The organism is Streptomyces sp. PSU-S4-23 (assembly GCF_055632315.1).
On record NZ_JBVMUU010000002.1, the window covers coordinates 8,094,677 to 8,151,495 of the forward strand.

The window sequence follows — 56,819 nt, forward strand, 5'->3', positions numbered from 1 at the left end:
TGCGGTACGTGCTCTGCACCTTCGTGGTGATGCCCAAGCGGTGGATCGACGCCTATGGATGGCGCAGGCTGTCCCGGCACGAGACGATCGCTTCCGCGGTGCACTACCGCACCCTGGGGCGGCACATGGGCATCCGGGACGTCCCGGGGACGTACGAGGAGTTCGAGGCGTGCCTCGACGCCTACGAGGGGGCCCACTTCGCCTGGGACCCGGCAGCCCGCCGCGTGTCCGACGCGACCCTCGCCCTGATGGCCTCCTGGTATCCGCGCCCGCTCGCACCCCTCCTGCGCCGAACGACGCTCTCCCTTCTCGACGACTCGCTCCTGAAGGCGTTCCGGTACGAGCCGCCGAGCGCCACCACACGCGCGCTGGTGCGCCGCGCGGTCCGCGCCCGTGGCCGTCTCGTCCGCCTCATGCCCCCGCGCCGAGCTCCGCACCACGCCCGGCAGAACTGGGAGATCAAGGGATATCCGAACGGCTACCGCATCGCCGACCTGGGTACCCGTCCGGTCCCCGGCGTCAGGGGCTGCCCCGTCCGTCCGGAGCGGAGTTCAGCGACCCGTCCCGGCGAGTGAGCCGAGCGTCGTCCGCAGCCACTCCAGCTCAGCCCGGCTCGTCGCACGCGCGATGGTGAGGATGCCACGCCGGAAGGGATCGTCGAGTTCCTCGGCGCGCAGTGGCCGGTCGCCTTCGTAGAAGAAGCTCGCGGGCTCCTCCAGGAAGGCGAGCCGACGGCGCAGGACGGTCGCCTGTGCCGCCGGGTCCTCCAGGTGCCTGAGGAAGGCGAGCACCGTGAACCAGCGGTTCTCGTCGGTGATGTCGCGCTGCGCCGGTTCCGCCAGCCGGCGGCGCAGCTGCCGCCTGCCTTCCTCCGTGAGTGTCAGAACGTGCCGTGGTGCCGCGACCGAACCCGGCTGCGTGGCCCGTGCCAGCAGTCCGGCCTTCTCCAGTCGCTTGATCGCGGGGTACAGGGTGCTCTCCGCGACGGGGCGTACGTGCCCCGTCAAGGCCGTGATGCGTTTGCGCAGCTCATAGCCGTGCAGCGGGGAGTCGTACAGGAAACCGAGGATGGCGAGCTCCAGCATGCCCGCATTCTGCCAATTCTGCCGCACCGTCGTTGTACATCGAGTTCGTAATACATCGGGTCCGATGTATTCTCCTCGATGGGCCATGAGCGCCGGCGCCACACGGGACAACGCGAAGGAGAAGCCGATGAGACAGGCCGAGTTCGACGGCAACGGAAGTCTGATCCGGTGGACCGAAACCGCCGGCGCGGAACCCGCGCGCGTGTACGTGCACGGACTGGGCGCGGCGTCCACGGTCTACACCGCACACATCGCGGCGCGGCCCGAACTGGCGGGCCGGCGCACCCTGTTCGTCGATCTCCCGGGACACGGGATCAGCGACCGCCCCGCAGGGTTCGCCTACACCCTGGAGGACCACGCCGACGCGCTGGCCGCCGCACTGGACGAGGCGCAGGTCGCCGGCGCCGAACTCGTCGCGCACAGCATGGGCGGGGCAGTGGCCGTCGTGCTCGCCCATCGGCGACCCGGCCTCGTGTCGCGACTGGTGCTCATCGAGGCCAACCTCGATCCGCATCCGCCGCCCGGCGCCGGCAGCAGCGGCATCGCCGCGTACACGGAAGACGAGTACGTGGGAAACGGGGGCCACGCGCGCGTGCTCGAGAAGACCGGTCCCACCTGGGCGGCGACCATGCGGCTGGCCGACCCGCTCGCCCTCCATCGCACGGCCGTGCACCTGGTGCGCGGTACGCGCCCCACGATGCGCCGCATGCTTGAGGCCCTGACGGTGGATCGCGTCTACCTTCAGGGCGAGTTGAGCGGTGAACTCGAGGACAGGGAGGGCCTGGAGGCCACCGGCGTCCGCGTGGTGACCGTGCCGGGCGCGGGACACAATGTGATGTTCGACAACCCCGATGCCCTGGTGGCCGAGGTGGCGGGACGCCGCTGAGGCTCAGCCCTCGCGGACGGACAGGGCGAGGAAACGGGAGTCCTCGTCGACGTACGACGTCATGCGCCAGCCGGAACCTGCCAGCAGCGGGCGGAGGTTGGACTCGGCACGCAGGTCGCCCGGGGTGATCTGCCGGCCCTGGCGGGCCGCGAGGGCGGCCCGGCCGATCGGATGGAACAGCGCGAGCAGGCCGCCGGGCCGCACGACACGCGCCAACTCGCGCAGATTCTCCTCCGGGTGAGGCAGGTGGGAGATCAGACCAGCCCCGAACACCGCATCGAGGGACTCCGAACGCAGCGGAAGCGCGGTCACGTCGGCGAGCAGCAGTCGCCCGTCGCGGTTCCGTCCGGCCCGCACGGCCGCCTCCAGCATCGCAGGGGTCAGGTCGGCTCCCAGGACCACCCCCGAAGGGCCCACGGCCGCACGCAGGGGTGCGAGGGCCCGGCCCGTGCCGCAGCCCGCGTCGAGCACGCGATCACCCTCGCGCAGGCCGAGTGCGGCGACCGCTGCGGCGTACGCCGGGCCGTCGTCGGGGAACCGCGTGTCCCAGTGGGCTGCGCGCGGGGTGAAGAATTCCTGGACGTGTGTGTGGTCGTTGCTCATGCTCTGCATGATCCCTCACCTTCGCGGCGGCCGCCGCTGCGCACGTGTTCGTGTGTGACGCGCACCACGGGCGCGGACCCGAGCCGGGTCGTGTGCCCCTTCGTACATCCGACGGACGAGAGCCGGTCACATCGCCCTCATGGGGGTCAGGGCCGCCGGATGCAACAGGACGTCGCCATGATGCCGACCTGCGGGGATGTACGTGCGCCGACCTGCCGCCGGCACCACCCCCCCCGTGGTGCTGTGTGCGACGCCAGGGACCGCGGCTTTGGGACGGAGGTGCCGGCCCGCCTCGTCGAGTACACCGTGCGGACGCCACCGCCCGGCGCTCCACTCGGCGGGATGACGCCGCTAGTCGGCGACGGCCGTGTACGCGAGGACCTTCTCGACCCGCACCCGGACGAGGAGCTCCCCCGGGACGCCGTTGCGGCGGCCGAACTCCTCGGCCCGCTCCGCGCCCATGTACCGGGCGCCGAGCCGGGTCGCCCAGTACCGGACCTCGTCGAGATCCTCCGACAGCCCGGCCCGGCCCTGCAGCACGACGAAGCCGTATGGGGGGCGGTCGTCGTCCACACACAGGGCGACCCGGCCGTCCCTGGCCAGATTCCGCCCCTTCACGCTCTGTCTGCCGGTGGTGAAGAGCACGTCGTCGCCCTCCAGCAGAAACCAGATCGGCGTCACATGCGGGCTGCCGTCGGCACGCACGGTGGAGAGTTTCCCGGTGCGGGTGCCGTGGGAGACGAAGGCCCGCCATTCCTCGTCGGTCATCTTCTGAGCCATGTACCCATCCTGCTTGCCGGGACGGCGGCTGTGGTGAAGGCTGGCTGATCGGAACCTCCGGCCAGGGGGGAGCGACATCACGGGGAGTACGGACCATGGCGCAGAACACGGAACTCGGCTGGCTGCTGGACGATCTGACCGAGCGTGTGGAGGACATACGCCACGCGCTGGTGCTGTCCAACGACGGACTGGTGACCGGCACGAGCACCGGCCTGCGGCGCGAGGACGCCGAGCATCTCGCCGCGGTCTCGTCCGGGCTGTACAGCCTGGCCAAGGGGTCGGGCCGTCACTTCGGCGCAGGACAGGTGCGTCAGACGATGATCGAGTTCGATGACGCGATCCTGTTCGTCACCGCGGCCGGTCCCGGCAGCTGTCTGTGTGTGCTCAGCGCCGCCGAGGCGGACATCGGCCAGATCGCGTACGAGATGACGCTGCTGGTGAACCGGGTCGGGGAGCACCTCGCCGTGGACGCGCGGCAGCGGGAGCACACCGCGAACGGGGACCTCTGACCCGCTCGGGCCCAGGCCGGCCGTGCGGCTCCGGCCGCGGGGGCACTCGCCGACCGCGATCCCGGACTTCCCCATCACATGCTCGGACCAACTGTCTGACCTGCTGGAACGGTGCGGGAGCGGAGTTATCCACAGGCTCGCTCCAGGATCGGGCGATCCGGCTACGGTTTTTTCCGAGACGGGCGCATACGGCGCTCGCACACACTCCACGGGGGAGAACCGCCATGCCCGGACAGACGATCACGTCCACCACCGCTGAAGTCGCCGGCACCGGCGCGGGTTCCGCGTCGCGGCGGCCGTCGCTCGCGCTGAGCGGCGCCGCACGGGAACTGGACCTCAAACGGGGCGAGCTCGATCTCGCGGTCCAGCTCGGATATGTGCGCACCGTGCCCGACGAAGGCGGAGGAGGCCGTCGCGTCACCCGCACGGAGATCGAGCGGGTGCGCTCCGGCGACGGGGGGCCGGGGGCGCTGCGCGAGCGGGTCACGACGGTGGGCACGAGGGACGGCGCGGCCCTGATGGGGGTGACGCCCTCCAGGTTCACGAGGTTCGCCCGACTCGGGCTGCTGGTGCCGGTGACGTTCTACGTGAACCGCTACAGGGCCGCGGTGTGGCTGTACCTGGCCCAGGACGTGCAGCAGTTCGCCGACGGCGAGGAGAACGCCGCACTGCTCACGGGCCGCATGCCGGAGGGACTGCTGGACCAACTGGACGCGGGGCTGGACCTGCGGCCCCGCAACTGGCGCGGGCGCCATCTCGGATTCCAGTTGCGGCAGACGGAGGATCCGTGGGCGAAGGCCGCCGTGGTGGCGTCCCTGCTGGACCCGATGCAGGTGGCGGAGATCGTCCGGGATCCCTATGAGCGCGCCCAGCTGAACCGTCTGCGACCCGCGCTGGCTCGGCCCGGAGCGACGGACTCGCCCTCTGCCCTGACCGCCGCGCGGATCATGACAGCGGAGGACCCCGACGAAATCGGCTGGCTCCGGGCCGATTTGACACAGGCCCTCATCGAGGCGCGCCGGCACCGGCCCGCCTCCCGCCCGTCACCGGGGGTACCCGAGGAACGGCCGCCCGAGACCGCGCATGTCCGCGGGAACACGGCGCTCCCCGGCGGCACCGCTGTTCACGGGACCACGGCCGTCCGCCGGAGCACCGCGCCGCACGGAGCCACGGCCGGCCGCCAGGCCGTGAGGGGTGCCGGCTCCACGCCCGCCCGTGAGGAGGCGCGTGCCCCCGGACCGCTGCTCGCCCGTCATGCCCCGGCCGTCCGGCACCAGCCGATCCGTCCGCGAGGCATGCTCGGGTGGCTGCGCCGCAGAAACCCCTGACCGGCGCGGCCGCGGCCGGCAGGGCCCGTACCGACACCCAGGTGTCGTCACCGGGCGAGCCTGCGGAACAGGCCCTCCTGGACGACCGAGACGAGCAGGCGTCCCTCGAGGTCGTAGATGCGGCCCCGGGCCAGACCGCGGCCGCCCACCGCGATCGGGGACTCCTGGTCGTACAGGAACCACTCGTCCGCGCGGAACGGCCGGTGGAACCACATGGCATGGTCCAGCGACGCCATGTCGAAGCCGCGCGGCCCCCACAGCGGTTCGACGGGGATGCGGACCGCGTCCAGGAGCGTCATGTCGCTCGCGTACGTCAGCGCGCAGGTGTGCACGAGCGGGTCGTCCCCCAGCGGACCGACGGCCCGCATCCACACAGCGCTGCGTGGCTCCGCGTCCTTGACCTCCTCGGCGCTCCAGCGCAGCCGGTCCACGTAGCGGATGTCGAAGGGCTGACGCCGGGCCATCCGCTCCAGCGTCTCCGGCAGCGCGCCGAGATGCTCCTGGACCTCCTGCGCCACCGTCGGCAGCGACTCCGGGCCGGGCACGTCACGGGCCGGCGGCAACTGGTGCTCGAAGCTCCCCTCTTCAGGCTTGTGGAAGGAGGCGGTCAGATTGAAGATCGTGCGGCCCTGTTGCACGGCGGTGACCCGGCGGGTCGTGAAGGACCTCCCGTCACGGATCCGTTCGACCTGGTACACGATGGGCAGGCCCGGGACGCCCGGGCGCAGGAAGTACGCGTGCAGGGAGTGCACGGGGCGTTCACCGTCCGTGGTGCGGCCGGCGGCGACCAGTGCCTGGCCGGCCACCTGGCCGCCGAAGACGCGTTGCAGTGACTCCTGCGGACTGCGGCCACGGAAGATGTTGACCTCGACCTGTTCCAGGTCGAGCAGGTCGACGAGCCTGTCGGCCGGGTTCGTCATGGGCGGGCCCCTCCTGTGTTCACAGCTGGCCGACGTCGGTGACCCGGACCACGGCGCGGCCCTCCGCGTCGGAGGCCACGAGGTCGACCTCGGCGCTGATGCCCCAGTCGTGATCCCCGTTCGGGTCGGCGAAGGCCTGCCGGACACGCCACAGTCCGTTCTCCGGCTCCTGCTCGATCATCAACAGCTTCGGGCCCCGGGCATCGGGTCCGGTGCCCAGCTCGTCGTACTCGTCCCAGTACTTGTCCATGGCCGCGCCCCATGCCTCGGCGTCCCAGCCGGATTCGGCGTCCATGTCGCCGAGTTCCTCGATCTGGTCGAGGGCGGCCAGCTCCACGCGACGGAACATGGCGTTGCGGACCAGGACGCGGAACGCCCTCGCGTTCGCGGTGACGGGCTTGACCTCGTCGGCCTTCTCCTGCGCCTCCTCGGCCGTCACCTCCTCCGGGTTGGCCAGTTGCTCCCACTCGTCCAGCAGGCTGGAGTCGACCTGGCGCACCATCTCGCCGAGCCAGGCGATCAGGTCCTCCAGGTCGTCCGACTTCAGGTCGTCCGGGACGGTGTGGTCGAGGGCCTTGTAGGCGCCGGCAAGGTAGCGCAGCACGATGCCCTCGGTGCGGGCCAGCTCGTAGAAGGACACGAACTCCGTGAAGGTCAGGGCCCGTTCGTACATGTCGCGGATCACCGACTTCGGCGACAGCGGGTGGTCACCGACCCACGGGTGGCTCTTGCGGTAGGTGTTGTACGCCTGGAAGAGCAGCTCCTCCAGCGGCTTGGGGTACGTCACGTCCTGCAGCCGCTCCATGCGCTCCTCGTAGTCGACACCGTCCGCCTTCATCGCGGCCACGGCCTCGCCGCGCGCCTTGTTCTGCTGGGCGGCGAGGATCTGCCGTGGGTCGTCCAGCGTGGACTCGATGACGGAGACCATGTCGAGGGCGTAGGAAGGGGACTCGGGGTCGAGGAGCTCGAACGCGGCCAGCGCGAAGGTCGACAGCGGCTGGTTCAGCGCGAAGTCCTGCTGGAGATCGACCGTGAGGCGCACGATGCGGCCGGTGGGGTCCGGCGCGTCGAGCTTCTCGACGATGCCGCCGTCCAGCAGCGAGCGGTAGATCGCGATGGCGCGCCGGATGTGCCGCAGCTGCTGCTTGCGCGGCTCGTGGTTGTCCTCCAGCAGATGGCGCATCGCCTCGAAGGCGTTGCCCGGCCGGGCGATCACCGACAGCAGCATCGTGTGGGTGACCCGGAAGCGGGAGGTGAGCGGCTCCGGCTCGGAGGCGATCAGCTTCTCGAAGGTGTTCTCCGTCCAGCCGACGAAGCCCTCCGGCGCCTTCTTGCGCACCACCTTGCGGCGCTTCTTCGGGTCGTCCCCGGCCTTGGCGAGCGCCTTCTCGTTCTCGATGACGTGCTCGGGCGCCTGAGCCACGACGAGGCCCGCCGTGTCGAACCCGGCGCGGCCCGCGCGACCCGCGATCTGGTGGAACTCGCGGGCGCGCAGGGTGCGCACCCGGCTGCCGTCGTACTTGGTCAGCGCCGTGAACAGCACCGTGCGAATGGGGACGTTGACGCCGACACCCAGGGTGTCCGTGCCGCAGATGACCTTCAGGAGACCGGCCTGGGCCAGCTTCTCCACGAGTCGCCGGTACTTGGGCAGCATGCCGGCGTGATGGACCCCGATGCCGTGACGCACATAGCGGGAGAGATTGCGGCCGAACTTGGTGGTGAAGCGGAAGTTGCCGATCAGCTGCGCGATCTCGTCCTTCTCCTCGCGCGAGCACATGTTGATGCTCATCAGCGCCTGTGCCCGCTCCACGGCCTGCGCCTGGGTGAAGTGGACGATGTAGACGGGGGCCTGCCGGGACTCCAGGAGCTCGGTGAGGGTCTCGGTGAGCGGAGTGAGCCGGTACTCGTACGAGAGCGGCACCGGACGCGTCGCCGAGCGCACCACCGTCGTCGGACGGCCGGTGCGGCGCGTCAGGTCCTTCTCGAACATCGAGACGTCACCGAGGGTCGCCGACATCAGGATGAACTGCGCCTGCGGCAGCTCCAGGATCGGGATCTGCCACGCCCAGCCGCGGTCCCCCTCGGCGTAGAAGTGGAACTCGTCCATCACGACCTGGCCCACATCGGCCTGCCTGCCGTCACGCAGCGCGATCGAGGCGAGGACCTCGGCCGTACAGCAGATCACAGGGGCGTCGGCGTTGACGGACGCGTCGCCGGTGAGCATGCCGACGTTCTCCGTGCCGAAGATCTTGCACAGCTCGAAGAACTTCTCCGAGACGAGAGCCTTGATCGGCGCGGTGTAGAAGGTGACCTCGTCCCGGGCGAGCGCAGCGAAGTGCGCACCCGCGGCGATCATGCTCTTTCCGGATCCGGTGGGAGTCGACACGATCACGTTCGCTCCCGAGACCACCTCGATCAGCGCCTCCTCCTGGTGCGGATAGAGGGTGAGACCGCGCTCCTGGGCCCACGACTCGAAGGCTTCGTAGAGGGCGTCGGGGTCTGCGGTCGGCGGGAGCTGATCGATGAGGGTCACGTCCCCATCTTGCCTGCCCTGGCACCCGATGGGGGAATCCGCTGCCGATCCGAAGATCACGAGGGCTACGCTGTGGCGCCGACGAAGCGTCAGTGCGCCCGCAACGGGCCGGCGCTGCACAAGAAATGGGGCGGGAAGCGGGATGATGGGACCAGCACACTCACTGTCGGGGGCCGCGGCCTGGCTCGGGGTAGGCGCGGCCGCCGCGGCGGCGGGGCACCCGATGCCCTGGCCGGTCCTCCTCGTCGGCGCTCTCATCTGCGCGGGTGCCGCGCTGGCCCCGGACCTGGACCACAAGGCGGCCACCATCTCGCGAGCCTTCGGCCCTCTCTCCCGCTGGCTGTGCGAGATCGTCGACAAGCTGTCCTACGCCGTCTACAAGGCGTCCCGGAAGCCCGGCGACCCGCGCCGGTCCGGAGGCCACCGCACGCTGACGCACACATGGCTGTGGGCGGTGCTGATCGGTGCGGGCACGTCCGCGGCCGCCATCGCGGGCGGCCGGTGGGCGGTGCTGGCCATTCTCTTCGTGCACATGGTGCTGGCCATCGAAGGGCTGCTGTGGCGGGCGGCGCGTGGTTCGAGCAGCGATGTGCTGGTGTGGCTGCTGGCCGCGACGAGCGCGTGGATCCTCGCGGGCATCCTCGACAAACCGGGCAACGGGTCGGACTGGCTGTTCACCGCTCCGGGGCAGGAGTACCTGTGGCTCGGCCTTCCGATCGTCCTCGGCGCCCTGGTGCACGACATCGGGGACGCGCTGACGGTGTCCGGCTGCCCGATCCTGTGGCCGATACCGGTGGGCCGCAAGCGCTGGTACCCGGTGGGACCGCCGAAGGCGATGCGGTTCCGGGCGGGCAGCTGGGTCGAGCTGAAGGTGCTGATGCCGGTGTTCATGCTGCTCGGAGGGGTGGGCGGCGCGGCGGCGCTCAACGTCATCTGAGGACGCCGGCCGGCGCGGGCGGGGGTGCCGGGCGGCGTCCTCAGCCCGACAGGGTGTCCTCGTCGACGATGTGCACGGCAGCCTCCTCGGCAGAGGCCGCCGCACCGTCGATGCCCACGTCGGTGGCGATCAAGCCGCTTTCCTCGTCCTCGTGCGCTCCCTCGTCGGGGGCGACGAGCCGGCCGGAGCGGGCGTCGCCCACCTCGTTGTCGAGAGGTTCGCCGTCGCTGTCCGCGCTGTCGCCTATGCCGTCGCCGTCCGGGACCGTGATGTCAGGGACCTCCTCGGCGAGCCGCTCGTCCAGGGTCTCGCCGCGCTGCCTCTCGGCCGCGGTCACGCCCGTGTGCTCCACCGCCCACGGCCGCTCCGGGGGCGACCATCCGCGGTCGAGCGGGTTGCTGACTCCGTCGGCGTCCAGGGTGTCCTCGGCGTCGAGCAGCCCCGCGTCGTCCTGCACCCCGGATCCGTCGGGCTGGTAGACGTCGTCTCCCCATCCCTCGGTGCTGTCCACGGGTACCTCCAGGTGGTGCGGCGGAACCGGAAGCCGCCGTGCCCGACGGCGGACGTGGGGGCGCCGCCCGGCGCGGACCGCGCCCTCCCGGACCGGATGGTTCCGGCACTCCCCCCGCGCCGGTTCCACATCCAGCCTTCCACCCCCCTTCGTCCCCGCGCAACGGCAGCGGCGACACGGGCGCCGGGCAGCGGAAGCGGGCAGTAACCGGCGGCGGAACCCCGCGGGTCCGCCCCCCGCCCCCGGCGCGAGGCCGACGTCAGCCGTGCCAGGACCGCCACAGCGCGGCGTACGCCCCGTCCGCAGCGACCAGCTCGTCATGGCTGCCCAGCTCGCTGATCCGCCCGCTCTCGACGACGGCGATGACGTCGGCGTCATGGGCGGTGTGCAGCCGGTGGGCGATCGCGACGACGGTGCGGCCGTCCAGGACACGGGCCAGGGAGCGTTCCAGATGGCGGGCCGCGCGCGGGTCGAGGAGCGAGGTGGCCTCGTCGAGGACCAGCGTGTGCGGATCGGCGAGCACCAGCCGGGCCAGCGCGATCTGCTGCGCCTGCGCCGGGGTGAGCGCCAGACCGCCGGAGCCGACCTCGGTGTCCAGACCGTCGTCCAGCGCCCGCGCCCAGCCGCCCGCGTCGACCGCGTCCAGCGCCGCCCACAGCTCGGCGTCGACGGCCTCCACGGAGGTTCCCATCGCCCCGCTCGTGCGAAGACGCGAGTGGGGGAGGGCCAGCAGCAGGTTGTCGCGCAGGGAGCCGACGAACACATGGTGCTCCTGGTTGACCAGGGCCACGTGTGCGCGCACCCGCTCGGCGGGCATCCGGGAAAGCTCCGCGCCACCGAGGGTGATCCGGCCGGCCCGCGGCGCGTAGATCCCGGCGAGCAGCCGGCCCAGCGTGGACTTGCCCGCGCCGGAGGGTCCGACCAGGGCGAGCCGGGTCCCGGGCGCCACCTCCAGGGAGACCTTGCGCAGCACGTCGACGCCCTCGCGGTAACCGAAGAGCACCTCGTCGGCCTCGACGTCGCGTCCCTCGGGGGCCAGTGACGTGTCGCCCGCGTCCGGCTCGATGCCGCGGACCCCGACCAGCCGGGCCAGCGACACCTGGGCGACCTGCAGCTCGTCGTACCAGCGAAGGATCAGGCCCACCGGCTCGACGAGCATCTGCGCGATGAGCGCGCCCGTCGTCAGCTGGCCGACGCCGATCCAGCCCTGCAGGACGAACACCCCGCCGATCATCAGGACCGAGGACAGCACCATGGTGTGGGTGAGGTTGATGACCGGGAAGAGCACAGACCGCAGCCACAGCGTGTACCGCTCCCATGCGGTCCACTCCCTGATCCGCCGGTCGGACAGCTCGATGCGCCGATGTCCGAGGCGGTGGGCCTCGACGGTACGCCCCGCGTCGACGGTCTCGGCGAGGACGGCGGCCACGGCCGCGTACCCCGCGGCCTCGGAGCGGTAGGCCGAGGGCGCCCGCCTGAAGTACCAGCGGCATCCGATCACCAGCAGGGGCAACGCGATGAGCACGGCGGGAGCGAGCGGAGGGGCGGTGACGGCCAGGCCGCCGAGCAGCAGCAGCGCCCACACCACGCCGATGGCCAGTTGCGGCACGGCCTCGCGCATGGCCTCGGCGAGCCGGTCGATGTCGGTGGTGATCCGGGAGAGCAGATCTCCGGTCCCGGCCCGCTCCAGGACCCCCGGCGGCAGCCCCACCGACCGTACGAGGAAGTCCTCCCGGAGATCGGCCAGCGTGCGCTCGCCGAGCACGGCACCGCGCAGCCGCACCAGTCGCACGAACACGGCCTGGACGACGAGCGCCAGGACGAACAGCGCGACGGTGGAGCCGAGACGGAGGTCCCGCGCCCCGGCGGACACGCGCTCCACCAGTCCGCCCAGCAGGTACGGGCCCACCATCGAGGCGACGACGGAGACCGTGTTCACGACGATGAGCAGGAGGAAGGACCGGCGGTGCCGGCGGAACAGTTCGGCCACATAGGCGCGTACGGTCGCGGGGGCGCCGACGGGCAGGGTGTCCGCCGCCGTCGGTGCCGCCGGGTCGTACGCCGGTGGCGCCACGCCGATCACGCGCTCTCCTCGATCTCTTCCAGTTCGGCCGGGACGCCGTCGTGGCGGGCGGCCTCGTCGTCGGTCTCGCGGGTCACGACCGCGCGGTAACGGGGCTCGGCGCGCAGCAGTTCGCGGTGCAGGCCGACCGCCGCCACGTCGCCCCCGTGCACCAGCACGACCCGGTCCGCGCGGTCCAGGAGCAGCGGGGACGAGGTGAACACGACCGTCGTGCGGCCCGCCCGCAGCCGGCGCAGTCCCTCGGCGATCCGCGCCTCCGTGTGCGAGTCGACGGCGGAGGTCGGTTCGTCGAGGACCAGCACCTGCGGGTCCGTGAGCAGCGACCGGGCCAGGGCGAGCCGCTGGCGCTGCCCTCCGGACAGGGACCGTCCGCGCTCGGTGATCCGTGCGTCCATCGGGCTCTCGCCGGCCCGCGACGCCTGCGTGAGCGCGTCCAGGACGTCGTCGCACTGCGCGGCGGCCAGGGCGTCCTTGGCGCTGACGGCGCCCGAGGCGGGCACGTCCAGGAGTTCCCTCAGCGAGCCGGACAGCAGCACCGGGTCCTTGTCCTGGACGAGGACCGCCGTACGCGCGGAGTCCAGCGGCAGTTCGTCCAGCGGGACGCCGCCCAGGAGCACCGAGGTGCCCTCCTCGGCGGGATGGCCGCCCAGCCGTTCGGCCAGCACGCCGGCCGCGTCCGGGTTGCCGCAGACCACGGCGGTGAGCCGCCCGGCGGGCGCGAGCAGCCCGGTCCGGGGGTCGTACAGGTCACCGACCGGGACGCATGCCTCGCGGGAGCCTGCGGAGTCCGTGGCGCGCGCCAGCGACAGCACCCGGGCCGCGCGCCGGGCGGACGGCCGCGAGAAGGAGTACGCCATGGCGATCTCCTGGAAGTGCTGCAGCGGATAGGTGAGCAGCATCACCGCGCTGTACACCGTGACCAGTTCGCCGATTGCGATCCGGCCCTCACGGGCCAGCTGCACCCCGCGCCAGACCACCGTGATCATCAGCAGGCCCGGCAGCAGCACCTGCACCGCCGAGATCAGCGACCACATCCGGGCACTGCGCACGGCCGCCGCACGCACCTCCTGCGAGGCCCGGCGGTAGCGGTCCAGGAACAGTTCCTCGCCGCCGATGCCGCGCAGCACCCTGAGCCCCGCCACGGTGTCCGAAGCCAGTTCGGTGGCCCGGCCCGCCTTCTCGCGCTGGATGTCGGCGCGCCGGGTCGCCCGGGGCAGCAGCGGTAGCACGGTGAGCGCCAGTACCGGTACGCCCACGGCCACGACGACGCCCAGCGCGGGCTGGTAGACGACGAGACCGGCACAGACCGCGACGACGGTGACCGCGGCCGCGCCGAAGCGTGAGACGGCCTCCACGAACCAGCCGATCTTCTCGACGTCGCCGGTGGAGACCGCGACCACCTCACCGGCCGCGACCCGTCGGGTCAGGGCGGAGCCGAGATGGGCCGTCCGGCGGGCCAGGAGCTGCTGCACCCGCGCGGCCGCCGTGATCCAGTTGGTGACCGCGGTGCGGTGCAGCATGGTGTCGCCCAGCGCGATGCCGGCTCCGCACACCAAGAGCAGCCCACCCGTCAGAGCGAGCCGCGCGCCCGAGCGGTCCACGACGGCCTGGACGGCGAGGCCCACGCAGAACGGCAGCCCGCAGACGGACAGGAAGTGCAGCAGCCCCCATGCGAGGGACCTGGCCTGCCCGCCCAGCTGACTACGGCCGAGCCACCACAGAAACCGGGGACCCGAGCGCGCGTCCGGCACACCCGGGTCGGGATACGGAAGGTCGTGAATCTGCATGACGTCCCAGGGGCTCGTGTCAGGGGTGGATTCCGGGCGTGCGGCGCGGGCGGCGGTGCGCGGGAACGTCCGCGGGACCCGCAACAAACCGTGAAAGGTTCGCGTCGGAGTGTGGTCGGAGGCAAACGGTTTTCCGACCGGACGGCGGGATCCGGCCCCCGGCGCGACGCCGTCACAGGGGCGTGTGCAGGCAAGCGGTGACATCGGCGTACGGCCGTTCGGGCGACAGCGGACACCGCACAAAGCGGGCGCCGCCCGGTCGTGGTGAGGTCGACCGCGCGGCGCAGGGGGCGTAGCAGGCGTGGGCCCGGGGAGCCGGGGTGTCCACGCCGTTCGACGTCAGCAGCGGTGCCCGGGTCCCGGGGCGGCGGACGCGTCGCCGCCGTCGATCAAGGTGTCGAGCAGCCCGCCGAACACCTGGCGCTGCTCATCGGTCAAAGGGGCGAGGATCTCCTCCGCGGCGGACCTGCGCGCACCGCGCAGCTCGCGCAGCGCCTTTCGGCCGTCGTCCGTGAGCTCGATCCGGATCACCCGCCGGTTGGTGGGATCGGGCATCCGGCGCACCTTGCCGCTCCGCTCCAGGCCGTCGACCAGCGTGGTCACCGCGCGCGGCACCACCTCCAGGCGCTCCGCGAGATCCGCCATGCGGGGCGGAGAGCCGAAGTGCGCGAGGGTGCGCAGCAGCCGGGACTGGGCGGGTGTGATGCCCAGGTCGCTTCGCTCCAGGTGGCGCTTCTGGATGCGGTGGACCCGGCGGGTGAGCCGCAGCAACTGCTCCGCGAGCAGGCCGTCGGGATCGGGGGCGGTCATGCGGGAACCATATCAGGACCTCGTTCATTGTGAGTATAGGTAACAATGAGCTAGGATCCGTGAATCGTCGGCCCATCGACTCAGCAGCTGCCGGCGTGCCGTCCGCAGCGTCGCCCGCCCCTGGGCGGCCGCTGCCTCACCCCCGTAGGAGCCCATGCATCCCGACCGATCCACCACGTGGACCCCTTCCTCCGGCGGCTCGCCGGAGCAGCCGCGGCAGGTGCGCCGCATCCTGAAGCTCTTCAAGCCGTACGGCGGCCGCCTCGCGATAGTCGGGCTGCTGGTCGGCGCCTCCTCGCTGGTCTCCGTCGCCACGCCCTTCCTGCTGAAGGAGATCCTGGACGTCGCGATCCCGCAGGGCCGCACCGGTCTGCTGAGCCTGCTCGCGCTCGGCATGATCCTGAGCGCCGTGGTCACGAGCGTCTTCGGTGTGCTGCAGACCCTGATCTCCACGACGGTCGGCCAGCGCGTCATGCACGACCTGCGCACCGCCGTCTACGGCCGGCTCCAGCGCATGTCGCTCGCCTTCTTCACCCGCACCCGGACGGGTGAGGTCCAGTCCCGCATCGCCAACGACATCGGAGGCATGCAGGCGACGGTCACCTCCACCGTCACCTCCCTGGTCTCCAATCTCACCAGCGTGGTCGCCACCGTCGTCGCGATGGTGGCCCTCGACTGGCGGCTCACCGTCGTCTCACTGCTCCTGCTGCCGCTGTTCGTCTGGATCAGCCGCCGCGTCGGCAACGAACGCAAGAAGATCGCCACCCAGCGCCAGAAGCAGATGGCAGCGATGGCCGCCACCGTCACCGAGTCGCTCTCCGTCAGCGGCATCCTTCTCGGGCGCACGATGGGCCGCGCCGACTCGCTCACACGGTCGTTCGAGAAGGAGTCCGAGAGTCTCGTCGGCCTCGAGGTGAAGTCCAACATGGCGGGCCGCTGGCGGATGGCCGTCATCACGATCGTCATGGCCGCCATGCCCGCGGTCATCTACTGGACCGCGGGCATGGCGCTCCAGCTCGGTGGACCGTCCATCTCGATCGGCACGCTCGTCGCGTTCGTCTCGCTGCAGCAGGGTCTGTTCCGGCCGACCGTCGGCCTGTTGTCCACCGGGGTGCAGCTCCAGACCTCGCTCGCACTCTTCCAGCGCATCTTCGAGTACCTCGACCTGCCCATCGACATCACCGAACCCGACGATCCGGTCCGGCTGGACCGGATCAAGGGCGAGATCCGTTTCGAGGACGTCGAGTTCCACTACGACGACAAGAGCGGGTCCATCCTCGAGGGCGTCGACATCACCGTGCCCGCGGGCGGCAGCCTCGCCGTGGTCGGCCCGACCGGCGCCGGGAAGTCCACCCTCGGCTATCTCGTGCCACGGCTGTACGACGTGACCGGCGGGCGTGTCACCCTCGACGGCGTCGACGTGCGCGACCTGGACTTCGACACGCTCGCCCGCGCGGTCGGCGTCGTCTCCCAGGAGACGTATCTCTTCCACGCCTCCGTCGCCGACAACCTGCGCTTCGCCAAGCCGGACGCCACCGACGAGGAGCTGTACGCGGCGGCGAAGGCGGCACAGATCCACGACCACATCGCGTCGCTGCCGGACGGCTACGACACGGTGGTCGGCGAGCGAGGGCACCGCTTCTCGGGCGGCGAGAAGCAGCGGCTCGCGATCGCCCGCACCATCCTGCGCGACCCGCCGGTCCTCATCCTCGACGAGGCGACCAGCGCACTCGACACACGGACGGAGCACGCGGTCCAGGAGGCCATCGACGCGCTGTCGGCCAACCGCACGACGCTCACCATCGCCCACCGGCTGTCCACCGTCCGGGGCGCCGACCAGATCGTCGTCCTCGACTCGGGGCGCACGGTCGAACGGGGCACGCACGAGGAGCTGCTGGAGTCGGACGGGCGGTACGCGGCCCTGGTCCGCCGGGACGCCCGACTGGAGTCGACCAGATGACGATATGCCGGATTTATGGCTTCTGCGGGATTACGGTGCCCGCATGCAGACGAACACGCCGCCACGGAGGCGCAGGCGACTGACGCGCCGGGGGCTTGTCGCCGTCGTCGTGATCGGAACCATGGCCATGGCCACCGCGGTGGTGGTGCTGCTGATCCTGCGCGGTGAGCAGAAGCCCCGTGCCCCCCTCGTGATCCCGGAGGGCTGGCGCGCCGGGCAGGTCTACGCGGCCGTCGACAGGGCCCTCGGGCTGCCGCCGGGTGCCACGAAGAAGTCCCTGGCCAAGGCTCGTCTCAGGCTGCCGCGCGACGCGCGCGGCAATCCCGAGGGCTACCTCTTCCCGGCGACCTATCCGGTGGACGGGACATCGACTCCCCAGTCGCTGCTGCGGTACATGGTGGACACCGCGAACAAGCGGTTCGGGCTCCGTACGATCGCCGCGGGCCCCCAGCGCCGGGCGATGAGCCTCCATCAGACCGTCACCGTCGCGAGCATCGTGCAGTCCGAGGCGGCGACCGAGGCGGACATGGGCAAGGTGGCCCGGGTGATCTTCAACCGTCTGGAGCGCGGCATGCCGCTGCAGATGGACTCCACCCTCAACTACGCGATGAACCGCTTCACCCTGACCACCACGAGGGACGACACGGAGATCGACAGCCCCTACAACTCCTACCGGCACAGGGGCCTGCCGCCGACCCCCATCGCCAATCCCGGTGAGGACGCCATGCGTGCCGCACTCAACCCGCCACCGGGCGACTGGCTGTACTTCGTCACCGTGAAGCCGGGCGACACGCGGTTCACGGCGAGCTACGACGAGCAGCAGCGCAACGTCGCCGAGTTCAACCGGCTGCGCGGCGGCGGCCCCGCATCCCCCTGAGCGGAGGGGACCGGCGTAATCCCCCGACTCGGACGTCCCAACGGGCCGCCCGCACCGCCGCGCCTCATGCCGCGGCGGCCGGTACCCCCGCCAGCAGCCGCCCGATGTCCCGTACGGCCGCGCGGCCCGCCCGGTTGGCGCCGATCGTGCTGGCCGACGGGCCGTACCCGACCAGATGGATCCGCGGATCGGACACCACCCGTGTTCCCTCGACCCGGATGCCGCCGCCCGGCGTGCGCAACCGCAGAGGCGCGAGATGGCCGATCGCGGCGCGGAAGCCGGTCGCCCAAAGGATCACATCCGCGTCCACATGCCGTCCGCCGGACCACTCCACGCCATTGGGCACGATCCGGTCGAACATCGGCTGCCGGTCCAGGACCCCGTCCGCGACCGCCCGCCGGACAGCGTCGCTCAGCGGCAGCCCGGTCACCGACACCACGCTCCGCGGCGGCAGGCCCTGCCGCACCCGCTCCTCCACGAGCGCCACGGCCGCCCGCCCCACCTCCTCGGTGAACGGGCCCTCGCGGAACACCGGCGGACGCCGCGTCACCCATGTGGTCGCGGCGGCGTACGGGGCGATCTCCATCAGGTGCTGGGTGCCGGACGCGCCGCCACCGACGACGACCACTCGCTGTCCCGCGAAAGCGCCGGGACCCGGGTACCGGGCCGTGTGCAGCTGCCGCCCCCGGAAGGTCTCCTGCCCCGGGTACCGCGGCCAGAACGGCCGGTCCCAGGTGCCCGTGGCGTTGATCAGCGCCCGCGTCGACCACGTCCCGGCGGTCGTCTCCACGAGCAGCCGCCCCCCGGTGCCCTCGCGCACGGCGCGGACGTCGACCGGCCGCCGTACGCGCAGGCCGAAGGCGCGCTCGTACGCGGCGAAGTACTCGGCGACGACCTCGGACGACGGCCGTGCCGGATCGGCGTCCGCCAGTTCCATGCCCGGCAGCGCGTACATCCCGTGCACCTTGCCGTACGTCAGGGAGGGCCAGCGGAACTGCCAGGCACCGCCCGGACCGGGGGAGTGGTCCAGCACCACGAAGTCGTGGTCCGGCACGAATCCGGTGCGTCGCAGGTGGTAGGCACTGGACAGCCCGGCCTGCCCGGCACCTATGACGGCCACGTCGACGTCGCGCGCTCCGGTGGTGTTCACGTCTCCGGCAACCGTGCCGCGGTCGCGGATCTTCCCCGGCGTCCGGCGCCCGTTCGTACGACCGGAGCGAACGCCCCCGCGCCGGGAGGGTGGACGCGCCACGCCGGCGGGGCGGACGGGCCGTCGGCCGGTGGGAAGACGGGCGCATGGGCCAGGATGGAGGCATGCCCGATGCCTTCAGCACCCGCGTTCTCCATGTCGCCTCCGGATCCTCGGAGACGGTCGTCGACCTGACCCATGACTGTGCGGCCTTCGTCCGGGAGGCGGCCGGCGGCCGTGACGGCCTTCTGAACGTCTTCGTGCCGCACGCCACGGCCGGCGTGGCGATCATCGAGACGGGTTCCGGCAGCGACGACGACCTCCTCGCGACGCTCCACACGCTGCTCCCGGCGGACGGCCGCTGGCAGCACCGCCATGGAAGCCCGGGCCATGGCCGCGACCACGTTCTTCCGGCCCTCGTTCCGCCGCACGCGACGCTGCCGGTCATCGGCGGCCGGCTGGAACTGGGGACATGGCAGTCGGTGTGCCTGGTGGACACCAATAAGGACAATGTCGACCGACAGGTTCGACTGAGCTTCCTGGGCTGACCACGAGCCTCCTGGGGGTGGCGGCGGAATCTCCGTACCCTCCGTGCCGGAGACGCCCAGGCCGGCGGGCCGGCGAGGCCGACTGGACCGCGGCAGGACCAGGTGCCGGCCCGGAGGACGACGTGGCGGATCGCCGCTGTGCGTCCTCGTGGGTGGGAAGCCCAGCCGACCGGTCATCCGGTCTTGCGGAGGTGGACCGGCAGGGCCTGGTAGTCGTTGCCGACGAACGAGGACTGGGGCTGCAACTGCTCCGGGGCGACGGCGAGACCGAGGTCGGGGAAGCGGGCGAAGAGCGCGGCGAGCGCGGTCTGCGCCTCCAGCTTGCCGAGCGGGGCACCGAGGCAGTAGTGGACTCCGTAGCCGAAGGCGAGGTGGTTCTTGTCGGCACGGTCGATGTCGAAGCGTTCCCGGTCCCGGTGGATGCCCGGGTCCCGCCCGTGGGCCCCGTAGCCGATGATGATCGGCTCACCCTTGTGGATCGTGACCCCGTCGCCCAGGTCGATGTCGGCCGTGGCGTAGCGCAGCGGCAGGTGCATGAGCGGAGGGTGGAGGCGCACGCTCTCCTCGAGGACGTCCGGCCAGCGCTCGGGGTCCCTCAGGACGGCGGCGAGCTGCTCGGGGTGCGTGAGCAGGGCACACACGGTGTGGTCGATCAGGGAGACGCTGGTCTCGCTGCCCGCGGCGATCATCAGGAGCAGGGTGCTGACGAGTTCCTCCTCGCTGAGACGGTCCCCGTCGTGCTCACGGGCGGCGATGAGGGCACTGGTCATATCGTCGCCCGGAGTCTCGCGCTTGTACGCGACCAGGGTGCGCATCGCCTCGTACACCCCGTTGCGAGTGGCATGGGCCTGCTCCATGTCGGCGGTGGTGTCGAGCATCGCGTCGACCGAGGCCAGCATGGCCGGGCGCTGGTCCTCCGGAACGCCGAAGAGGTCGCAGATCAGGCGGGTGGGCAACCGGTAGGAGTAGGAGGCGCGCAGGTCCACCGGCACGCCGGCCGGCTGGGCCTCGAGGTCGTCGAGGAGTTCGGCGGCGATCTTCTCGATCTTCGGGCGCAGGGCCTTGATGCGTCCCGGTGAGAAGGCCTGACCGACCAGTCCGCGCAGGCGTTTGTGGTCGTCCCCGTCGGAGGTGAACATGTTGACCACGTCGGCCCAGGGGGTCAGCCAGGGTATCGCGCCGGGCTCGTAGCCGGGCCAGGACTTGCGGGCGTCCTTGGAGACGTGAGGGTGGGTGACCAGCTTCTTGATGAGATCACCGCGGGTGACGGACCAGGCGACGACGTTCTCCGGGAGCAGGACACGGACGCCGGGGCCGGCCTCGCGGAGCCGGTCCGTCAGCGCGTGGAGCTCGTTTCCGCCCTTGCTGTGGAATCTCACGGGGGGGCTGGCGCCGGTCAACCTGTGCCTCCTGTCGGTGCGGCAGCGAGGGGTGGTGCCTCCGTTGCCGGGGTGGAACATGGCGTGCATGCCCGCAGGCATGGGCGCAGCGGCTGCGTCGGCCGGGGTTGGCCCTTGGCGTGATCAAGCCGATGTCCCGCAGGAGAACAAGGATATTTCACGCCATGCGGGAGGCGTCATTGTGGCCTGGGTCACGTACGTCGCCCGACTCGTGGAGCTGCGCACGGCAAGACGGCATGGCCGTGCGGTCGTGCCAGGATCGGCCGTCGGGCTCGGTCCGCCCGGGCCCAGGAGGGGCCTCCAGGTGGTCGGCCCTGTTCCGGGGGCCTGGAAGGCCAGGCCGCAGCGGTGCGGTCGGCGGTGATCGTGCGATTCCCGGCCGGGCCCGCGGGGCGGGCCCCGACCTGCGTCACGGTCCCGCAACAGGAAGCAGGGGGACTCGATTCGCCTTCCGGGTCCGGCGCTGGGGTGCCCGGCCTGCTGCACCGCCCGGTCCCGTGCGGGGTGGGCGGTGCAGCAGGTGATGTGCAGGTGCCGGGTGGCGTGCTCCAGGAACGCAAGTGCGTACGGACTTCTGCCCGGCTCGGTGTCGGTACGGAAAAGACCGGCCGCGATGAGACCCTCGGCCTGCTGGTGAGGAACTCGTGCCACGTCGGACCGATCCGGCAGGGCCGGATCGATGGCTGCGGCATCGGGGATCTGCCAGACCGTGGGGCTCACCGGGCCCTTGTGTCACCGTGCCTTGTTGCGACGCTCGAGGAGCCGCCACAGCATCGGCGTGAAGATCAGCTGCATCGCCAGATCCATCTTCCCGCCGGGACAGACGATGGTGTTCGGGCGTGACATGAACGAGTCGTGCAGCATCGAGAGCAGGTAGGGGAAGTCGATGCCGCGCGGGTCGGCGAAGCGGATGACGAGCATGGACTCGTCCGGTGTCGGGATCGTCCTTGCGATGAACGGGTTCGACGTGTCGACCACCGGCACGCGCTGGAAGTTCACATGGGTCCGGGAGAACTGCGGGCACATGTAGTTCACGTAGTCGTGCATCCGGCGGAGGATGGTCTCCGTCACGGCCTCGGTGGAGTAGCCGCGCTTCGACTTGTCCCTGTGCAGCTTCTGAATCCACTCGAGGTTGATGACCGGCACGACGCCGACCAGCAGATCGGCGTGCTGCGCGACGTCGACCTTGCCGGTGGCCACCGCGCCGTGCAGACCTTCGTAGAAGAGCAGGTCCGTGTCACCTGGAAGGTCTTCCCACGGGGTGAACGTCCCGGGCTCCTGCCCGTACGGCGCCGCCTCTTCCGCGTTGTGGAGGTACTTCCGCACGCGTCCGGTGCCCGTCTCGCCGTAGAGCCGGAACAGCTCCTCCAGTTCCGCGAACAGGTTGGCCTCGGGGCCGAAGTGGCTGTAGGTGTGGTCACCCTCGGCAAAGGCCTTGGCCATCTCATCCTTCATGGCCATGCGGTCGTAGCGGTGGAAGCTGTCACCTTCCACGAAGGCTGCGTTGACCCCCTCCCGGCGGAAGATCTGCTCGAAGGTGCGCATCACGGAGGTGGTGCCGGCACCGGAGGATCCGGTGATGGCGACGACTGGGTGCTTGGCGGACATGACTCTTCCTTCAGATGGCGTTGAACAGGCCGCGCTCGCCGTACAACGGGTTCCAGCGCCCGATCGACTCGCTGGTCTCGTCGGCCGGCTCTGCGTGGTAGCGGGCGATTCGCTCGACCTCCTCACGGCTGCCGAATATGAACCCGATCCGCTGGTGGATACCGGTGGGCTTCACCTCGAGGACCCGCTCCCGGCCGGTCGTCGCCAGGCCGCCCGCCTGCTCGATCAGGAACGCGATGGGGTTCGCCTCGTAGAGCAACCGGAGTCGGCCTTCCTTCGCGGGGTCCTTGGTGTCCCGCGGGTACATGAACACTCCCCCGCGGGTGAGGATGCGGTGCGCCTCGGCCACCAGGGAGGCCACCCAGCGCATATTGAAGTCCTTCTCGCGAGGACCGGACGTGCCCTGCAGACACTCGTCGATGTATCGGCTGATGGCCGGCTCCCAGAAGCGCCGGTTGGACGCGTTCACGGCGAATTCCGCGGTGGCCTCCGGCAGCCTGATGTCCTGGCGGGTCAGGAAGAATTCACCGAGGTTGGTGTCCAGGGTGAAGGCATGTACGCCGGTTCCCAGCGTGAGCACCAGGATGGTCGACGGACCGTAGATCGCATACCCCGCAGCCACCTGCTCCGTACCGGGCTGCAGGAAGTCCTCGGGCTGAGCGGCCTCGCCGGGGACGGACGCCCGGAGGATCGAGAAGATGCTGCCCACCGAGAGGTTGACGTCGATGTTGGACGAGCCGTCCAGCGGGTCGAACGTCAGCAGGTACTTGCCCCTCGGATACTCGGGCGGGATCGGATACGGCTCCTCCAACTCCTCGGAAGCCATGCCTGCGAGCTCCCCGCCCCACTCGTTGGTGCGCAGGAAGATGTTGTTCGCCACGACGTCGAGCTTCTGCTGCGCCTCGCCCTGGACGTTGACGGCACCCGCCTTGCCGATCAGGTCGGTGAGCGCACCCGACGCGATTCGCCGGGAGATCGCCTTGCACGCCAGTGCGACGTCCAGGATCAGCGAGTTGAGCTCTCCGCTCGAATTGGGGTGACGTCGACGTTCCTCGATGAGGAACTGGGTCAGCGTCGAGCGTTCCGTCAACATCTCATCACTTCCTCACCGTCGTCTGTCGGGGCGTGCCGTGAGCACATCAGCGACACCGATGAGGCGCATCCCCCCAACGGGTGGCCGGAGGGGGGTACGGTTCGGGGAGGACTGTCACCCTGAGTCTCCGGGCCGGTACCGCGGGGCCAAGCCTGCCGGATCCGGAGTCGCAGTCGGCGCTTGACCCGGCGGCGGGTGGGCGCCGACCCGGGCTACGTAGTCGTTGGTCGTGGCGAGGTCCTCGGTGATCAGTGCGCCGCCCTGGCCGGGGAACCGCCTGGTGCCGGCGTCCACCCACAGAGCACGATGCCGCCGATGGACTCCGGCAGTTCTTCGGCGGTCACCGGCAGTCCGCACGGGCGCGATGCGTGACGTCGCTGGCGGGGATCCCCTCCGTCCCGAGCCGGGTCGGCATCGTCCTGACCGGCTCGTCGGCGGCCGCCCGGTCGCCGCGGTAGCCGTTGGTCATCCGCTGCGCGGTCTCGGTGAGGGCGGGCCGGCCGGTGCGAAGGGCGGTCGTCGTGCCGGGGTGATGTGATCCGGAGCACGGCGGGTACTCACCCCTTCTGGCGGGACCGGGTGTGAAATGCCGCCTCACCCACCTGCTCGGGGTCGCACACGTGCTGCAGGAACAGGCGTGTCGCGGCTGTGGGCTCCGACGCGGTGCACAGGTGCCACGGGCGCTCGAGCGGTGTCCCGGGGACGGAGTAGGTCGCCAGGTCGCCGCCGGCCAGCTGCGGGCGGGCGGCCTCTTCGTGCACCAGGGTGACCCCGAGCCCTTGGCGGGCGGCCGCGACGGCTGCGCCGGCCGTGCCCAGGGTGAGCAGCGGCGGCGCTGCCTCCAGCCCGCTGAGCAGGGACAGTGCCGTGTCGCGCGTGCCCGAGCCGAGGGCGGTCAGCAGCCAGGTCGTCGTCAGCGGGTCGTCCCGCAGGCCGGGCCGGCCGACGAGGACCAACCGGTTCGGGCGCTGTGCCCTGGTCACCAGGCCGGATCCCCGCGGCGGGCGGCCGGCGAGCACCACGTCGACGGCATGGTCCGCCGCGAGTGAGAACAGCTCGTCCCGGGGCAGCACCGACAGCGAGAGCTCGACGTGCGGATGCGTCCGTGCGAACGACGCGATCAGCGGTGGCAGCACGTACTCGCCGGCTGTCGCGACGGCACCGATCCGCACGCGGCCCCGGTCGGCGTCGTGCACCGCGCCCGCCGCCTCGACGAGCAGGCCCAGCAGCCTGCGGACGTACCCGGCGAAGGTCTCCCCGGCGTCGGTGGGCACGATGCCGCGACCTGCCTTGCCGAACAGCGTCGTGCCGAGCGCGGACTCCAGGGCCGCGATGGCGGCCGAGACCGCGGGCGGCGTCACGTGCAGTGCCTCGGCGGCTGCCCGCACGCTGCCGGTCTCGTAGACCGCCATGAAGGTCTGCAGCCGGGCCCAGGTGGCCGCCGCCGGCAGGTCGTTCGTCGCCATAGTTAAACGATCCCTTATGAATCGACAGAGAAGTCTCAATTCTAATTGATTGCTTTGTGTTGGAGACTTGTCTCACTTCACAGGGAGGGCCGGAAGGCGAGCAGCGATGGCGACCAGGGAGGAGGGCGGCGCAGGGCATCGTCATGGAGCGGGAGATGCTCAGCACCCGAAGGAAGAACGCCGGACCTGACGGCATCCGCGCCCGTCGTGACCGTGCCTGGCGGGTGGCTGCGGATCGGCCCCTCTGCGGAGTACGCGTACGCAGGGTGTGCGGTTGAGCACGTTCGCGAAGACGCCAGCGGGCCCCGAGCCCGTCGGTAGGCACCACTGGTCCCGCCACAAGAGGTGCCTCAGTTCACTCTCATCCGATTACAGGGGACGAATCAATGGATCAGTCCGCACGTTATGCCGACCTGTCCCTCAACGAAGAGGACCTGATCAAGGCCGGCCGTCACATCCTGGTCGCCTACAAGATGAAGCCCAAGGCCGGGCACGGCTATCTCGCGGCCGCCGCGCACTTCGCCGCAGAGTCCTCCACCGGCACCAACGTCGAGGTGTCCACCACCGATGACTTCACCAGAGGCGTCGACGCGCTGGTCTACCACATCGACGAGGCCACCGAAGACATGCGGATCGCCTATCCGCTGGAGCTCTTCGACCGCAACGTCACCGACGGACGCATGATGATCGTGTCCTTCCTGACCCTGGCGATCGGCAACAACCAGGGCATGGGCGACATCGAGTACGGCAAGATGATCGACTTCTACGTGCCCGACGAGGCCATCAACCAGTTCGACTTCCCGGCCACCAACATCGAGGACATGTGGCGCATCCTCGGCCGCCCGGTCAAGGACGGCGGCTATGTCGCCGGCACCATCATCAAGCCCAAGCTGGGCCTGCGGCCCGAGCCGTTCGCCAAAGCGGCCTACCAGTTCTGGCTCGGTGGTGACTTCATCAAGAACGACGAGCCCCAGGGCAACCAGACGTTCGCGCCGATGAAGAAGACCATTCCGCTGGTGTACGACGCCATGAAGCGCGCCATGGACGAGACCGGCGAGGCCAAGCTGTTCTCGATGAACATCACCGCCGACGACCACTACGAGATGCTCGCCCGCGCCGAGTTCGGCCTGGAGACCTTCGGACCGGACGCCGACAAGCTGGCCTTCCTGGTCGACGGCTACGTGGGCGGTCCCGGCATGATCACCACTGCCCGCCGCAACTTCCCGAACCAGTTCCTGCACTACCACCGGGCCGGCCACGGCGCCGTCACCTCGCCCAGCGCGAACCGCGGCTACTCCGCCTTCGTGCTGGCCAAGATGGCCCGCCTGCAGGGTGCCTCCGGCATCCACGTCGGCACGATGGGCTACGGCAAGATGGAAGGCGAGCACGACGACAAGAACATCGCCTACATGATCGAGCGCGACGAGTGCCAGGGGCCGGTCTACTACCAGAAGTGGCACGGCCGGAAGGGCACCACCCCGATCATCTCGGGTGGCATGAACGCCCTGCGCCTGATCGGCTTCTTCGAGAACCTGGGCCACGGCAACGTGATCAACACCGCCGGCGGCGGGGCCTACGGCCACATCGACTCCCCGGCGGCCGGCGCCACCTCGCTGCGTCAGGCCTACGAGTGCTGGAAGTCCGGGGCCGACCCGATCGAGTTCGCCAAGGAGAACAAGGAGTTCGCCCGAGCGTTCGAGTCCTTCCCGGGTGACGCCGACCTGCTGTTCCCCGGCTGGCGCGACAAGCTGGGCGTGCACAAGTAAGCACGGCGGAGGGCCGAGCACCCTCAAGGCGTTGGCCCCGTACGGGGCGGGGCCGACGCTCCCAAGGACCCGACCCCGCTGATCGGAAAGAGTCATGAGCGACAAGAAGGACCAATACCTCGTCCAGTGGGAGCCGTACTACCAGCCCCAGGACAATGAGGTGGCGCTGTTCGAAGCCGCCTATGCCGCGCGCCTGCCGGTGATGGTCAAGGGGCCGACCGGCTGCGGCAAGTCGCGCTTCGTCGAGTACATGGCCTGGAAGCTGGGCAAGCCGCTCATCACCGTGGCCTGCAACGAGGACATGACCGCCTCGGACCTCGTCGGCCGCTATCTGCTCGACGCGAACGGCACTCGATGGCTGGACGGTCCGCTCACCGTCGCCGCCCGCATCGGCGCCATCTGCTACCTCGACGAGATAGTCGAGGCGCGCCAGGACACCACTGTGGTGATCCACCCGCTCACCGACCACCGCCGGGTCCTGCCGCTGGACAAGAAGGGCGAGCTCATCACCGCCCACTCCGATTTCCAGCTGGTCGTTTCCTACAACCCCGGTTACCAGTCGCTCATGAAGGACCTGAAGCAGTCCACCAAGCAGCGCTTCACCGGCTTCGACTTCGACTACCCGGAGGCGGACCTGGAGGCCCGAGTTCTCGTCCGCGAGACAGGACTGGACGCCGACACCGCAGCCCAGCTCGTCAAGGTCGGCCGTATCGCCCGCAATCTGAAGGGCCACGGCCTCGACGAAGGGATCTCGACGCGCCTCCTGGTCTATGCCGCCATCCTGATCAAGGAGGGAGTGGCCGCCCGCGACGCCTGCCGGATGGCCCTGGTGCGGCCCATCACCGACGACGCCGACATCCGCGCGACGCTGGACCACGCCATCGACGCGACGTTCGCGTGATGCGCTCCGCCGGCCCGACTCCCAGGTTGCGCAATGACTGAGACAGACGACCAGCAGCTCCTCGCTCAGGAATACCGGGCCCTCCTGGACACCCGTTTCCCGGAGGTCGAGGCGGTGTTCGAGGCCGTCCTGAAAGAGGCCACGGCGCTGCTTTCGCGCGATGGCCTCTACGCGTACCTCGACGCTGCTCGCAGGATCGGCAAGCTTGGCCGTGGCGTAGAGCCGATGCTTGAGTTCCTCGAGGTATGGCCGCAGGTGGCCCGAGCGGTCGGCGAGGCGGCGCTCCCCGACGTGATGGCCGTCGTCATGGGCATGCAGCGCTCACCCAACGGCCCTGCCATCGCCCCCTTCCTGGGGACCCTCGCGGCCGTTGCCACACGGCTGCACACGCGCGAGCAGCTCGGAAACTACCTCGAACTGTGCCTCGACCTGATGGAGCGCACCACCGTCTCCATCCACGGCCACCACACGACGATCGAGAGTCCGAGCCTGCCGACCTTCCTCGACCAGGCACCGCATCTCCTCGACCAGCTCACTGTCGCCGGGCTCCGAGACTGGGTCGCATACGGCATCCGCCACTACGGCCACCACCCGGAACAGCAGCGCGAGTACTTCGCGCTCAAGTCGCCGGACAGCCGCGCCGTGCTCGCCCGCGAGCGCCATGGCACCCTCTTCGCCGACAACGAACGCCAACTCGACCTGTACCTGCGCGGCCTGTGGAACGACAGCGAACAGCTCGTTCCCTATTCCACGGCCTACCACGAGCTGCGCAAACCGGTGCCCTACTTCGACAAGCTGGGGATGCGGGTGCCGGACGCGTACGAGGATGCTGGCGACATCCCCGGCATCGACCGGTACCGCGCCACGCTGGCCCACATGGCCGGCCACCGGCGCTGGACCGAGGCGCAGACCGCCGACAACTGGAGCCCGTTCCAGCGGATGGCGGTGGAGTTCTTCGAGGACGCCCGCATCGACACCCTGCTCTGCCGCGAGTATCCCGGATTGCGGCGCGTGTTCCTCGCTCTCCACCCACAGCCGGTCGAAGGCGCCTGCGACCCGCAGACCATGTCCTGCCTGCGCCATCGACTGGCCGTGTTGTCCCGCGCGTTCATCGACCCCGACCACGGCTACACCGACCCGCTCGTGCTCGAGTTCACCGACCGTTTCCACGGCGCCCTGTCCGGCGGCGAGGGAAGCACCGTGGCCATGGCCGACCTCGCTCTGGAGTACGTCGCCAGGAGCCGGCGCCAGAGCGATCAGCTCGCCAAGGTCTGGTTCGAGGGCACCGTGGTGGACTACCGCGACGACAACCGCCACATGTGGCGATTCATCGAGGAAGCCGACGAGGAAGAGTCGTTCGAGCGCGAGCCGGCGACGGAGCCGGACAGGGAGATCAACGGCCTTCCACCGCGCCACTATCCCGAATGGGACTACAACACCCTCACCTACCGGCCCGATTGGGTGACTGTCCACGAGGGCCTGCACCCTTCCGGTAAGGCCGCCGACATCGAGAGCCTGCTGCTCAAGCATGCTGCCCTGGCCAAGCGTCTGAAGCGCCTGCTGGACTTGCTGAAGCCGCAGGAGAAGGTGCGCATCCGGTACCAGGAAGAAGGCAGTGAGCTGGACCTCGATGTCGCCCTGCGTTCGCTGATCGACTTCAAGAGCGGCTCGACCCCGGATCCGCGCGTCAACATGAGCCACCGGACGGACGGCCGTGACATCGCCGTACTGCTCCTCCTCGACCTGTCGGAGTCGCTGAACGAGAAGGTGCCCGGCGCCGATCAGACCGTTCTGGAACTCTCCCAGGAGGCCGTGTCGCTGCTCGCCTGGGCGATCGAGCAACTGGGTGACCCCTTCGCCATCGGAGGCTTCCACTCGAACACCCGCCACCAGGTGCGCTATCTGCACATGAAGGGCTTTTCCGAGCACTGGGACGACGATGTGAAGGCGCGGATCGCCGCCATGCAGGCCGGTTGGTCCACCCGTCTGGGCGCCGCCATGCGCCATGCCGCCCACTACCTGTCCGGCCGCGAGGCCGACAAGAAGCTGATGCTGATCCTCACGGACGGTGAACCCGCCGACATCGACGTGCAGGACGAGCGCATGCTCATCGAGGACGCGCGCCGAGCCGTCACCGAACTCGACCGCGACGGCGTCTTCACCTACTGCATCAGCCTCGACGCTCATGCCGACGAGTACGTGTCCGACATATTCGGGCAGCGTTACACAGTGGTCGACAACATCGCCCGACTACCCGAAAAGCTGCCCGAGCTGTTCATGGCCCTCACGAAGTGAGGGTACGAGCACACGTTCCGGGTCGTGGTGAGACGTGAGGAACCTCCGGGCCGGACGCCGGTGAGGTACGGCAATCCCGGCCGTCCGGTTCGCCTGTCGCTCTTCTGCGGCCATCGGTCGGCCCGGTACTCCGGGAACCGGCCCGGCGGGACGGGCGGAAGTGACTTCAGGTCGGCTTGCGCCACACGGAGATGTGTTTTGCGGAGTTCTGGGTGAACGGCGCCCCGTCCCAGTCCGCGACACGCCGTTCCAGCCTGAGCCCCGCGATCCGCGCCATCAGGTCGAGCTCCGCCGGCCAGGCGTACCGGTGCCGGGAGGCGCCACGGCGGTAGCGGCCGTCGTCGCCGTCGCGGGTGAGGTGGTGCGAGACGAGCACCTGCTCGACCAGGTCGAAGGTGTCGAAGCCGAGATGCCGCTCGGAGACGTCGAACGGCACCGCGACCTGCCCGGGTGGCAGGAACCGCAGCGGCGGCACGTTCAGTTCGATCACGAAGCGACCCCCGGACGTCAGATGACGCGCGGCGTTGCGGAAGCACTCGACCTGCTCGTCCTGGGTGAGCAGGTTGGTGATGGTGTTGTACACGAGGTAGACCAGGGTGAACTCACCCGGTACGGCGGTCGTGGCCATGTCCCCGATGACGACCGGAAGCGTGTCCTCGTCGACCTTGCGCCGCAGGACCGCCGCCATGTGCTCGGACAGTTCGATGCCCGCCACCGGCACGCCGCGCTCCCGGAGCGGGACGCCCACCCTTCCGGTTCCGATGGCGAACTCCAGTGCCCGGCCGTCTCCGGCGAGTTCGGCCAGGAAGTCGACCGTCGGTCCGAGAACGGCGGCCGAGGACATCTCGGTCTCCTCGGCGTCGTAGCGGTCGGCGGTCGCACGGGTCCACAGCTCACTGCTCGTCACGGCTGGCCACTATGCCGGGCGTTGAGGGGCGCTGTCGCCCCGATTACCGGTCGCCGCCCCGAGGCGCGCGGTTCCTGCCAGGCGTCAGGCCGCAGCCCGCCCCGCACGGACAAGCCTTGCCCGAGGGCGAGCGTTCCGGCGGGGGTACTGATCACATCCAACTCCTCGATCTCACTGGCGGTGAGTCGCGTGAGGCCGAGAACCGCATGCGCCGCCACCTCGCCCGCATCCGCACCCTGTGGGCGGACGGACAAGCGGACGGACAAGCGGACGGCGGGGACCCCGAGTCCGCTCGGCTCGGCGGAGAGCGGCGGCAGGGCGACTGTCACCGCCCGCGGGCTGTCACACGGGTGTACGGGACACCCGCGCCCCCGGTGCGCCGGGGCGCCCGACGTCCGCCGCAGGCGTCCGCCCGGCGGTGCTCAGTGCCCGGGTGCCCCCGCGCGCAGTCCGTCCATGACGAGGTCCAGGAGCCGGGTGACGCGCGGCCGCCAGTCGCTGCGGGGATCGATCTGCCACAGGCCGGCGATGGCGAGGATGAAGTCGTCCGCGGTGACGCCCGGGCGTATGGTGCCGGCCTCCTCGTTGGCGCGGAGCAGGAGTTCGGCCGCGGCGGTCACCGGCGCGTGCCCCGGTTTCGCCTGTGCTCCCGGCGCACCGGTGACCAGCCGGATCGCATCCGCCAGGCCGGCCTTCGCCATGGCGAACTCGGCGAGGCGGTCCATCCACTCGCGCAGGGCCCGGTCGGGCTCCAGGCAGGCCAGCAGCTGGGCCGCACTGTCGGCGACCTGCTGCATCTCGTGGCGGTAGATCTCGAGCACGAGCGCCTCACGGCTGGGGAAGTTGCGGTAGAAGGTGCCCTGCCCGACGCCCGCCTTCTTGGCGATCACGCTCAGTGGCGCGTCCGCGCACCGTGTCAGCTCGGTCAGCGCCACGGCCAGGATCCGCTCGCGGTTTCGCTGCGCATCCGAGCGCAAGGGCGCGCCCTTCTTCTGCTGCACTCGTCCTCCCTTCGGGCTCCTGGCCGAACCCGTTCTTGCTAACCGGACAGCTGTCCGTTAGGTTTTCCCGATAGCGGACAGCTGTCCGGTTAGGTCCACCATAAGGGCGGACGCGGCCGGCGTGGGCAGCCGGTGGCCGCCACCGTCGGCGTTCCTTCCCCGCATCCTGCATGTCTTCGACGCACCATCGCTACGCACAGCGCCATTTCCCTGTCTCCCGACTCGTCCGCCGGCCGGACCGTCCCCGCGATGTGTCCGGATACGCGAAAGAAGGCTGATCATGGCCCCATCGACGTCCAGCGCCATCACCCTGAACATCAACGGCGAGAAGTACACGCTGTCCGTCGACCACCGCACCACCCTGCTCGACGCCCTGCGCGAGCGACTCGATCTGACCGGTACCAAGAAGGGCTGCGACCAGGGGCAGTGCGGTGCCTGCACCGTCCTGGTCGACGGACGGCGGGCCGTGTCCTGCCTGCAGTTCGCCGTGGCGGCCGAGGGACGCGAGATCACCACCATCGAGGGCGTGGCCGAGGGCGACCGGCTGCATCCGGTCCAGCAGGCGTTCCTCGACCTCGACGGTTACCAGTGCGGCTACTGCACGCCGGGGCAGATCTGCTCGGCCGTCGCGGTGATCGGGGAACACGCGGCGGGCTGGCCGAGCGCCGTCACCGACGACGTCCGGCCCGAGGCGGGGCCGCCACCGTTGACCGCCGACGAGATCCGGGAGCGGATGAGCGGCAACCTGTGCCGCTGCGGCGCGTACGTGTCGATCGTCCGGGCGATCGAGCGGGCGGCCGCGGCGGCGTCGGAGACCGAGGAGGCCGTGGCATGAGGGAGTTCGACTACCGCAGGGCGTCCGACGTCGCCGGCGCGGTCGCGCTGCTGGGCGCCGACCCGGACGCACGCTTCCTCGGCGGCGGCACCAACCTCGTCGACCTGATGAAGAGCGGCGTGGAGCGGCCCGCCCGGCTCATCGACGTGCGCGAACTTCCCCTGGACCGGATCGAGCCGACACCGGACGGCGGGCTGCGCATCGGCGCGACCGTCACCAACAGCGATCTCGCCGCCCACCCCGATGTGCGCCGCCGCTACCCGGCGCTGACTCAGGCCGTGCTGGCCGGCGCCTCCGGGCAACTGCGCAACATGGCGACGGTCGGCGGGAACCTCCTCCAGCGCACCCGCTGCGGCTACTTCAGCGACGTGACCCAGCCGTGCAACAAGCGTGTCCCCGGCAGCGGTTGTCCCGCCGTCGAGGGCGAGCACCACAACCACGCGATCCTGGGCGCCTCCGACCACTGCGTGGCCGTCCACCCCTCGGACATGGGCGTGGCGCTGACGGCCTTCGACGCCGTCGTCTCGTACGAAACGGCCGACGGTCCGGGCGAGTTGCCGCTCGCCGAGTTCTACCTGCCCGTGGGCGGCACCCCGCACCTGGAGACCGCCCTTCCGGCCGGGGCGCTGATCACCGGCGTCGCCCTGCCGCCCGCCCCGGTCGCGGCCCGCTCGCGCTACCGGAAGGTGCGCGAACGCGCCTCGTACGCGTTCGCGATCGGCTCGCTCGCCGCCGCGCTGGACGTCCGGGACGGCGTCGTACGCGATGTGCGCCTGGCCCTGGGGGCGGTCGCGTCGCGGCCGTGGCGGGCCCGTACGGCCGAACGGATGCTGACCGGGGCACCGGCCGACGGCGAGACCTTCGCCGCCGCGGCGGACGCCGAACTGGCGGCGGCCAGGCCGCTGCCCCACAACGGATACAAGGTGACACTCATGCGCAACCTCATGGTGGCCGTGCTGACCGAACTCGCCGAGGAGGCCGCCCGATGACCACGGCCACGACCGGGACCGGAACGGCGAGGGGCTCGGTGGGCACCTCGCACACCCGTGTGGAGGGCCGCGACAAGGTCACCGGAGCGGCCCGCTACGCGGGCGAGGTCCCCTTCGCCGACCTCGCCCACGGCTGGCTGGTGCTCTCCACCGTCGCCCGCGGACGCATCCGCTCGATGGAGACCGGCACCGTCCTCGGCATGCCCGGGGTGCTCACCGTCCTGCACCACCAGAACGCCCCGCGCGTCGACATCGACCACGTCGGCGTCCTGGGGGTCCGGCCGGACCCGACCGCCGCCCTCTTCCAGCACGACCGGGTGCCGCACATGGGCTGGCCGGTGGCGCTGGTCGTCGCCGAGACGTCCGAGCAGGCCAGGGAGGCCGCTGAGGCGCTCGTGGTGCACTATGACGAGGAGCCGCACGACGTCGCGTTCTCGGCCGCGCACCCGGACAGCTACCCGGCGGACGGGTTCATGCCGGCGGTGACGGAGAAGGGCGACCTGGAGTCGGAACTCGCCGCGTCCGCGGTCGTCGTGGACGCGCGGTACACGACGCCGGAAGAGCACCACAGCATGATGGAGCCCCATGCGGCGACGGCCCACTGGGACGGCGGCCGGCTGGACGTCATCGACTCCAACCAGGGCAGCACATGGGTCGCGGACGAGCTCGTGAAGATGTTCTCGCTCGATCCCTCCTCGGTGCGGGTGCGGTCCGAGCACGTCGGCGGCGGCTTCGGCAGCAAGGGGCTGCGCGCCCACCAGGTGGCCGCGGTGATGGCCGCGACCGTGCTCCAGCGTCCGGTCCGGGTCGTCCTGACCCGCCGCCAGATGTTCTCGCTCGTCGGCTACCGCAGCCCCACGACCCAGCGGATCCGGCTCGGAGCCGACACCGGCGGGCGGCTGCGCGCGCTGGAGCACAGCTCGCTGAGCCTCACCTCCACCGTGCACGAGTTCGTCGAGCCGAGCGCCGGGGTGGCACGGGTGATGTACGACGCCGACGCCCACCACACGGCCAACCGGCTCGTACGGCTCGACGTGCCCACACCGACGTTCATGCGCGCGCCGGGGGAGGCGCCCGGGTCGTTCGCGCTGGAGGCGGCGCTCGACGAACTCGCCGAGCGGTGCGGCATCGACCCGATCGAGCTGCGCGCGCGCAACGAGCCCGAGCGGGGGCCCGTGTCCGGGCTGCCGTTCAGCGGCCGCAACCTGATGGCCTGTTTCCGGGAGGGTGCCCGCAGGTTCGGCTGGGCGGACCGGGATCCGCGTCCCGGCCTGCGCAGGGAAGGACGCTGGCTGCTCGGCACCGGCACGGCGGCGGCATCCTTCCCCTCCGGGGCCGCACCGTCCACGGCGACCGCGACGGCGGAGGCGGACGGCACCTTCACCGTGCGGATCGCCGCCTCCGACATCGGAACCGGGGCGCGGACCGCGCTCACCCTCGTCGCCGCCGACGCCCTCGGCGTGGCACCGGACCGCGTCCGCGTGCACATCGGCGACAGCGACTTCGGACCGGCGATGATCGCCGGCGGTTCCATGGGCACCCGCTCCTGGGCCTGGGCCGTCACGGCCGCGGCCGGCGAACTGCGCGAGCGGCTCTCCCCGGGCGCCGGCATCCCGCCCGAGGGCATCACGGTGCGGTCGGACACCTCCGCCGCCGTCCAGGCCCTCGCACAGAAGGAACGCCACTCCTTCGGAGCGCAGTTCGCCGAGGTCGCCGTGGACGTCACCACCGGCGAGGTGCGCATCCGCCGCATGCTCGGCATCTTCGCGGCGGGCCGGATCGTCAACCCGCTCACGGCGCGCAGCCAGTTCCTCGGCGGAATGACCTGGGGCATCTCCATGGCCCTGCACGAGGAGGCGGTCAGGGACCGCGCCTCCGGCGGCCATGTCGGCCCCGACCTCGCGGGCTACCACGTCGCCACGCACGCCGACGTACCGCTCATCGAGGCCGACTGGATCGACGACCCGGACCCGGACGACCCGGTCGGATTCAAGGGCATCGGGGAGATCGGCATCGTGGGCGCCGCGGCGGCCATCGCCAACGCGGTCTGGCACGCGACCGGCGTCCGCCACCGGAGCCTGCCGATCCGTCCGGACCGTGTCCTGCGGGCGGACGCGGAGGCACCGCATGCTTGACATCGCCGAGGAGCTGAGCCGCTGGGCCGACGAGGGCCGGGACTTCGCCGTCGCCACCGTCGTCTCCGTGGGCGGCAGCGCGCCGCGCGCTCCCGGCGCGGCCCTCGCCGTCGACGCGGCGGGCACGGTCATCGGCTCGGTCTCCGGGGGCTGTGTGGAAGGGGCGGTGTACGACCTGTGCGTCCAGGCGCTCCGGGACGGCGAGACCGTCCTGGAGCGGTTCGGCTACAGCGATGAGGACGCCTTCGCGGTCGGGCTGACTTGTGGCGGGATCATCGACGTCCTGATCACGCCGGTCCGGGCGGAAGCGCCCGTCCGGGCCGTGTTCCGCTCGGCGCTGTCGGCCGCCGTGCGGGGCGAGCCCGCGGCCCTCGCCCAGGTGGTCCGGGGCCCGGCCGGCCTTCTGGGCACGGCCCTGCTCGTGCGCCCCGACGGGTCGTGCGAAGGGGGTCTGGGAGGCCACGAGGAACTGGACCGGACGGCGGCGGCCGAGACCCGGGCCCTGCTCGACACCGGCCGCACCGGCACGGTCGCCCTCTCCGAGGACGGATCGCACTGCCCCGGCGGGCTCACGCTGTTCGTCGCGTCGAACGCGGCGCCGCCTCGCATGATCGTCTTCGGGGCGATCGACTTCGCGGCGGCGCTCGTGCGCGTGGGGAAGTTCCTCGGCTACCACGTGACCGTCTGCGACGCCCGCCCCGTCTTCGCCACGCGGGCCCGTTTCCCCGAGGCCGACGACATCGTGGTCGACTGGCCGCACCGCTATCTGCGGCGCACCGCGACCGACGGACGCACGGTCCTGTGCGTGCTCACCCACGACGCCAAGTTCGACGTGCCGCTGCTGAGGGAGGCCCTGCGGATGCCGGTCGCCTTCGTCGGCGCGATGGGCTCGCGCCGCACCCACCGGGACCGCGACCGGCGGCTGCGCGAGGCCGGCGTGAGCGAGCGGGAGCTGGCCCGGCTGAGGTCGCCGATCGGCCTCGACCTCGGCGCCCGTACGCCCGAGGAGACTGCTCTGTCCATCGCGGCGGAGATCGTCGCGCTGAGACGCGGAGGGACGGGCATGCCGCTCACCGGCTCCCGGACGCCGATCCACCGTGACCGCGACGAGACGGGCGCCGCCGTGGCGGCCTGAGGGGCAGTCGCCTCCCGGGCCGTGCCGTGATGCGCCTCCCTGGACGTGGCCGCCGGCCGCGGGGCCCGCCCGGGGTGTGCCGCGGCCAGGGGCTCGCCCGTTCCCCGGACTTCCGAGGCTCCGTACGCGGCGACGGGGCCGGACACCTGGTGTCCGGCCCCGCCCGCACCACCGCCTGCGCCGGCGCGGTGGCCGTCGTGTGCCCGCCGTCGGGCGGCCGCGGGCTCAGCCGGCGGTGTCGGTCCCGGTCGGCAGGGGCGGTTCCGCGGCGACGCGCGCCCACTCCTCGTCGGTGAGGATGCGGGACCGGAGCAGGAAGCGCACCCCCTCGGGGGCTTCGAGGGAGAAGCCGCCGCCCCGGCCCGGGACCACGTCGACGGTGAGGTGGGTGTGCCGCCAGTACGCGTACTGGTCGGCACTCATCCAGAACGGCGTGTCCCCGGCGACGTGTCCGAGCAGGACGTCGGCGCCGCCCACCCGGAACTCGCCGCGCGGGTAGCACATGGGCGCGCTGCCGTCGCAGCAGCCTCCGGACTGGTGGAACATCACCGGTCCGTGACGGGCCGTCAGCCTCCGCAGCAGCTCCTCGGCGGCGGCGGTCAGCTCGACCCGCGTCACCCGCGTGCCCATCAGAAGAATCCGAGCTTCTGCTCCGAGTAGCTGACCAGGAGGTTCTTGGTCTGCTGGTAGTGGTCGAGCATCATCTTGTGCGTCTCGCGGCCGATGCCGGAGCCCTTGTAGCCGCCGAAGGCGGCGTGCGCCGGGTAGGCGTGGTAGCAGTTGGTCCACACACGGCCGGCCTTGATCTCGCGGCCGAGCCGGTAGGCGAGGTTGCCGTTGCGGCTCCACACGCCGGCGCCGAGGCCGTAGAGGGTGTCGTTCGCGATCTTCGCGGCCTCTTCGGGGGAGTCGAAGGTGGTGACCGAGACGACCGGGCCGAAGATCTCCTCCTGGAAGATCCGCATGTCGTTGGTGCCCTTGAACACGGTCGGCTCGATGTAGTAGCCGCCCTCCAGGCCGGGGACACCGCGCCGCGAGCCGCCGGTGAGCAGTTCGGCGCCCTCCTGCTTGCCGATGTCGATGTAGGAGAGGATCTTCTCGAACTGGTCGTTGCTGGCCTGGGCGCCGATCATGGTCTCCGGGTCGAGCGGGTTGCCGCCCTTGATGGCCCGGGTGCGCTCCAGCGCGCGGGACATGAACTCGTCGTAGATCGAGGAGGCGATCAGGGCCCGGGAGGGACAGGTGCACACCTCGCCCTGGTTGACCGCGAACATCACGAAGCCCTCGACGGCCTTGTCCAGGTAGGCGTCGTCCGCGTCCATGACGTCGGGCAGGAAGATGTTCGGGCTCTTGCCGCCCAGCTCCAGGGTGACCGGGATGATGTTCTCGGACGCGTACTGCATGATCAGCCGGCCGGTGGTGGTCTCACCGGTGAAGGCGATCTTGGCGATGCGCGGGCTGGAGGCCAGCGGCTTGCCGGCCTCGACGCCGAAGCCGTTGACGACGTTGAGCACGCCGGGCGGCAGCAGGTCGGCGATCAGCTCCATGACCACCAGGAGGCTGACCGGGGTCTGCTCGGCCGGCTTGATGACCACGCAGTTGCCCGCCGCGAGGGCCGGGGCGAGCTTCCACGCGGCCATCAGGATCGGGAAGTTCCACGGGATGATCTGGCCGACCACGCCCAGCGGCTCGTGGAAGTGGTAGGCGACGGTGTCCGCGTCGATCTCGCCGACGGTGCCCTCCTGGCTGCGCACCACGCCCGCGAAATAGCGGAAGTGGTCGACGGCGAGCGGGATGTCGACGTTGAGGGTCTCGCGGATCGGCTTGCCGTTCTCCCAGGTCTCCGCGACGGCGATCTTCTCGAGGTTCTCCTCGATGCGGTCCGCGATCCGGTTGAGGATGTTGGCCCGCTCCGTGACGGAGGTGCGGCCCCAGCGGTCGGCCGCGGCGTGGGCGGCGTCCAGGGCCAGTTCGATGTCGGCGGCGGACGAACGGGCGACCTCGCAGAACACCTTGCCGTCCACCGGCGACGGGTTCTCGAAGTACTGGCCCTCGACGGGGGCGACCCAGTCGCCGCCGATGAAGTTGTCGTAGCGGCGGGCGAAGCTGACGACGCTGCCTTCTGTTCCGGGCTGCGCGTACACCATGGCGGCTCTCCTCGGTGGATGGCGAGTGGGGGAGGACGGCGGGCGGGGCCGCCGTGACACCGCTGACTCTGACTCCGTGAGGTTGGCGCGAGGTTGGCGCCGCGGACCCGCCCCGGACCCGCCCCGGACCTGAAGGCCGCGGCCACGCGGTACGGGCCCCGGCCCTGCCGTCCCGGGCCCCGGACGCGCAGGCCGGGCGGCCGCCGGGGTCAGGCGCGCAGGGCGGTGCTGAGGCGGCCCACCGCGATCGGACGGCGCTTGTCGTCCGGGGCCAGCAGGCGCAGCGCGTGCTCGTGCACCTCCGCGTCGTACGGGGAGCTCTCCCCGTACCGCAGGGCGGCCTCGGGCCCGGAGCTGGCCAGTACGGCCTCCCGCACGGCGACCTCCAGATGGGCGCGCCATTCGAGGATGCCCGGAGCCTCGGAGCGGGGCAGCAGCGGGCCCCGGTAGTGGCGCAGTGCGGTCGCGATGTCGCCGTTCTCCAGGGCGCGCAGGACGTCGGCGGCGTCGCAGGCGACGGGCGCGGTCAGGGCGTAGCGGCGGGGCGCGATGCCGCCGCCGAGGGCCCGGCGCAGATGGGAGACCTCCGCCTTGAAGGTGGACGCCGTGACGGGGCGGTCGCCGTACAGGGCGTCCCGGAGGCGCTCGGAGGTGAAGCCGTCGGGTTCCAGCGCGAGCAGCGTGAGGATCTCCAGCTGGCGCGGGCGCACGGGCAGCGGGACGCCGCCGCGTTCGGCCCGCTCCGCGCCCAGCACGGTCAGCCGCACCGGGGCGAGGTCCGGCGAGCGAGGTGCGGGCATCTCCGTACGGAGCCTGCTCTCGATGGCGGACACCAGGGTACGCACCGTGGACATGGCCAGCGGGTGCGAACGGTCCCAGCTGGTGGACAGGTCCAGCACACCCAGGATCCGGCCGTCCGGGGCGCGCACCGGCGCGCAGTAGCAGACCCAGCCGTGCAGGGCCGTCACCAGGTGCTCGGCGGAGAAGACGGTGCTGGGCCGGCCGGTGCGCAGGGCCAGGGAGAGGGCGTTGGTGCCCATCGCCGCCTCGTCCCAGCGGCCGCCGGGCGCGAAGTTGACCCGCTCCGCGCGGCGCCGCATGGTCTGCCCGCCGCAGGTCCACAGGATGGTGCCCGACTCGTCCGTGACCGCGGTGACGAACCCGGCGTCGTCGGCGATGCTGTGCAGTTCGCCGGAGAGGTCGTCGACCGGCCGGCGCAGCACAGAGGCGGCCCACCGCTGGGCGACCGAGCGCCCGTCGGAGGCCGGGGCGCTGTCCCGGTCCGGGTCCACGCTGGTCAGGGAGCGCGCCCATGACTCGGAGACCTCCGGCCGGAGTGTCCCGCCGCCCGGCGACCGCCGGGCCTGCTTCAGATGCGGCACCCAGCGGGACCACTCGTCCTCCAGTGTGGCCCTGCGCCGCCGGAGGTCACTGCGCTGTGACATGTGCTTTCCTGCCGTCGTACCGGGACGATCGCTCATTGTCCGCCCGGGCCGTGCCGAGCGCACCTGTCCGATCGGACGGGGAACCCCCTCCGGACGGACGGGTGGCGCACCCGGGCTCGCCCGCCTACCTTGACCCTCGTATGGACGACAGTTATCGGACAAGTGAGCGCTAAAATCAAGGTCGCACACATGGTGCGGACTTCACGCAAGGGAACGGGCTCGGGAGGTCGCATGTCGCTCGCGTCAGGCGTCATGACGACCGGTGGTGGGGATCCCACCGCCGAGTGGAGCCGTGACGAGTACCAGTGCGAGCTGGTGGGGCCGCAGCCGGCGGGCGGCGCGCCCCTGGGCCGGTCCACGCGGCTGGCCAAGTTCCACGTCCCCGAGATCGTCTTCGGCCCGGGCTCGCTCGCCGAACTCGGGCACTGCGCGCTGCGGCTCGGCGCCCGCAGGCCGTTCCTCGTCACCGACCCCGGGCTGATCGAGGCCGGCTGGGTGGACGAGGCGGTCGGTCATCTGCGGCGGGTGGGCCTGCGGCCCGTGGTGTGGCACGACGTCACGCCCAACCCGAAGGACCGCGAGGTCGAGGCCGGTTTCCAGCGGTACAAGGAGAGCGGCAGCGACGTCATCGTGGGCGTGGGCGGCGGTTCCGTCATCGACGCCGCCAAGGGTGTGGCGATCCTGTCGGGCAACGGCGGACGCATCCTCGACTACGAGGGTGTGGACGAGGTCGTGCAGCCGATTCCCCCCACCGTGATGGTGCCCTCCACGTCGGGCACCGGCGCGGACGTGTCGCAGTTCGCCGTCATCACCGACACCACCGAACACATCAAGATCACCATCGTCAGCCGCACCCTGGTGCCGGAGATCTCGGTCATCGACCCGCGGCTGCTGACGACCATGCCGGACTGGCTGAACGCGGCGACCGGCCTGGACGCGCTGACGCACGCCATCGAGGCGTTCGTGTCCCGGGCGCACAACCCGCTCACCGACACGCACGCCCTGCACGCGGTCCGGCTGATCACCCGGAACCTGGTGCGCACCCAGGTGCTGCCCAAGGACTTCGGCGCCCGGCTCGCCATGGCCCAGGCGTCCCTGGAGGCCGGGATGGCCTTCACCAACGCGATCCTGGGCGCCACGCACGCCATGAGCCACCAGGTCGGCGGCCTGCTGGACGCCCCGCACGGCGTGGTCAACGGCGTGCTGCTGCCCCACGTCATCCGGTTCAACGCGCAGGCGTGGCCGGAGCGGTTCGTGGCGCTGGGCGAGGCGGCCGGCATACCGACCCAGGGCGTTCCCCCGTACGAGGTGGCGGTGCGCCTCGCCGAGCTCGTGCGGGCCCTGGCCGACGACGTCGGTGTGCCCAGGGGACTGGCCAGCCTGGGCGTCGCCGACTCCGACGTGCCCGTGCTGGCGCGTACCACGCTGAAGGACGCCTGCATGGCCACCAACCCCCGGAACGTCGGCGTCCGCGACGTCGAGACGCTGTTCCGCGCGGCGCTGTGAAGCGCTTCGGATGCCCGGTGAGGCGAGCCGCATGACCGTTCCCGAACCGTCCCCGCGCACCGCGGACCTGGGAGTGCTCACCGGCCTGCGCTCGGGCAAGCGGTCGTTCTACCCGGCGTATGTGCGCTCCACCGAGCGGCTGGAGCGCACCGTCGAGGCGCTGGACGGCATCTCGCGCGCCCTGGTCCGCACCGCCGAGGGGCCCAGGGCCCTGGTCGAGGCGGTCGTGCGGACCGCGGCCGACCATCTGCAGGCGCGCTGGCTGCTGCTGGCCGTGGCGGACGGCGCGCTGCGCGCGGCCCGGCCGCGGTTCCTGCTGTACGCCGACGACGTGCTGATCGACGACGAGACACTGCTGCCCGCAGAGGTGCGAGGGCATCTGCGGGTGCTGCGCACCCGGCCGTGGGAGGCGGCCACCTCGGCCGACGACCGGGCCTGGGTGCGGGCCCCGATGACCCTGGACGACGAGCCCGTCGGCGGGATCGCCGCACAGCCCGGCGCCGGAGTCGAGGTGGCCGACACCGACCTCGCGATCCTGCGCGTCCTGGCCAACCAGGCCGCCGTGGCGCTGCACAACACCTACCTCTTCCACGCGGCGACCGCGCTGCGCGGGCGCACCGAGGAGCTGTCGGAGGCCGCCGAGCGCCAGGCCCGGGACCTCGCCGCGCGCAACGCGGAACTGGCCCAGACGCAGGCGCGGCTGTTCGACGTGATGCAGCACCAGGCGCTCGACGACGAACGGCACCGCATCGCCCGTGAACTGCACGACAGCGTCGCCCAGTACGTGCTCAGCGCGGGCATGACCGTGGAGGTGTGCCGGGCCGAGCTGGAGTCCATGGGCGGCCGTGCGGCGGAGATCGCCGGGCGGCTCGCCGACGCCAAGGACCTCAGCCGGCAGGCCGTGGAGCGGCTGCGCGCCTCGATCTACGCGCTCCACCACTCCTCGCAGGAGCCGACCGGACCGCTCCCGGTCATGCTGGAGCGGCTCTCCACGGTGCACCTGCCGACCGCGCTGGACGTCCGTGTGTCCGTCCAGGGCACCCCGGTGCCGCTGCGGCCGCAGGCCGAGCAGTCCGTCCTGCGGCTGACCGGCGAGGCCCTGTTCAACTCCGCCACGCACGGCAAGGCGGGCCGGGCGCTGGTGCGGCTGCGGTACCTGCCGGACGCCGTCACACTGAGCGTGTCCGACGACGGAACCGGAGACCCCGCGCAGCTGCGGCGGGCGCTGGCACTCTCCCAGGCCGCCGACCTGTCGGGGCGCCACCGGGGACTCGCCAACATGGTCGCCAGGGCGGAGGAGCTCGGCGGCACCCTGTCCATCCGCCGCTCGCGCATGGGCGGCGTCCTGCTGCGGGTGCGCATCCCGCTGCCGGTGCGCGTCGATCAGGAGACAGCCGATGACCGCTGAACAGGACCTCACCACCCCCGTGGGCACGCTGCGGATCGTCCTCGTGGACGACCACGCGATCGTCCGGCACGGGCTGCGGTCGATCCTGGACCGGGAGAGCGACCTGGAGGTCGTGGGCGAGGCCAGCACGGCCGCCGAGGCGGAGGCCGTCGTCGACCGTCTGCACCCCGCGATCGTGCTGCTGGACCTGAAGCTGTCCACCGGCGCCGACACCGAGGGACTCGACCTGTGCGCACGGCTGACGCGCCGTCACCCCGGTCTCGCGGTCCTGGTGCTCACCACGTTCCTGGACGACAGCCTGGTGGTGGCCGCGATCCAGCACGGCGCGCGCGGCTACGTCGTCAAGGACGTGGACACCACCGAACTGCTGCGGGCCATCCGCGCCGTGGCCCGCAACGAGAGCGCCTTCGACTCGCACGCGGCCGCCGCGATGGTGCGCTCGATGCGCGTGCAGCCCGAGCAGCAGCCCAGGTTCACCGAACGCGAGGTGAAGGTGCTGCAGTTGCTGGCGCGCGGCCTGAGCAACCGGGACATCGGCGGGGAGCTGTACATCTCGGAGACGACGGTGAAGTTCCACGTGCGCAACATCATGCGCAAGATGGATGCCGGCAGCCGCGCCGAGGTCGTCTACGAGGCCAGCAAGATGGGCGTGATCTGACGCCCGCCCCAGGGGCCGCGCCGAAGGGCCGCCGGGGGGTCACCCGGCGTCGATCACCAGCCAGCCCCCGTGGTGGTCGCTCACCGCGGCCGGCAGCCCCGTGCCGCGGCCCAGGGCGGTGAGCGCGCCCCGGTCGAAGGAGCGGACGTGCCCGTAGGCGGCGGTCGGCTCGTCCTCGTACGGCACCGCCACCACCACGCGGCGCCGGGCCAGCCGCAGGGCCTCCTGCACGACGGCCTCGCCGTGCCCCGGATCCAGGTGCTCCAGGACGTGGATGACGGTGACGGTGTCCACCGAGCGGTCGGGCAGCGGCACCCGCGCCGCGTCGCAGGCCAGCGTGTCCAGCCGCACGTCCCGCACGCGGGCCACGGCGGACAGCAGCCGCATGGTGCCCCCCGCCAGATCCGAGGCGATCACGGTGTTCCGGGGGCGCCCGGCCAGCAGCAGGGGCAGGAAGCCGAAGCAGGAGCCCACGTCGAGCACGCTGCCCTCGCCGACCAGGTCCAGGGTGCGGCGGTAGACGGGGGCGAACCCGGCGATCGAGGAGTGCGTGGCCGCGGCCGGCCGGCGCCAGCACTCCCGGATCCGGTTGAGCGTGTTGTCGTAGAAGGTGGCCCACGCGGTCAGGGGACCGTCCACGCAGGAGCGCACGACGCCGGTGAAGACCCGCTCGAAGACATCGCTCCCGGACAGCCAGCCCGGCGCGAACAACTCCTCGGCGAGAAGTCCCGCCAGATCGTTGTCCAACTGGTCGGGGCGCAGCCAGTGGCCCAGTTCCACGCGGCGGCCGCGGCGGCGCAGCCTGAAGTGCTCGGTGCGCACGACCGGCACCTGGGCGGTGCCGTCGGCGAGCGGCTGCTCGCGCAGGACGCGCACCAGGTGATCGGCGTACAGGCCGGGCGCCTGGGGCGCGAGCGGGTCGATACGGCGCGCGGCGACGGCGATGCGGAGGCTGGGGACGCTCACGACGGCAGCTCCAGGAGGGCCGGGGGAAGGTGGTCGGCGGTGCTCATCGCCCGGTCGCCTCCGCCGCCATCCGGTGCGCCGTGCGCTGCAGCCCCGCGAGGTCGGCGACCACCTGCACGCGGTCGCAGTACTCGGCGTAGCGCGGCAGGTCGCAGGAGCCGAGGCCCCAGGAGAACCGGGGTTCGGGGGTGAGCCAGATCGTCTCCCGCACCCTGCGGGTGATCTCCTCGAAGGCGCGCAGCCCCGGCGCGTTGCCGTTGCCGCGTCCGTCGCCCAGCACCAGCAGGGTGGTGCGCCTGCCCAGGGCGGGCGCGTGCTCGGCCAGCAGCAGCTCGAACGTCCTGCCGTAGTCGGAGTTCGCGTCCACGTCGAGCAGGCCGCCGGCCGGGAGGCCGTCGAAGACCAGGCCCAGCGCCCGCTCCAGCGGGTGTTCGGTGAACAGTTCGGTGATCTCGGTCGGTTCGTCGACGAAGGCGAACGAGCGGACCTGCCCGAACAGGGACTGCAGCCCGTGCACCAGGTGCAGGGTGAAGCGCGCCGTCGCCCGCACCGAGAGCGACACGTCCACCAGGACCACCAGACGCGGCCGGTCCTCGGCACGGGTGACGGTGACGGGCCGGAACGGCACGCCGTCGTAGCGCATGTTGCGGCGCATGGTGCGGCCGGGGTGGACGCGCCCCCGCGGGGTGATGCGTTTGCGGCTGGTCAGCGCGCCGTGGAGGGAGCGGCCGACCCGGCGCAGGGCCTCCTCCAGCCGGGTGCGTTCGTCCTCGTCGACGCTCTCCAGGCGGGCCCGCTCGGCGATCCGGGCGGACTCCACCGCCACCGACTGCAGTTCCGCCAGCCGGTCGAGGTGGCGCTTCAGCAGGTCGGGCAGGTTGTCGATGACCCCGGCCGGCCGGCGGCGAAGGGCCTGGAGTTCCTTTCCGTCGGGGTCGTCGGACTCCGACGCGAGCAGGCCGAGCAGGGCGTCCTGCTGGGCCACGGTCAGCTCGGTGTCGATGGGCTGCCCGGTCGCCGCGGCGAGCTGCCCGGGGACGCCGGCGCCGTGCAGCCGCTCGGTCTCCAGCTGGACGGACGGGCCGCGGCCCGAGGGGTCGCTGCCGCCGTCCTTGGACAGCACGATCTCGTCGGTCATCGAGGCCAGGTCGATCTTGTTGGCCTCCTGGTGGAGGTTGTACTGCTGGGCCAGGTCCTGCTGGTCGAAGAAGTCGCGGATGTCGGCCGGCTTGCCGTGGCTGTGCCCCTGCTGCGGGGTCTCGGACGGCTCGTCGGAGACGGTGTACGACTCCAGTTCGCCCGTGTCGGCCAGGTCGTCGTGCTCGTGACCGTGGCCATGGCCGTCGGCATCCCCGGCCACCGGGCGGAGCGAGAAGAACGCGTCGAAGAGTTCGTCGAACAACTCCTCGTCGCGGCGGTCCTTGACCAGCGTCATGCGCAGCGCCTCACGCAGCGTCCCGCGCCGGCCCAGCACCCCGGGCTGGGCGGACGCACGCATCGCGTCCATGGCCTCCGACACGGACACGCGCAGCCCGAACAACCGCAGCACCCGTACGAACCGGTGCACACCGGCTTCCATACCCGCCTCCCCTGTCCCGTGTCAGCCGGTGCGCCGACGGGCTATGGCGGCGAAGGCGCGGGCACCCTGCCCGGCACCGGGCTCGGGGCGTCGCGTCGGGCCGGATCCCGGCGCCCCGTAGTAGCCCTCGTCGTGCCGGCCCTGCCGGTCCATCGCCGCCCGCAGGGCGCGCCCGTCCGCCTCGTCGGGCTGCTCGTGCGGGGCGTCGCCGTGGCCGTGGTGGTGCCCGCCCGGCTGATGGAGATGGTGGTGGCCGTGCCCGTCGTGGTGATGACCGTGCCCGTCGTGGTGGTGGCCCGGCTCGGGCAGCACGCGGTTGGGGTCGACGAGCCGCGGCAGGACGTCCAGCGCGCGGTGCAGGTCCCGCTCGTACTTGAGGACGACGTTGGCCGTGTCGGCCAGCACCCCGGGATCGAGTTCCTCGACGCCGAGGACGGCGAGGGTGCGGGCCCAGTCCACGGTCTCGGAGATGCTGGGGTTCTTGCGCAGCTCCAGCTCGCGCAGCCCGCGCACCACCTCGACCAGGTGGCGGGCGGCGGCCTCGGGCAACCCGGTGTCCTTGGAGCGCAGGATCTCCAGCTCCCGCTCGGCGTCGGGGTAGTCGAGGAAGAGATGCAGACATCGGCGCTTGAGCGCCGCCGACAGATCGCGGGTGTTGTTGGAGGTCAGCACGACGTACGGCGGTGTCTTCGCGGTGTACGTGCCGATCTCGGGCACCGACACCTGGTACTCGGCCAGGCACTCGAGCAGCACGGCCTCCAGTGCCTCGTCCGCCCGGTCCACCTCGTCGATGAGCAGGACGGCGGGCTCCTCCCCGCGGACGGCGTCCAGCAGCGGGCGCGGCGCGAGGAACCGGTCGGAGAAGAAGACGCTGTCCTCCTCCTCGATCCGCTGCACCGCAGAGGCCAGGTCGGGCGCGTCGGCGGTGAGGTCGCCGATCTTGTCCCGCAGCATCTGCGTGTACAGCAACTGCTTGCCGTAGTCCCACTCGTACAGGGCGCGGCTCTCGTCCTGGCCCTCGTAGCACTGCAGGCGCAGCAGCCGGCGCCCGGTGGCGGCGGCGAGGGTCTTGGCCAGTTCGGTCTTGCCGACACCGGCCGGGCCCTCCAGGAGCACCGGCTTGTCCAGCCGGGTCAGCAGGAACACGGTCGTGGCCAGCCGGCGGTCGGCGATGTAGCCGTGGCCGGCGAAACGCTCGGTGACGTCCTCGACCGAGGTGAATGAGGTGAATGCGGCGGGGTGGTCGGGTGTGGCGGGCACGGGTCCTCCGTCGGGGAGACGGGGGCGGGGAACGGCGACCTCGGTCCGTTCCCCGCCCCCGGGCGGGAAGGGCTCAGCTGAGCAGGTCGTCCAGGTCGCCGGTCATGCAGTGCTCGACGACGGGCCGGACGGTGTCGAACGTGCACTCCTTGGCGTTGCCCGGGGTGCAGGCGTCACCGAGGACGTGGTTCGTGATGCGGTCGACGTCGGCGGCGTCGCCCGTGATCACCTTGGCCTGCTCGTAGAACTTCGTCGGGCCCTGGCCGAGCCGGTTCTTGGAGTACGTGTCCTGCCTGACGTCCACGAACTTCTCCGGGATGCCGACGTCGCGCAGCAGCCGGATGCCCGCCGCGAGCGCCGCCTCCGCGGCCTTGACCTTCGACATGCCGTGCGTGTCCACGCCCATCACCTCGGCGATGTCCGCGAACCGCTCGTAGTGGGCCGGCATGTTGAACGCCCACACGCGCGGCAGCGCGATGGCGTTGTTGAGTCCGTGGTGGGTGTCGTAGAACGCGCTGACCGCGTGCGAGATGGAGTGGATGATGCCGAGGCCACCGGAGTTGAAGGCCTGCGCCGCGATGTACTGCGCGTACATCATCCCCTCGCGCCCGGCCAGGTCCTGGCCGTTCCACACCGCCTGCCGCAGATGCTGTGCGGTCAGCCGGATGGCGTGCAGCGCGTTGCCCAGCGACGGCTGGAAGTTCAGCCGTGACACATACGGCTCGGAGGCGTGCGCGAGCACGTCGAAACCGCACTGCGCCGTGTAGTCGAGCGGGCAGTCGTAGTACAGCGTCGGGTCGTCGATCGCGAGCGTGGCCACCGACGCGTCGTCGAACGCCACGTACTTGTGGGGGTTGTCGGGGTCGGTCGTGGTGTCGGTGATGACGTACGCCCACGAGGTCTCCGACCCCGTGCCCGCCGTGGTGGACACGGCGATGTGCGGCGGGTTCTTGGGGTTCTCGGACTTGTTGAAGCCCTCGAAGTCATTGACGTTGCGGCCGTCGTGGGCCACCGAGATGCGGGCGCCCTTGCACGCGTCGTGCGAGGAGCCGCCCCCGATGGAGACGAACGAGTCGCACTTGTTCTCCTGGTACAGCGCCACGGCGTCCATGACGTTGTAGTCCTTGGGGTTCGACTCGACCTTGTCGTACAGGACGACTTCGAGACCGTGGTACTTCATCGACTCGACGATCTTGTGCACGGTGTCGCTGCCGCGCAGCCCCGTGGTCATCACCAGCGTGCGCCGGAAGCCCAGCTTCTTGGCCTCCGGACCGATCAGTTCGTGCGCACCCGGCCCGAGGAGCGCCCGGGGGAAAGGGTGGAACTCCTTGATGGGGAACGGCTTGAGAAGTTCTTCGACCTGCATGATCGCGACTGTCCTCTCCGCGCGGTGAAGCGCGTGTACTGCGGCGGCTGCTCCGTGGCCGGCGGCGCAGAGGTCCGGGGTGGAGCACGGACGCGCCGGAAGTTGGCGGCGTGCATCACCCTCGGGGAACGCACCGCGACGGCGATACCGGCCGCTCGGGCGGCAGGCGGGCGCGGACGGAGGGGATGCGCCCTGCCCGATCGGAGGGGGCGCCCGGCGGTGACCGGCCGCGGGGCGGGTCACCTGTCCGACCGGACAGGGCGAGGGCGGCCGAAAGCAGGGCGAGACGCGGGGCCGTCCGGCCTAGCGTCGAGTGCTGTCCGGCCCGCGTGCCGCGGCCCGGAACCCCCCGCCCTTCCCGACCCCCGCTCCAGGAGGACTGCCATGCCCGCCGTGCAGAACGACACCCGTACCGTCGAGCAGGACGACACCGTCGCGGCGACCGCGGACGACATGACCGAGGAGGTCCTCGTCGAGGAGGTCTCCATCGACGGCATGTGCGGCGTCTACTAGGCGCACCGCCATGCCCTCGCCCTTCGACGCCGCCCGGCCCTACCGGCTCAGCCCCGACGTCGCGTTGCGCCCCGAACCCTTCGGGGCGCTGGCCTACCACTTCGGCAATCGCCGGCTGTCGTTCCTGAAGGCACCCGAGCTCGTCGAGCTGGTGCGCGGCCTGGGCGGTCACGGCAGCGTGCGCGAGGCGCTGGCGGGCGTGCCGGAGGGACGCCGGGACGCCCTCCGGCGCGCGCTGGCCTCGCTCGCCGCCGCCGAGATGATCATCCCCAGTGAACCCAGTGAAGCGGAGCCGCAGCGGTGACCGTCACCTATGAAGCCACACCCGTCCCCGCCCTCGTCGAGCAGTTCAAGGGCGGACTGCACGCCCCGATCTGCCTGACCTGGGAGTGGACGTACGCGTGCAACCTCTCCTGTGCGCACTGCCTGTCCTCGTCCGGACGGCGCGACCCGGCCGAGCTGTCCACGGACGAGATCAAGTCCGTGATCGACGAACTCCAGCGCATGCAGGTGTTCTACGTCAACGTCGGCGGCGGCGAGCCCACCGTCCGCCCCGACTTCTGGGAGCTGCTCGACTACGCGATCGCCCACCAGGTCGGCGTGAAGTTCTCCACCAACGGACTGCGGCTGACGCCCGAACGCGCCCGGCGGCTGGCCGGCACCGACTACGTCGATGTGCAGATCTCCCTGGACGGCGCGACCCGCGAGGTCAACGACGCGGTGCGCGGCCGGGGTTCCTACGACATGGCGGTGCGCGCGATGGAGAACCTCGCGGCGGCCGGCTTCCGGGACTTCAAGATCTCCGTTGTGATGACCCGTCAGAACGTGCCGCAGCTCGATGACTTCGCGGCACTGGCGGACCGGTACGGAGCCCAGCTGCGCATCACCCGGCTGCGGCCCTCCGGACGGGGCGCCGACGTGTGGGACGAGCTGCACCCCACCGTGGAGCAGCAGCGCGAGATCTACACCTGGCTCGTGGGCCACGGCGAGAAGGTGCTCACCGGCGACTCCTTCTTCCACCTCAACGCGCTCGGCTCCCAGCCGCTGCCCGGACTCAACCTGTGCGGAGCCGGGCGCGTGGTGTGCCTGATCGACCCGGTGGGCGACGTGTACGCCTGCCCGTTCGCCATCCACGACGCGTTCAGGGCGGGCACCGTCCGCGCGCCGGGAGGCTTCGAGCGGGTGTGGCGGGACTCCGGGCTGTTCAGCGGTCTGCGCCGGCCCTCCACCGCGGGAGCCTGCGCCGGCTGCTCGGCGTACGACGCCTGCCAGGGTGGTTGCATGGCCGCGAAGTTCTTCACCGGCCTGCCGCTCGACGGACCCGACCCGGAGTGCGTCCACGGCCATGGCGCCGCCGCGCTCGCGGGCACCGACCGCTCCGCGCTTCCCCGCCAGGGCAACGACCACTCGCACCGCACCGTGCCCCTGGGGATGCCCGCCGTCCGCAGTCTCCCCCTGCTACCGCCGGGAGGTGCCCCCAGCCCGGGCCGCTTCTGCGACGAGAGCCCCCTGGCCGGCCTGGAACCGATGTGACCGGCCGTACCACCGCACCGCCGGCCCCCACACACGGCGCGGCCGGCCCACGACACGAAAGAGGACGAACATGAGCGGGTGGATCGAGACGGTTGCCGAGGCCCAGCGGCGAGCGAGGAAGCGGCTGCCGAAGTCCGTCTACAGCGCGCTGCTCGCCGGCTCCGAGAAGGGCGTCTCCTACGACGACAACACCGCCGCCTTCACCGAGCTGGGCTTCGCCCCGCACGTGGCGGGGCTGTCGGCCAAGCGCGAGATGTCCACGACGGTCATGGGGCAGCAGATCGACCTGCCGGTGATCATCTCCCCGACCGGCGTGCAGGCCGTGCACCCGGACGGCGAGGTGGCCGTCGCGCGCGCCGCCGCGGCGCGGGGCACCGCGATGGGCCTCAGCTCGTTCGCCAGCAAGTCGCTGAGGGACGTCGCGGCCGCGAACCCGCGGACCTTCTTCCAGATGTACTGGATGGGTTCCAGGGACGCGATGGAGCGGCGGATCGAGTACGCCCGCGAAGCGGGGGCCAAGGGACTGATCGTCACCCTCGACTGGTCCTTCTCCTACGGCCGGGACTGGGGCAGCCCCGCGATCCCCGAACGGCTCGACCTCAAGGCCATGGCGCGGTTCGCCCCCGAGGCGCTGGCCCGTCCGCGCTGGCTGTGGGACTTCGTGAAGTCCCGCAGCCTCCCGGACCTGACGACACCGAACCTCGCCGAGGCAGGCCAGGACGCGCCGACGTTCTTCGGCGCCTACGGCGAGTGGATGCAGACGCCCCCGCCGTCCTGGGACGACGTGCGCTGGCTGCGCGAGCAGTGGGACGGACCGTTCCTGCTCAAGGGCATCTGCCGCGTGGACGACGCCCGCCGCGCGGTCGACGCGGGCGTCACCGCGATCTCCGTGTCCAACCACGGCGGCAACAACCTCGACGCGACCCCGGCACCGATCCGCGCGCTGCCCGCCGTCGCGGCCGTGGTCGGCGACCAGGTCGAGGTGCTGCTCGACGGCGGCGTCCGCCGCGGCAGCGACGTGGTCAAGGCGCTGGCGCTCGGCGCCCGGGCGGTGATGATCGGCCGCGCCTACCTGTGGGGACTGGCGGCGGGAGGCCAGGGCGGAGTGGAGAACGTCCTCGACGTCCTCAGCCGCGGCATCGACTCCGCCCTGCTCGGCCTGGGGCGCTCGTCCGTCCACGAACTGACCCCCGCCGACGTGGTCGTCCCGCCCGGCTTCACCCGTACCCTCGGCGCGGCTTCCCGCACACCGGGGACGGTGTGACATGCGGCCCGAGGCCGTGACGGGCGGTGCGCCATGACGGGCGGTGCGCCATGACGGCGGTGACGCGCCTGGCGGACCTGGCCTGGCCCGACCTGGAGGGCCGCCGCCCCCTGGTGCTGCTGCCCCTCGGCTCCTGCGAGCAGCACGGCCCGCACCTGCCGCTGGACACCGACTCGGCGGTGGCCTCGGCCGTGGCCGAGCGGGCCGCGGCCCGGCTGGCCGGAGAACTGGACCTGGTGATCGCGCCGCCCCAGCCCTACGGCGCCAGCGGCGAACACGAGGGCTTCCCCGGCACGGTGTCCATCGGACACGCCGCGCTGCGACTGCTGCTGACCGAGACCGGCCGCTCGCTGCTGCGCTGGGCGGGCCGCCTGCTGGTGGTCAACGGCCACGGCGGCAACCTGGCCGGCCTGGTCGGCGCCGTGCGCGGACTGCGCGGCGAGAGCCGCGACGCGGCCTGGTGGCCGTGCCTGCCGCCGGGCGGCGACGCCCACGCGGGCCGCACCGAGACCTCCCTGATGCTGCGGCTGCGGCCTTCGGCCGTGCGCGGCGACAGGGCCGTCGCCGGACCCACCGAGCCGGTCCGCCTGCTGATGGACCGGCTGGTCGCCGAGTCCGTACGCGGGGTCAGCCCGTCCGGAGTCCTCGGCGATCCGGCGGGGGCCGGGACCGCCGAGGGCGAACGGCTCCTCGAGGGGATGGCCGACCGGCTGGCCTGCGACATCCGCGCCTGGCAGATCTCCCCGCGGGGCCGGCTCGGCGTGTCCGAACGGCGCCCGGTCACCGCCCGGACGGGGGGCGGGCGGTGACCGGGCGCCGGGTCGCCGTCGTCACCGGCGCCGCCCGCGGCATCGGCGCCGCGACCGTCCGGCAGCTGGCCCGTGACGGCTGGGCCGTCGTCGCCGTCGACCGCTGCGCCGACGACCCCGACGTGCCCTACCCGCTCGCCGAGCCGCACCGGCTCGACGCGCTGGCCGAGGAGTTCGGGGATGTCCGCGCCGTCCGGGCGGACGTCCGGGACGCGGCCGCGCTGGGCCTGGCCGTCGCGTCGGCCGAGAGCGAGTTCGGCGGACTCGACGCCGCCGTGGCCGCGGCGGCGGTGGTGCTCGGCGGGGAACCGGTGTGGGAGCAGAGCGACACCCAGTGGCGCACGCTGCTCGACGTGGACGTCCTGGGCGTGGCCCACCTGGCGCGCGCCGCCGTGCCCGCACTGCTGCGCCGTCCGCGGCCCCGCAGCGGCCGGTTCGTCGCCCTCGCCTCGGCCGCCGCGCACCGGGGGCTGTGGGGCCTGGGCGCCTACTGCGCGGCCAAGCACGCGGTGGTCGGACTGGTCCGCGGCCTCGCCTGCGACCTGCGGGACACCGGCGTGGGCGCCGTCGCCGTGTCCCCCGGCTCCACCCGCACGGAGATGCTGCGGGCCACGGCCGGCCTGTACGGCCTGCCCGGCATCGACACGCTCTCCGAACGGCAGCTGACCGGGCGCCCGCTGGAGCCGGAGGAGGTGGCCGCCGCGGTGGCCTGGGCCTGTTCGGCGGAGTCCTTCGCGGTCACCGGTTCGGTGCTGCACGCAGACGGGGGGTTCACGGCATGACACGACTCATCGGACACGCGGCGGCGGGCACCCCGCCGCCGGGCGCGCTGCCGTCCCCGCCCGCCGACCGGCTCCCCGACGGGTTCGCGGTCGAACTCGCCGCCGACACCCATCGCTCGCGCGACGGCCACCTGATGCTCGGCGGCTCGCCTCCCCGGCTGCTGCGCCTCCGGGCCGCGGCGGTCCGGCTGCTGCGGGACGGCGGGTTCGTCGTGACGGACGCCGGGAGCGCCGCACTCGCCCGCCGGCTCCTGGACGCGGGCGTGGCCCACCCCCGCCCCCCGCTGGCACCGGTCCGCGACACCACGATCGCGATCCCGGTACGCGACCGGGCCGCCCAGCTCGACGGACTGCTGGCCGCGCTGCGCGCCGACCCGGCCACCGCGGCCCTGCCGGTCCTGGTGGTGGACGACGGCTCCCGCGACCCGGACGCCCTCGCCCGGGCGGCCCGGCGGCACGGCGCCCGGCTGCTCGTCCACGCGCGCAACCTCGGCCCCGCCGCCGCCCGCAACACCGCGCTGCGGCACGCCCGCACGGCGTACGTCGCGTTCTGCGACTCCGACGTCGTGCCCGAACGGGGCTGGCTCGCCCCGCTGCTGGCGCAGTTCGGCGACCCCGCCGTGGCCCTCGCCGCCCCCAGGGTGGTCGCCCTGCCCGTCCCCGGGCCGGGGCGCCTGGACCGCTACGAGCAGGTCCGCTCGCCGCTCGACATGGGGCCGCGGGAGGGCCCGGTCGTGCCGGTCTCGATGCTCGCCTACGTCCCGAGCGCGACCATCGTGGTCCGCCGGTCCGCGCTCGGCACCGGGTTCGCCCCCGGCATGCGGGTCGGGGAGGACGTCGACCTGTGCATGCGGCTGCACGAGGCGGGCTGGCGGCTGCGCTACGTCCCCACCGTCCGCGTGGGCCACCGCCACCGCACCGACCTGCGCGGCTGGCTCGCCCAGCGGGCCGGATACGGCACCGGCGCCGCCGACCTGGCGCTGCGTCACCCCGGCCTGGTGCCCCCGCTGTACGCCGCTCCCTGGTCGCTCGCCGCCTGCGCGCTGCTCCTGCGGGGCAGACCGCTGCCGGCGGCCGCGGCGCTCGCCCTGACCGCGACGACCGCCGTACGGGTGGCACGGCGCATGCCGGACGCCGACGCCCCCGCCCGGGCCGGGACCCTGCTGGCGCTCGCCGCGCTGCGCGGCACCGCCGAGCAACTGCTGCGCTGCGCCACCCGGCACCACTGGCCGCTCGCCGTGGCGGCCGCGGCCGCCAGCCGCCGGGCCCGGTGGGTCCTGGCCGCCGCCGCCCTCGCCGAGGGGCTGGCCGACCACCGCCGTTCGGACACCCCGCTGGGCCCGCTGACGTACACGGCGATCCGGCGCCTGGACGATCTGGCCTACGGATGGGGCGTGTGGCAGGGCGCCGTGCGGCGCGGGACCGCCGCGCCGCTGGTTCCCCGCCTCGCCCTGCCCCTGCGCCGCGCGGGCCGCCGTCCCGTACGGCGCCCCTGGGAGCCCCGCCCCGTGGCGCCAACCTCGCACCAACCCGCCACGGCCACCGTGGAGACCTGGTGACGGCCGTGCCGTCCCCGCTCCCCGAGAGGCAGCCCCGTCGAGCGGCAGGCCCGTCGCCCCTACCCGCACACCTGGAGGAAATCAGCATGTCCCCGCGCCCCGATCCCCGTCCCGCAGCCGGCGGTCCGCTCGCCGGAGAGGCCGAGGCGGCGCCCCGGCCCGGCGAGCGGACGGCGGCCGACCGCCTGGCGTTCTGGTCGCGGCAGGCGGAAGAACTGCACTGGGAGACCAGGTGGTCCGAGGTCCTGGACTGGTCCGGCGCGCCGTTCGCGCGCTGGTTCACCGGCGGACGGCTGAACGTCGCGTACAACTGCGTCGACCGGCACGTCGAGACCGGTCACGGCGACCAGGTCGCCTTCCACTGGGAGGGCGAGCCCGGCGACACCCGTACGATCACCTACGCGGACCTCCGGCGCGAGGTCTGCAGAACCGCCAACGCCCTGCTGTCCCTGGGGCTGAGGGCCGGCGACCGGGTCGCCATCCAGCTCCCGATGATCCCCGAGGCCGTGTTCGCCATGCTGGCCTGCGCCCGGCTCGGGCTGCCGCACAGCGTGGTCTTCGGCGGATTCTCGCCCGCCGCCCTGCAGTCGCGCATCGAGGACGCCGAGGCGCGCCTGCTGATCACCTCGGACGGGCAGTACCGCCGGGGCCGCGCGGAACCCATGAAGGCGAACACCGACGAGGCGACACGGCACGCCCCGAGCATCGAACACGTCCTGGTGGTGCGGCGCACCGGCACCGAGGTGCCCTGGACCGAGGGCCGCGACCTGTGGTGGCACGACCTCGTCGACACACAGCCCGACGAGCACCGGCCCGAGGCGTTCGACGCCGAGCACCCGCTCTTCATCCTCTACACCTCGGGCACCACCGGGAGGCCGAAGGGCATCCTGCACACCTCCGGCGGCTATCTGACGCAGACCGCGTACACCCACCGCGCCGTCTTCGACCTCGACCCCGACACCGACGTCTACTGGTGCACCGCCGACATCGGCTGGATCACCGGGCACTCCTACATCGTCTACGGGCCGCTCGCCAACCGGACCACGTCGGTCCTGTACGAGGGCACGCCCACCACCCCGCACGAGGGGCGGCACTTCGAGATCATCGAGAAGTACGGGGTCTCCGTCTACTACACCGCTCCCACCCT

The 56,819-nt window shown here is 71.8% G+C and carries 50 protein-coding genes (2 of these 50 running past the window's edge); 26 read left to right on the forward strand and 24 right to left on the reverse strand.

All coding sequences use genetic code 11. The features are described from left to right. On the forward strand, nt 1-575 hold the 3' portion of the coding sequence (locus ACZ79I_RS36580) for an oxygenase MpaB family protein (protein ID WP_471503564.1). 331 nt of this gene lie to the left of the window's left edge; the window shows 575 of its 906 coding nt (coding positions 332-906); its start codon lies off the left edge, out of view; the stop codon is at nt 573-575. Here the strand turns inward: ACZ79I_RS36580 and ACZ79I_RS36585 are convergent. Then, on the reverse strand, nt 552-1,085 hold the full coding sequence (locus tag ACZ79I_RS36585) for a PadR family transcriptional regulator (RefSeq protein WP_471503566.1): 534 nt from the start codon (nt 1,083-1,085) through the stop codon (nt 552-554). The genes ACZ79I_RS36580 and ACZ79I_RS36585 overlap by 24 nt on opposite strands. A 127-nt stretch (nt 1,086-1,212) precedes the next feature. Between ACZ79I_RS36585 and ACZ79I_RS36590 the strand changes: the two genes are divergently transcribed. Further along, on the forward strand, nt 1,213-1,971 hold the full coding sequence (locus ACZ79I_RS36590) for an alpha/beta fold hydrolase (RefSeq protein ID WP_471503568.1): 759 nt from the start codon (nt 1,213-1,215) through the stop codon (nt 1,969-1,971). A gap of 3 nt (nt 1,972-1,974) precedes the next feature. Here ACZ79I_RS36590 and ACZ79I_RS36595 read toward each other — a convergent pair whose 3' ends face one another. Both ACZ79I_RS36595 and ACZ79I_RS36600 read right to left on the reverse strand, forming a co-directional pair. Beyond that, nucleotides 1,975-2,574, reverse strand: coding sequence for a class I SAM-dependent methyltransferase (locus ACZ79I_RS36595; protein ID WP_471505457.1), 600 nt, complete (start codon nt 2,572-2,574; stop codon nt 1,975-1,977). A 351-nt stretch (nt 2,575-2,925) separates the two neighbouring features. Further along, a complete protein-coding gene (locus tag ACZ79I_RS36600; RefSeq protein WP_471503570.1) occupies nt 2,926-3,354 on the reverse strand; it encodes a PPOX class F420-dependent oxidoreductase in 429 nt (142 codons plus the stop codon). Nucleotides 3,355-3,449: 95 nt separating this feature from the next. Between ACZ79I_RS36600 and ACZ79I_RS36605 the strand changes: the two genes are divergently transcribed. Together ACZ79I_RS36605 and ACZ79I_RS36610 are read left to right on the forward strand one after the other, a co-directional pair. Beyond that, the gene (locus ACZ79I_RS36605; RefSeq protein ID WP_471503572.1) at nt 3,450-3,863 is read left to right on the forward strand and encodes a roadblock/LC7 domain-containing protein; all 414 of its coding nucleotides are present in this window, start codon (nt 3,450-3,452) and stop codon (nt 3,861-3,863) included. Nucleotides 3,864-4,087: 224 nt separating this feature from the next. Further along, nucleotides 4,088-5,191, forward strand: coding sequence for a DUF6397 family protein (locus ACZ79I_RS36610; RefSeq protein WP_471503574.1), 1,104 nt, complete (start codon nt 4,088-4,090; stop codon nt 5,189-5,191). Nucleotides 5,192-5,238: 47 nt separating this feature from the next. Here the strand turns inward: ACZ79I_RS36610 and ACZ79I_RS36615 are convergent, their stop codons facing one another. Together ACZ79I_RS36615 and ACZ79I_RS36620 are read right to left on the reverse strand one after the other, a co-directional pair. Beyond that, a complete protein-coding gene (locus tag ACZ79I_RS36615) occupies nt 5,239-6,111 on the reverse strand; it encodes an acyl-CoA thioesterase (RefSeq protein ID WP_471503576.1) in 873 nt (290 codons plus the stop codon). Between the two features lie 19 nt (nt 6,112-6,130). Beyond that, entirely contained in the window at nt 6,131-8,644 is a 2,514-nt protein-coding gene (locus tag ACZ79I_RS36620; RefSeq protein WP_471503578.1) for a DEAD/DEAH box helicase, read from the reverse strand. A 142-nt stretch (nt 8,645-8,786) separates the two neighbouring features. Here ACZ79I_RS36620 and ACZ79I_RS36625 point away from each other — a divergent pair, with 142 nt between their 5' ends. Continuing rightward, complete coding sequence (locus ACZ79I_RS36625; RefSeq protein WP_471503580.1) at nt 8,787-9,581, forward strand: metal-dependent hydrolase; 795 nt, start codon at nt 8,787-8,789, stop codon at nt 9,579-9,581. 40 nt (nt 9,582-9,621) lie between these two features. Here ACZ79I_RS36625 and ACZ79I_RS36630 read toward each other — a convergent pair whose 3' ends face one another. The 4 genes from ACZ79I_RS36630 to ACZ79I_RS36645 form a co-directional block, all read right to left on the reverse strand. Next, complete coding sequence (locus tag ACZ79I_RS36630; RefSeq protein ID WP_471503582.1) at nt 9,622-10,092, reverse strand: DUF5709 domain-containing protein; 471 nt, start codon at nt 10,090-10,092, stop codon at nt 9,622-9,624. Nucleotides 10,093-10,351: 259 nt separating this feature from the next. After that, nucleotides 10,352-12,175, reverse strand: a complete 1,824-nt coding sequence (locus ACZ79I_RS36635) for an ABC transporter ATP-binding protein (protein ID WP_471503584.1) — start codon at nt 12,173-12,175, stop codon at nt 10,352-10,354. After that, a complete protein-coding gene (locus ACZ79I_RS36640) occupies nt 12,172-13,962 on the reverse strand; it encodes an ABC transporter transmembrane domain-containing protein (protein ID WP_471503586.1) in 1,791 nt (596 codons plus the stop codon). The genes ACZ79I_RS36635 and ACZ79I_RS36640 overlap by 4 nt, the downstream gene beginning before the upstream one ends. Before the next feature lie 339 nt (nt 13,963-14,301). Next, the gene (locus ACZ79I_RS36645; RefSeq protein WP_471503588.1) at nt 14,302-14,772 is read right to left on the reverse strand and encodes a MarR family winged helix-turn-helix transcriptional regulator; all 471 of its coding nucleotides are present in this window, start codon (nt 14,770-14,772) and stop codon (nt 14,302-14,304) included. Nucleotides 14,773-14,926: 154 nt separating this feature from the next. Between ACZ79I_RS36645 and ACZ79I_RS36650 the strand changes: the two genes are divergently transcribed. Next, a complete protein-coding gene (locus ACZ79I_RS36650; RefSeq protein WP_471503590.1) occupies nt 14,927-16,732 on the forward strand; it encodes an ABC transporter ATP-binding protein in 1,806 nt (601 codons plus the stop codon). 43 nt (nt 16,733-16,775) lie between these two features. Continuing rightward, entirely contained in the window at nt 16,776-17,609 is an 834-nt protein-coding gene (gene mltG / locus ACZ79I_RS36655) for an endolytic transglycosylase MltG (protein ID WP_471503592.1), read from the forward strand. A 64-nt stretch (nt 17,610-17,673) separates the two neighbouring features. Here mltG and ACZ79I_RS36660 read toward each other — a convergent pair whose 3' ends face one another. Beyond that, a complete protein-coding gene (locus tag ACZ79I_RS36660; RefSeq protein WP_471503594.1) occupies nt 17,674-18,759 on the reverse strand; it encodes an NAD(P)-binding domain-containing protein in 1,086 nt (361 codons plus the stop codon). A gap of 164 nt (nt 18,760-18,923) precedes the next feature. Here ACZ79I_RS36660 and ACZ79I_RS36665 point away from each other — a divergent pair, with 164 nt between their 5' ends. Continuing rightward, nucleotides 18,924-19,346, forward strand: a complete 423-nt coding sequence (locus tag ACZ79I_RS36665) for a secondary thiamine-phosphate synthase enzyme YjbQ (protein WP_471503596.1) — start codon at nt 18,924-18,926, stop codon at nt 19,344-19,346. A gap of 173 nt (nt 19,347-19,519) precedes the next feature. Here the strand turns inward: ACZ79I_RS36665 and ACZ79I_RS36670 are convergent, their stop codons facing one another. From ACZ79I_RS36670 to ACZ79I_RS36690, 5 genes are all read right to left on the reverse strand, one after another. Further along, entirely contained in the window at nt 19,520-20,725 is a 1,206-nt protein-coding gene (locus ACZ79I_RS36670; protein WP_471503598.1) for a cytochrome P450 family protein, read from the reverse strand. Nucleotides 20,726-21,478: 753 nt separating this feature from the next. Continuing rightward, nucleotides 21,479-22,354 (reverse strand): phosphoribulokinase, encoded by an 876-nt coding sequence (locus ACZ79I_RS36675; RefSeq protein WP_471503600.1) that lies wholly within the window; start codon nt 22,352-22,354, stop codon nt 21,479-21,481. Nucleotides 22,355-22,364: 10 nt separating this feature from the next. Beyond that, on the reverse strand, nt 22,365-23,447 hold the full coding sequence (locus ACZ79I_RS36680; RefSeq protein WP_471503602.1) for a class 1 fructose-bisphosphatase: 1,083 nt from the start codon (nt 23,445-23,447) through the stop codon (nt 22,365-22,367). Nucleotides 23,448-23,787: 340 nt separating this feature from the next. Further along, complete coding sequence (locus ACZ79I_RS36685) at nt 23,788-23,916, reverse strand: hypothetical protein (protein WP_471503604.1); 129 nt, start codon at nt 23,914-23,916, stop codon at nt 23,788-23,790. Between the two features lie 88 nt (nt 23,917-24,004). After that, nucleotides 24,005-24,913, reverse strand: a complete 909-nt coding sequence (locus ACZ79I_RS36690) for a LysR family transcriptional regulator (RefSeq protein WP_471503606.1) — start codon at nt 24,911-24,913, stop codon at nt 24,005-24,007. Nucleotides 24,914-25,299: 386 nt separating this feature from the next. On the opposite strand from ACZ79I_RS36690, the gene ACZ79I_RS36695 reads away from it, so the two are divergent. The 3 genes from ACZ79I_RS36695 to ACZ79I_RS36705 all read left to right on the forward strand — a co-directional run bounded on the left by ACZ79I_RS36695 (nt 25,300) and on the right by ACZ79I_RS36705 (nt 29,875). After that, entirely contained in the window at nt 25,300-26,679 is a 1,380-nt protein-coding gene (locus ACZ79I_RS36695; RefSeq protein WP_471503608.1) for a ribulose-bisphosphate carboxylase, read from the forward strand. Nucleotides 26,680-26,773: 94 nt separating this feature from the next. Next, complete coding sequence (locus tag ACZ79I_RS36700; RefSeq protein WP_471503610.1) at nt 26,774-27,580, forward strand: CbbQ/NirQ/NorQ domain-containing protein; 807 nt, start codon at nt 26,774-26,776, stop codon at nt 27,578-27,580. Between the two features lie 33 nt (nt 27,581-27,613). Continuing rightward, nucleotides 27,614-29,875: a nitric oxide reductase activation protein NorD gene (locus ACZ79I_RS36705; protein WP_471503612.1), complete on the forward strand. Its 2,262-nt coding sequence runs from the start codon at nt 27,614-27,616 to the stop codon at nt 29,873-29,875. 166 nt (nt 29,876-30,041) lie between these two features. Here ACZ79I_RS36705 and ACZ79I_RS36710 read toward each other — a convergent pair whose 3' ends face one another. Beyond that, a complete protein-coding gene (locus tag ACZ79I_RS36710) occupies nt 30,042-30,782 on the reverse strand; it encodes a class I SAM-dependent DNA methyltransferase (RefSeq protein WP_471503614.1) in 741 nt (246 codons plus the stop codon). A 422-nt stretch (nt 30,783-31,204) separates the two neighbouring features. Next, nucleotides 31,205-31,783 (reverse strand): TetR/AcrR family transcriptional regulator, encoded by a 579-nt coding sequence (locus ACZ79I_RS36715; RefSeq protein ID WP_471503616.1) that lies wholly within the window; start codon nt 31,781-31,783, stop codon nt 31,205-31,207. A 280-nt stretch (nt 31,784-32,063) separates the two neighbouring features. Here ACZ79I_RS36715 and ACZ79I_RS36720 point away from each other — a divergent pair, with 280 nt between their 5' ends. From ACZ79I_RS36720 to ACZ79I_RS36735, 4 genes are read left to right on the forward strand one after another with little or no spacing between them, the layout of a single operon-like run. Then, nucleotides 32,064-32,618 carry a 2Fe-2S iron-sulfur cluster-binding protein gene (locus tag ACZ79I_RS36720; protein WP_471503618.1) on the forward strand — a complete coding sequence of 185 codons (555 nt, stop codon included), beginning with the start codon at nt 32,064-32,066 and terminating at the stop codon, nt 32,616-32,618. Beyond that, nucleotides 32,615-33,607 (forward strand): FAD binding domain-containing protein, encoded by a 993-nt coding sequence (locus ACZ79I_RS36725; protein ID WP_471503620.1) that lies wholly within the window; start codon nt 32,615-32,617, stop codon nt 33,605-33,607. The genes ACZ79I_RS36720 and ACZ79I_RS36725 overlap by 4 nt, the downstream gene beginning before the upstream one ends. Then, on the forward strand, nt 33,604-35,742 hold the full coding sequence (locus tag ACZ79I_RS36730; RefSeq protein ID WP_471503622.1) for a xanthine dehydrogenase family protein molybdopterin-binding subunit: 2,139 nt from the start codon (nt 33,604-33,606) through the stop codon (nt 35,740-35,742). Before ACZ79I_RS36725 ends, ACZ79I_RS36730 begins: the two co-directional genes overlap by 4 nt. Beyond that, nucleotides 35,735-36,877, forward strand: coding sequence for an XdhC family protein (locus ACZ79I_RS36735; RefSeq protein WP_471503624.1), 1,143 nt, complete (start codon nt 35,735-35,737; stop codon nt 36,875-36,877). The genes ACZ79I_RS36730 and ACZ79I_RS36735 overlap by 8 nt, the downstream gene beginning before the upstream one ends. Nucleotides 36,878-37,102: 225 nt before the next feature. Here the strand turns inward: ACZ79I_RS36735 and ACZ79I_RS36740 are convergent, their stop codons facing one another. The 3 genes from ACZ79I_RS36740 to ACZ79I_RS36750 all read right to left on the reverse strand — a co-directional run bounded on the left by ACZ79I_RS36740 (nt 37,103) and on the right by ACZ79I_RS36750 (nt 40,469). Then, a complete protein-coding gene (locus tag ACZ79I_RS36740) occupies nt 37,103-37,507 on the reverse strand; it encodes a DUF779 domain-containing protein (protein WP_471503626.1) in 405 nt (134 codons plus the stop codon). Then, nucleotides 37,507-39,024, reverse strand: coding sequence for an acetaldehyde dehydrogenase ExaC (gene exaC / locus ACZ79I_RS36745; RefSeq protein ID WP_471503628.1), 1,518 nt, complete (start codon nt 39,022-39,024; stop codon nt 37,507-37,509). The genes ACZ79I_RS36740 and exaC overlap by 1 nt, the downstream gene beginning before the upstream one ends. Before the next feature lie 209 nt (nt 39,025-39,233). Then, nucleotides 39,234-40,469, reverse strand: coding sequence for an AfsR/SARP family transcriptional regulator (locus ACZ79I_RS36750; RefSeq protein WP_471503630.1), 1,236 nt, complete (start codon nt 40,467-40,469; stop codon nt 39,234-39,236). Between the two features lie 231 nt (nt 40,470-40,700). Between ACZ79I_RS36750 and ACZ79I_RS36755 the strand changes: the two genes are divergently transcribed. Genes ACZ79I_RS36755 through ACZ79I_RS36765 form a run of 3 tightly spaced genes read left to right on the forward strand, consistent with a single transcriptional unit; the run spans nt 40,701 to nt 44,041 of the window. Beyond that, entirely contained in the window at nt 40,701-41,975 is a 1,275-nt protein-coding gene (locus tag ACZ79I_RS36755) for an iron-containing alcohol dehydrogenase (RefSeq protein WP_471503632.1), read from the forward strand. A gap of 31 nt (nt 41,976-42,006) precedes the next feature. Beyond that, the gene (locus ACZ79I_RS36760; RefSeq protein ID WP_471503634.1) at nt 42,007-43,383 is read left to right on the forward strand and encodes a MadS family sensor histidine kinase; all 1,377 of its coding nucleotides are present in this window, start codon (nt 42,007-42,009) and stop codon (nt 43,381-43,383) included. After that, on the forward strand, nt 43,373-44,041 hold the full coding sequence (locus tag ACZ79I_RS36765) for a MadR family response regulator transcription factor (protein WP_471503636.1): 669 nt from the start codon (nt 43,373-43,375) through the stop codon (nt 44,039-44,041). Before ACZ79I_RS36760 ends, ACZ79I_RS36765 begins: the two co-directional genes overlap by 11 nt. A gap of 39 nt (nt 44,042-44,080) precedes the next feature. Here the strand turns inward: ACZ79I_RS36765 and mftM are convergent, their stop codons facing one another. The 4 genes from mftM to mdo form a co-directional block, all read right to left on the reverse strand. Continuing rightward, the gene (mftM, locus tag ACZ79I_RS36770; RefSeq protein ID WP_471503638.1) at nt 44,081-45,007 is read right to left on the reverse strand and encodes a mycofactocin oligosaccharide methyltransferase MftM; all 927 of its coding nucleotides are present in this window, start codon (nt 45,005-45,007) and stop codon (nt 44,081-44,083) included. Between the two features lie 43 nt (nt 45,008-45,050). Then, nucleotides 45,051-46,586 carry a VWA domain-containing protein gene (locus tag ACZ79I_RS36775; RefSeq protein WP_471503640.1) on the reverse strand — a complete coding sequence of 512 codons (1,536 nt, stop codon included), beginning with the start codon at nt 46,584-46,586 and terminating at the stop codon, nt 45,051-45,053. 21 nt (nt 46,587-46,607) lie between these two features. Continuing rightward, nucleotides 46,608-47,846 (reverse strand): AAA family ATPase, encoded by a 1,239-nt coding sequence (locus ACZ79I_RS36780; RefSeq protein ID WP_471503642.1) that lies wholly within the window; start codon nt 47,844-47,846, stop codon nt 46,608-46,610. A 73-nt stretch (nt 47,847-47,919) separates the two neighbouring features. Next, nucleotides 47,920-49,212 carry an NDMA-dependent methanol dehydrogenase gene (gene mdo / locus ACZ79I_RS36785; RefSeq protein WP_471503644.1) on the reverse strand — a complete coding sequence of 431 codons (1,293 nt, stop codon included), beginning with the start codon at nt 49,210-49,212 and terminating at the stop codon, nt 47,920-47,922. Nucleotides 49,213-49,596: 384 nt separating this feature from the next. Between mdo and mftA the strand changes: the two genes are divergently transcribed. The 8 genes from mftA to acs form a co-directional block, all read left to right on the forward strand. Further along, complete coding sequence (mftA, locus tag ACZ79I_RS36790; protein WP_471503646.1) at nt 49,597-49,725, forward strand: mycofactocin precursor MftA; 129 nt, start codon at nt 49,597-49,599, stop codon at nt 49,723-49,725. Nucleotides 49,726-49,735: 10 nt separating this feature from the next. Beyond that, the gene (gene mftB / locus ACZ79I_RS36795) at nt 49,736-50,029 is read left to right on the forward strand and encodes a mycofactocin biosynthesis chaperone MftB (protein ID WP_471503648.1); all 294 of its coding nucleotides are present in this window, start codon (nt 49,736-49,738) and stop codon (nt 50,027-50,029) included. After that, a complete protein-coding gene (gene mftC / locus ACZ79I_RS36800) occupies nt 50,026-51,258 on the forward strand; it encodes a mycofactocin radical SAM maturase (protein WP_471503650.1) in 1,233 nt (410 codons plus the stop codon). Before mftB ends, mftC begins: the two co-directional genes overlap by 4 nt. A gap of 70 nt (nt 51,259-51,328) precedes the next feature. After that, nucleotides 51,329-52,522, forward strand: coding sequence for a pre-mycofactocin synthase MftD (mftD, locus tag ACZ79I_RS36805; RefSeq protein WP_471503652.1), 1,194 nt, complete (start codon nt 51,329-51,331; stop codon nt 52,520-52,522). Nucleotides 52,523-52,572: 50 nt separating this feature from the next. Then, nucleotides 52,573-53,331, forward strand: coding sequence for a mycofactocin biosynthesis peptidyl-dipeptidase MftE (gene mftE, locus ACZ79I_RS36810; protein ID WP_471503654.1), 759 nt, complete (start codon nt 52,573-52,575; stop codon nt 53,329-53,331). Continuing rightward, nucleotides 53,328-54,113 carry a mycofactocin-coupled SDR family oxidoreductase gene (locus ACZ79I_RS36815; RefSeq protein ID WP_471503656.1) on the forward strand — a complete coding sequence of 262 codons (786 nt, stop codon included), beginning with the start codon at nt 53,328-53,330 and terminating at the stop codon, nt 54,111-54,113. Before mftE ends, ACZ79I_RS36815 begins: the two co-directional genes overlap by 4 nt. Next, nucleotides 54,110-55,672 carry a mycofactocin biosynthesis glycosyltransferase MftF gene (gene mftF, locus ACZ79I_RS36820; protein ID WP_471503658.1) on the forward strand — a complete coding sequence of 521 codons (1,563 nt, stop codon included), beginning with the start codon at nt 54,110-54,112 and terminating at the stop codon, nt 55,670-55,672. The genes ACZ79I_RS36815 and mftF overlap by 4 nt, the downstream gene beginning before the upstream one ends. A gap of 86 nt (nt 55,673-55,758) precedes the next feature. Beyond that, nucleotides 55,759-56,819, forward strand: partial view of an acetate--CoA ligase gene (acs, locus tag ACZ79I_RS36825; RefSeq protein ID WP_471503660.1) — the 5' portion only. 889 nt of this gene lie beyond the right edge of the window; the window shows 1,061 of its 1,950 coding nt (coding positions 1-1,061); it begins with the start codon at nt 55,759-55,761; its stop codon lies beyond the right edge, outside the window.

Bases quoted from the DNA above. Each gene is read 5' to 3' on its own strand.
- ACZ79I_RS36610 (WP_471503574.1), top strand. From the start codon at position 4,088: ATGCCCGGACAGACGATCACGTCCACCACCGCTGAAGTCGCCGGCACC.
- ACZ79I_RS36605 (WP_471503572.1), top strand. From the start codon at position 3,450: ATGGCGCAGAACACGGAACTCGGCTGGCTGCTGGACGATCTGACCGAG.
- mftF (WP_471503658.1), top strand. From the start codon at position 54,110: ATGACACGACTCATCGGACACGCGGCGGCGGGCACCCCGCCGCCGGGC.
- ACZ79I_RS36685 (WP_471503604.1), bottom strand. From the start codon at position 23,916: ATGACCAACGGCTACCGCGGCGACCGGGCGGCCGCCGACGAGCCGGTC.
- exaC (WP_471503628.1), bottom strand. From the start codon at position 39,024: ATGGTGTACGCGCAGCCCGGAACAGAAGGCAGCGTCGTCAGCTTCGCC.
- ACZ79I_RS36590 (WP_471503568.1), top strand. From the start codon at position 1,213: ATGAGACAGGCCGAGTTCGACGGCAACGGAAGTCTGATCCGGTGGACC.
- mftA (WP_471503646.1), top strand. From the start codon at position 49,597: ATGCCCGCCGTGCAGAACGACACCCGTACCGTCGAGCAGGACGACACC.
- ACZ79I_RS36740 (WP_471503626.1), bottom strand. From the start codon at position 37,507: ATGGGCACGCGGGTGACGCGGGTCGAGCTGACCGCCGCCGCCGAGGAG.
- ACZ79I_RS36675 (WP_471503600.1), bottom strand. From the start codon at position 22,354: ATGTCCGCCAAGCACCCAGTCGTCGCCATCACCGGATCCTCCGGTGCC.
- ACZ79I_RS36595 (WP_471505457.1), bottom strand. From the start codon at position 2,574: ATGAGCAACGACCACACACACGTCCAGGAATTCTTCACCCCGCGCGCA.
- ACZ79I_RS36705 (WP_471503612.1), top strand. From the start codon at position 27,614: ATGACTGAGACAGACGACCAGCAGCTCCTCGCTCAGGAATACCGGGCC.
- ACZ79I_RS36725 (WP_471503620.1), top strand. From the start codon at position 32,615: ATGAGGGAGTTCGACTACCGCAGGGCGTCCGACGTCGCCGGCGCGGTC.
- ACZ79I_RS36700 (WP_471503610.1), top strand. From the start codon at position 26,774: ATGAGCGACAAGAAGGACCAATACCTCGTCCAGTGGGAGCCGTACTAC.
- ACZ79I_RS36775 (WP_471503640.1), bottom strand. From the start codon at position 46,586: ATGGAAGCCGGTGTGCACCGGTTCGTACGGGTGCTGCGGTTGTTCGGG.
- ACZ79I_RS36600 (WP_471503570.1), bottom strand. From the start codon at position 3,354: ATGGCTCAGAAGATGACCGACGAGGAATGGCGGGCCTTCGTCTCCCAC.
- ACZ79I_RS36720 (WP_471503618.1), top strand. From the start codon at position 32,064: ATGGCCCCATCGACGTCCAGCGCCATCACCCTGAACATCAACGGCGAG.
- ACZ79I_RS36650 (WP_471503590.1), top strand. From the start codon at position 14,927: ATGCATCCCGACCGATCCACCACGTGGACCCCTTCCTCCGGCGGCTCG.
- ACZ79I_RS36765 (WP_471503636.1), top strand. From the start codon at position 43,373: ATGACCGCTGAACAGGACCTCACCACCCCCGTGGGCACGCTGCGGATC.
- mftB (WP_471503648.1), top strand. From the start codon at position 49,736: ATGCCCTCGCCCTTCGACGCCGCCCGGCCCTACCGGCTCAGCCCCGAC.
- ACZ79I_RS36755 (WP_471503632.1), top strand. From the start codon at position 40,701: ATGTCGCTCGCGTCAGGCGTCATGACGACCGGTGGTGGGGATCCCACC.
- ACZ79I_RS36680 (WP_471503602.1), bottom strand. From the start codon at position 23,447: ATGTTGACGGAACGCTCGACGCTGACCCAGTTCCTCATCGAGGAACGT.
- mdo (WP_471503644.1), bottom strand. From the start codon at position 49,212: ATGCAGGTCGAAGAACTTCTCAAGCCGTTCCCCATCAAGGAGTTCCAC.
- ACZ79I_RS36645 (WP_471503588.1), bottom strand. From the start codon at position 14,772: ATGACCGCCCCCGATCCCGACGGCCTGCTCGCGGAGCAGTTGCTGCGG.
- ACZ79I_RS36665 (WP_471503596.1), top strand. From the start codon at position 18,924: ATGCCCGATGCCTTCAGCACCCGCGTTCTCCATGTCGCCTCCGGATCC.
- ACZ79I_RS36750 (WP_471503630.1), bottom strand. From the start codon at position 40,469: ATGTCACAGCGCAGTGACCTCCGGCGGCGCAGGGCCACACTGGAGGAC.
- ACZ79I_RS36730 (WP_471503622.1), top strand. From the start codon at position 33,604: ATGACCACGGCCACGACCGGGACCGGAACGGCGAGGGGCTCGGTGGGC.
- ACZ79I_RS36695 (WP_471503608.1), top strand. From the start codon at position 25,300: ATGGATCAGTCCGCACGTTATGCCGACCTGTCCCTCAACGAAGAGGAC.
- ACZ79I_RS36615 (WP_471503576.1), bottom strand. From the start codon at position 6,111: ATGACGAACCCGGCCGACAGGCTCGTCGACCTGCTCGACCTGGAACAG.
- ACZ79I_RS36625 (WP_471503580.1), top strand. From the start codon at position 8,787: ATGATGGGACCAGCACACTCACTGTCGGGGGCCGCGGCCTGGCTCGGG.
- ACZ79I_RS36760 (WP_471503634.1), top strand. From the start codon at position 42,007: ATGACCGTTCCCGAACCGTCCCCGCGCACCGCGGACCTGGGAGTGCTC.
- ACZ79I_RS36735 (WP_471503624.1), top strand. From the start codon at position 35,735: ATGCTTGACATCGCCGAGGAGCTGAGCCGCTGGGCCGACGAGGGCCGG.
- ACZ79I_RS36690 (WP_471503606.1), bottom strand. From the start codon at position 24,913: ATGGCGACGAACGACCTGCCGGCGGCGGCCACCTGGGCCCGGCTGCAG.
- mftD (WP_471503652.1), top strand. From the start codon at position 51,329: ATGAGCGGGTGGATCGAGACGGTTGCCGAGGCCCAGCGGCGAGCGAGG.
- ACZ79I_RS36640 (WP_471503586.1), bottom strand. From the start codon at position 13,962: ATGCAGATTCACGACCTTCCGTATCCCGACCCGGGTGTGCCGGACGCG.
- mltG (WP_471503592.1), top strand. From the start codon at position 16,776: ATGCAGACGAACACGCCGCCACGGAGGCGCAGGCGACTGACGCGCCGG.
- ACZ79I_RS36585 (WP_471503566.1), bottom strand. From the start codon at position 1,085: ATGCTGGAGCTCGCCATCCTCGGTTTCCTGTACGACTCCCCGCTGCAC.
- mftE (WP_471503654.1), top strand. From the start codon at position 52,573: ATGACGGCGGTGACGCGCCTGGCGGACCTGGCCTGGCCCGACCTGGAG.